Here is a 56,841-nt window from a genome sequence, read left to right on the forward strand (position 1 = left end):
TGATGTGAGTAAATAAAAGTCATACGGCGCCGTAGTCGTGTCATATCACCAAGATATAAGCACCATGCCTGTGCCGTATGACATCATTTTACCCCTCAATCCCGATCAAGGCTCAGTTCGCCGGAGAAGGTTTCCTTTAGTCAACGTTAATTTGGCGATACCGAACGTTCCCTCTAAACAATGCCAGCCTGCCCCGCGCGCTTGCACATCGCTACTCACCCATGCAAAAAACCCGCTCGCAAGCGGGTTTTCGGGGGCAGAAAAAGTTACAGGCTATAGCGCAAGGTCAGCGCCACATTGCGCGGCGCGCCCGGCAAGCTCAGGTTCGGGCTGGAACCGTGACCCGACACGATGTAGCGCGTGTCGCCGATATTGTTGACGTTCAGCTGCACTTCATAGCGGCCCGTGCGGTACGCGGCCATGACGTCGGCCGTCACGTAGCCTGGCAGCACCACCGTGTTGCCCTGATTGGCGAAGCGGCTGCCGACGGCATTCGCGCCACCGCCCACCGTGAAGCCGTGGCCCAGGTCTTTCGTCACCCACAAGTTGGCCATGTTGCGCGCCGTCAAAGTAGCGCGCTTGCCCTTGATGGCGACGGCGCTCGGCGTCGTCGTGCCCGGCGCATTCACGCTGCGGTCGACGGCGATGGAGTCGGTGATGGTGGCGTCCAGGTAGGCGTAGCCGGCCATCATTTTCCAGCCATCGTGCAAGTCCGCGTTGAAGGTCAGCTCCAGGCCATCCGTGCGCTGCGTGCCGACCGGCACGATGCGGTTCGTGATCGGGTCGCTGGTCTTGATATTGTCGCGTTCCAGGCGGAACAGCGACACGGTGGCGTTGGCGCGGCCGCCCCACAGGTCGTACTTGGCGCCCACTTCCGTGTTGCGCGTGGTTTCCGGCGCCAGGTCGGCATTATTCGCGGCCAGGGCGAAATTCTCGCCGCTAGGCTGGAACGAGCGGCTCCACGACGCGTAGTACGACTGCGTCGCGCCCGGTTGCCAGACGAGGCCGGCGCGGGGGCTGTAAGCCGAATCCGTGCGCGACAGATTGGCCGTCGTCACACCAAGCGCATTGGCCAGGCGCGACTGCTGCTTGTAGCGGTCGTAGCGCAGGCCGGCCAGCGCCTTCCACTCGTCGCTGATGCTGATGGCGTCCTGCACGTAGGCGGCGGCCGTGTCATAGGTACCGAAGGTATCGCTGCGCGCGCCCAGCTTGCTGCGGTTGACCTGCGGCAGGACGGGATGGAAGATCGACACATTCGTCGCCACGACGGTCGACGCCCAGCTCGACGCATCCTTGTTTTGCTTGCCGAACTCGGCGCCGTACAGCACTTCATGGCGCAAGGTGCCCGTGACCAGCTTTTGCGTCAGTTCCGTCTGGTTGAACCAGCCGCTCTCGTCGCGGTTCAGCTTGGCGTGACCGAGGCTCATCGTGCCCTTGACTTCGTTGACGTTGCCGGAAATATTCGTGTTATTGCGATCCAGGTGGTAATCGTAGTAGCGGAAGGCATTGCGCAGCGACAAGCTATCGCTGAACTTGTGCGTCAGGGTGGCGGCCGTGGACACGACGCGCGACTGGCTGAAGTCCGCATCGCGGGCATTCGCGGCGCCAAAATAGGTGCGCGCATCGACGGCGACGGGACGGCCCTGGTAGGACGGGATGCCGAAGTCCGTCAGGCGGCGGTCTTCCAGGTAATCGCCCTGCAGCAGCAATTTGGTGGCGCCGGAGAGGCGGATGGCGACGGAAGGCGACAGCGCCGTGCGGTTGATGAATTGCTGGTCGCGGTAGCTGTCCGACAATTCGCGCGCGCCAGTGAAGCGCCAGTCCACCGTCTCGCCGACACGGCCCACGTCGACTTCGCCGCGGCGCCCTGCCGTGTTGGTCAGGCTCACGGCCACGTCCGTGATATCGATACCTGGCTTCTTGGTGATGCGGTTCACCAGGCCACCCGAGGAACCGCGGCCGTACAGCACGGCGGCCGGTCCCTTGATCACTTCCAGGCGCTCCACATTCGACAGGTCGCGGAAATACAAGGCGTCATCGCGGAAGCCGTCGACGAACTGGTCGCCGATGGCCGTGAAGCCGCGGATGAATATCTGGTCGCGCTGGCCGTCGCCCGTGGACAAGCCCACGCCGGGGATGTTCTTCATGATGTCCTGGATCGACATGGCGTTCTGGTCGCGGATGACGGCGGCCGGCACCACGTTGATCGTCTGCGGCACGTCGCGCAGGGCCATTTCCGTCTTGGTGCCGCTGGCGGAGGTGGCGGCGACATAGCCATCCTTGTCCTTCGATGCCGTCACGGTGACGGCGGGCAAACTTTCCTGCGCCCAAGCCGCCAATGGCGTGGCTCCCAAGGTCAAGGCGCCCAGTACGGCGATGGTGATCGGTTTGAATCCTGGCTTGCGACGTTGCTGCATACAATTCCCTGGTCGATGTTTTAATACGAATGATTATCATTAGTATTTTATCAGGCAAGCCTGCGTAAAGTAAGCACTTCTGTAAGTGATAGTACTTATGGACTAGGTACTTGATGTAAAAACACAACAGGAAATCAATATCAAAAAATAATTAAAATTGCTTTGAAAAACTATTTCTCTGCGTCAATGCTATACTTGCGCCTTGCTGGGCAGCGGTCAGCCTGACCGACATGCCCCTTGCTTCACCTCCAACGCCACGCTCAGCGCGGCGCGCCGCACAGCCATCACGCGGCACCCGAAGACCCCGATCCCCTGCGCCTTGCGGCGCCTGTCCGCCCCTGCTGGCGGCGGCGATCATGACTATTAAACTGTTAGGAATTACATGAAAAACCTGAACATCGGCAGCCGCCTTGGCGTCGGCTTTGCTGTCGTATTGCTGTTGCTTGCCGCCTTGACCATCACCGCCCTCGTGCGCATGCAAACGGCCAGCGACCTGACTTACCGCCTCATCAATACCAGCATCAAGAACCAGCGCATGGTGGCCGAATGGTCGAAGATCATTGAACTCAACAGCGTACGCGGCGTCGCCTCGTTCGAGATTACCGATCCTGTCGTGCGCGCGAAGATCGAGGAAGACTTGAAAGTCGATGCGGAGCGTTCCAGCAAGCTGCAGGACGACATCGTCGCCTCCCTGCTCAACCCGGCCGTGATCGAGCAATTCAAGGTCGTGCGCAAGGTGCGCACCGACTACGTGACGACGCGCGCACGCGCCTTCAAGATGAAGGCCGACGGCGACATGGCGGGCGCCAAGGTCGTGTTCGACAAGGAAGTCGCGCCGATCACCGTGGCCTATCTGGCCGAAGTCAAACGCTTTGCCACCATGCAGATCAAGGCTGCCGACGGCGTCGGCAACAGCATCATCGAAGCCTACAGCGGCACCCGTGTCTTCCTGATCACCATGGGCGTGCTGGCCGTGCTGATGGGCATCGGCTTCGCGTGGTGGATCACGCGCTCGATCACCGGCCCCATCCGCGCTGCCGTGAAAGTGGCGGAAACCGTGGCAGCGGGCGACCTCACCAGCACCATCACAGCGCAAGGCCGCGATGAAACGGGCCAGCTGATGCATGCCCTGAAAACCATGAACGACAGCCTCGTCGGCATCGTGGGACAAGTGCGCAGCGGCACCGACACCATCGCCACGGCATCGGCGGAAATCGCCGCCGGCAACCAGGACCTGTCGTCGCGCACGGAGCAGCAAGCCAGTTCGCTGGAAGAAACAGCGTCATCGATGGAAGAACTGACCTCGACCGTCAAGCAAAACGCGGACAACGCGCGCCAGGCGAATAAACTGGCCGGCGACGCGGCCGGCATCGCCAGCCGTGGCGGCGCCGTGGTGGCCGAAGTGGTCGCCACCATGGGCGAGATCAATACCTCGTCGAAGAAAATCGTCGACATCATTTCCGTCATCGACGGCATCGCCTTCCAGACCAACATCCTGGCACTGAACGCAGCCGTGGAAGCGGCGCGCGCCGGCGAACAGGGCCGCGGCTTCGCCGTCGTGGCAACCGAGGTGCGCAACCTGGCGCAACGCTCGGCAGCGGCGGCAAAAGAAATCAAGGGCTTGATCGACGACTCCGTGCAAAAAGTCGACGTGGGCACGGACCTGGTCGACAAGGCCGGCAAGACGATGGAAGAAATCGTGCAAAGCATCGGCTTCGTCACGTCGATCATGAGCGAGATCAGCAACGCTAGCGAAGAGCAGAGCGCGGGCATCGAGCAAGTCAACCAGGCCATTTCCGAAATGGATCAAGTGACACAGCAAAATGCGGCGCTGGTGGAAGAAGCGTCGGCAGCGGCCGAAGCGATGCAGGAACAGGCGAGCGAACTGGCGCAGGTGGTCAGCGTCTTCCGCCTCGATGCCAATGCGGCGGCGACCGACCGTTTCAGCGTGAAAGCGGCACAACGCAGCGCGCCGGCCACTCCGACAACTGCGGCCGCACCGGCCCGCAAGGCATCGGCCCCTGCCCTGCGCCTGCCCGTGACACGCACCAGCAGCAAGGCAACGGCACCGGCCGAAGGCGAGTGGGAAGAGTTCTAAATTTTCTTCAGCAAGCCCTGCGGCATCAAGCCGCGCGGGCTTGCGCTTGGGCGATCAGTGCCGCCAGTTCGCGCGGCACGGATTGTCCCAGGAATTCCAGCGCCAGCGCTTCCGGATCGATGGCGGCGTCCGCTGGCAAGCCATGCTCGAAGCCGCCCACCATGGTGCGGCAAAAATGCGGCGATTCCGCCCGCGTTTCCACATACCAGCAACCCGCATGGCCTTGCACGAAGTATTCGCCGATAAAGTAGCCGAGCATGGTTTTCACCCACTGCCAGCTTTCGTCGCGGATGACGATGGTGCGCATGGCCGCGTCGATGTACGGCAGGTATTCGGCCGCATTGGTCAGCACTTCGTGCGCGGGCTGGATGCCCAGGCGCTCGACAAAGTTCACCAGCGACGCGCCCAGCGCGTCATAGTAGGCATCAAAAGCCGTTTGGCTTTGCTGCAATAATTGCTCTTGTTCGTACGACAGCATTCACACTCCACAGACATTCAACAATCGCCTATTTTACGCCACGCTCACATCGACACCAGCCCGCTGCAGCAAGGCCTGGTTGCGGGGAGACAAATGCGTCACCTGCAAATGCTTGCCCGCCTTTTCATAACGCTCATACAAGGCTTCGATGGCGGCGATGGCCGAGTGATCGGCCATGTGCAGGTGCCGGCAATCGAGGATGACACGGGCCGGGTCGGTCGCCGCCTGGAACAGTTCCAGGAAGTGCGTGGTGGAGGCGAAAAACAAGGTGCCGTACGGCAGGTACACGCGCACGCCCGCGCCAGTGTCATCGATGTCGGCACGCATGTCGCGCGCATGTTGCCAGGCGAAATTCAAGGCGGCAATCACGATGCCGCACAGCACGGCCAGCGCCAGGTCCGTGAACACGGTGATCACCGTCACGGCGACGATCACCAGCGCATCCTGCAACGGCACCTTGCCCAGCACGCGCAGCGAGCCCCAGGCAAACGTCTGCTGCGCCACGACGAACATCACGCCGACCAAAGCGGCCAGCGGGATGCGCTCGATCAGCGGCGACAGGAACAGGATGAATAGCAGGATCATCACGCCGGCCGTCACGCCCGACAGGCGCGAGCGGCCGCCCGAGCTCAGGTTGATCATCGTCTGCCCGATCATGGCGCAGCCGCCCATGCCGCCAAACAGGCCCGAAACGACGTTCGATGCGCCGAGGGCGATGCATTCGCGGTTCGGCTGGCCCCGCGTTTCAGTCATCTCATCGGTAAGATTAAAAGTGAGCAAGGTTTCCAGCAAGCCCACCATGGCCATCAGGGCCGCGTACGGGAAGATGATGTGCAAGGTCGCCATGTCCAGCGGCACCGTGGGCCAGTGGAATGTCGGCAAGCCGCCGGCGATATGCGCAAGATCGCCCAGGGTGCGCGTGGGCAGCTGCAAGAAATGGCTGAGCACACCCACGCCGAGGATGGCCACCAGCGCGGGCGGCACGGCCTTCGTGATGCGCGGCAGCACGTAGACGATGGCCATGGTGAGCAGCACCAGCGCGCTCATCACATACAAAGGGCTGCCTTGCAGCCAGGTTTCGCCTTGCGGCGTGGCCTGACGAAAATGTTCTAGCTGGGCCATGGCGATGACGATGGCCAGGCCATTCACGAAGCCCAGCATCACCGGGTACGGCACCATACGGATCAGTTTTCCAAGGCGCAAGATGCCGAACAGCGCCATGATGATGCCGCTTAGCACCACGGTGGCCAGCAGATATTGCACGCCATGCTGGGCCACGAGCGCCACGATGACGACGGCCATGGAACCGGCGGCGCCCGAAATCATGCCGGGGCGCCCGCCAAAGATGGCAGTGAATGCGCAAATGATGAAGGCGCCATACAGGCCCATCAGGGGATTCAGTTGCGCCACGAGGGCAAAGGCGATGCATTCGGGCACCAGCGCGAATGAGGTGGTCAGCCCCGCCAGGACGTTTTTTTGTATGTTCGAGAACCACTCATCCCGAAAAGTTGCGTTGATCATTGATACACATCCAGGGTCGGAACAGAGAAATGCGCGCACGATGCACAGTCATCGGGCGCAGCCATGCCAGCGGTCGTCAAAACGAAGCCATGCCGAGGTCGCACGCAGAGGAAAATCGTCGGTGACTACATGGGATTGGCGGACAGAGGAAGATTCAGCAGCGCCATGCGGCGCTGCCGAGCCTGCACACATTATACAAGATGCAGCCGGGCCCGATGGACGGCGCGGCGGCGCGCAGCGGGAGCGGACACTGGCAAGCAAATAATGTTTCCAATAGTTTTATTTTTAAAATAAAAACAATTTAAGGGGAATATTTTAAATAACCGCCGCCGTTTCAATTGGAGAGTATCTATTCAATTTTCTCCACTATTCTACTCAGCAGTGGTGGAGACTGTTGACCACATTAAAAAACGGGGCGTATCCGAAAAGCCAGACGAGTAGGGAAACTCAGGAGGAATCATGACCGACGCGCAATTATATGCCAGTAATATTACAATCAACATTCTCGTTGTAATAGACACCGATCTGATCATGGCCCAGCATCCACGTCAGACGAGTCCCGACCAAACCAAGCCTGTGGGTCTGGTGCATACCAGCCAGTACATGATTGCCACCGACCTGCGCGGCATCAATAGCGGGCAAGGTACCGCCGACCTGAGCTTCAAGGCCAATGTGGGCGACTTCGTCTCGTTCACCGGCGCTTCCATCTATGACAATGCCGATTCGGCCGTCATTGTCTACGGCATCAATTACTGGAATGGCGACAAGGTCTTCAATACCTTTGTTTCCAATACCATTACACGGAGAAATGCGGCCGTGCCGAATACGGATTCCTCGAATGGTTTGCCGGCCGTACAGCAATCGCGCAATTTCTCCAATTTCACGGCGCAGGTATCCAAATCGGGCACGGAAAATTTCTACGTCTATATTGCCGTATATAGCCTGAATGACGATGGCCAGACGCAAAGCCTGTATGGTTATTTTTATTGGGATCCACAGATTACTGTCGGTTAGTCATTTCCCGGAAACCAAATAAATATAAACCATTTATTTGATTACCGCCGACTGCAGCCGGCGCAGAGATACACCGCGACGTCGCCACAGACGAAAAAAAGCCCACCGAAGTGGGCTTTTTTATTTGCACATGTATCACATGCACTTATTTGGAGGCGAGGACGGGAATCGAACCCGTCTAAACGGCTTTGCAGGCCGCTGCATAACCTCTTTGCTACCTCGCCAGAGGAACTGCTTGGATGCGCCTCGCGGCCCACCTTGAAAACTGGAGCGGGAGAAGAGTCTCGAACTCTCGACCTCAACCTTGGCAAGGTTGCGCTCTACCAACTGAGCTACTCCCGCATTGGAGCTTGGTTACCGCCTAATCGCGCCGCGTACCGCGGCGGATAAAAAAAGGAAGCCAGCTTAGCTTCCCTTTAGAATTCTGGAGCGGGAGAAGAGTCTCGAACTCTCGACCTCAACCTTGGCAAGGTTGCGCTCTACCAACTGAGCTACTCCCGCATTGGAGCTTCTATTTTCTGCTACTGCCATCTTGCTGTACTGCTTCAGCTATCGCTGGAGCGGGAGAAGAGTCTCGAACTCTCGACCTCAACCTTGGCAAGGTTGCGCTCTACCAACTGAGCTACTCCCGCATACGAACCGCTATTTTACTGCTTTTTACTACCGTTTACCAGCGCTGCTTTACTGCTGATCCAGTGTTCACTGGAGCGGGAGAAGAGTCTCGAACTCTCGACCTCAACCTTGGCAAGGTTGCGCTCTACCAACTGAGCTACTCCCGCAGTGGACAACATTGTATCAGAAGCTCTACTACATCGCCAGTGCTACTTTTTACTGCATTCGCTGTTTTTACCTATGACACGATCCAGAAAACTGGAGCGGGAGAAGAGTCTCGAACTCTCGACCTCAACCTTGGCAAGGTTGCGCTCTACCAACTGAGCTACTCCCGCGTCATCAACAACAGGCCAGCATTATAGAGGGATTACAGGGGCTGTCAACGGGCAATATCTGGTCTTTTGCAAAATATTCCGCAGAAAGTAGCCAATACCGTCTTAAGGTCCTCCGAATAGCGTAGCGAGCAAGCGCAATATCGTGTTGAGTAGCGGAGCTGTACGAAGGTACAGCGAGCAACGGAGACGCGAGAGTGCGCTGCGCAGTAGCTAGGCGGAGCGGCCTTAATGCAGATTGCCGGCCTTTTCCTTGATGAGCGGCCATGCCAGGCGCAAGTAATAGAACATCGACCACACCGTCAGCACGCAGGCGATCCACAGCAGCTTTTCGCCCCACACGTGGGTGTCGATCGCGCCAAAGATCACTTCGTGGTACAGCAGCAAGGGAATGGCCGTCATTTGCGCGGCCGTCTTGATCTTGCCGATCGAGCTGACGGCCACCGATTTCGATGCGCCGATCTGCGCCATCCATTCGCGCAGCGCGGAAATCGTGATTTCGCGGCCGATGATGATGAAGGCCAGCACGGCATTGACACGGTCCAGCTGCACCAGCACCAGCAAGGCGCCTGCCACCATCAGCTTGTCTGCGACCGGGTCGAGGAAGGCGCCGAAGGCCGACGTCTGGTTCCAGCGGCGCGCGAGGAAGCCGTCGAACCAGTCGGTCACGGCCGCAACGATGAAGACCAGGGTGGCAACCAGGTTCTGGTCGCCATGCAGCAGCATCGACGGCGGCAGGTAAAAAACGCCGACGACAAGCGGAATCAGGGCCACGCGCAGCCAGGTCAGAAGGATGGGAATATTAAAAGGCATAAGAGAGCAATCGGCCGACGGGTAAATTGAATATGAAGAAAGTATGAAGAAAGCGCCACTAGTCTACATGGCCCAGGGGTATTAGCCTAGTCCGGTTGCCGCAACACCGGACCAGGCCATTGATCCATCAATGTAATTGCTTGTAGATCTCTTCCGCGAGTTGCGTGGAAATCCCCTCCACTGACATCAGGTCCTCGACGCTGGCGTCGACCACGCCGCGCAAGCCGCCAAAGCGCGACAGCAGTTTCTGGCGGCGCTTGGCGCCGATGCCTTCGATCTCTTCCAGGCGCGAGGTCTGGCGCGTCTTCGCCCGCTTGGCGCGCATGCCGGTAATGGCAAAGCGGTGCGCCTCGTCGCGGATTTGCGCGATCAGCATCAGGGCCGCCGATTCCTTGCCCAGTTCCTGCGCCGCGCGGCCATCGACGAACAGCAGGGTTTCCAGGCCCACCTTGCGCCCCTCCCCTTTGGCCACGCCGACAATCAAGCTGATATCGAGTCCCAGCTCGGCAAACACCTGGCGCGCCATCTCGATCTGTCCCTTGCCGCCGTCGATCAAGACCACGTCGGGCATGATGCCGTCGCCATTCGCCACCTTTTCATAACGGCGCATGAGGACCTGGCGCATGGCCGCGTAATCGTCGCCGGGCGTGATGTCGTTGATGTTGTAGCGCCGGTACTCGCCGTTCTGCATGGCGTGGTGATGGAACACGACGCACGAGGCCTGCGTCGCCTCGCCCTGCGTGTGGCTGATGTCGAAGCACTCGACGCGCAGGCTGTCGAGATCTTCTGTTTCCAGGCGCAACGCTTCGGCCAGCGCGCGCGTGCGCGACTGCTGCGAACCCTGCTCGGACAACAAGCGCGCCAGCGAAATCTCGGCGCCCTTCTGCGCCATCTCCAGCCATTGGCGGCGCTGCCCCTGCGGCTGGAAAATCAGGTTGATGCGGTGGCCGCACTGCTCCATCAGCGCCACCATCAGGGCCGGCTGGTCGAATTCAATATTCAGGATCAGGGTGCCGGGAATGAATTTTTCCGTGTAGTGCTGGGCCAGGAAGGCGGCCAGCACTTCCACCTCGATGGCTTCCTCGGCAATCGCCGCCGCATCGCTGAGCTGGCTGGGGAAATACGCACGGTCGCCCAGGTGGCGCCCACCGCGCACCATGGCCAGGTTGACGCAGGCGCGCCCGCCCTGCACCAGCACGGCGATGATGTCGACGTCGGCGTCGCCCGTCGTTTCCATGCTTTGCTGGTGCAGCACGCGCGACAGCGAAGCGATCTGGTTGCGCACCACCACGGCCTGCTCGAATTTCAGCTCGGCGGCAAACGCATGCATCTTCTTTTCCAGGTCGGCCAGCACTTCGCTCTGGCGCCCGCGCAGGAAGCGCGCCGCGTTTTCCACGTCGTTCTTGTAGTCTTCCTTGCTGATCAGGTCCACGCACGGCGCGCTGCAGCGGCCGATCTGGTGCAGCAGGCAGGGCCGCGTGCGGTTCGCGTAGACGCTGTCCTCGCAGGTGCGGATGAGGAACACCTTTTGCAGGATCTGCATCGATTCCTTAACGGCCCACGAACTGGGGAACGGCCCGAAATACTGGTTTTTCTTGTCCACCGCTCCCCGGTAATACACCATGCGCGGCGCATCGCCATTCGTGATTTTCAGATACGGATACGATTTATCATCGCGGAACAGGATGTTGTAGCGCGGCTGCAGCGCCTTGATCAGGTTGTTTTCCAGGATCAGGGCTTCCGCCTCGCTGTGCGTGACGGTCGTTTCCAGGCGCGCGATGCGCTCGACCATCATGGCGATGCGGGGGCTGGCCAGGTTTTTCTGGAAGTAACTCGAGACGCGCTTTTTCAAGTCGCGCGCCTTGCCGACGTACAGCACCTTGTCGGCCGCGTCGAAATAGCGGTACACGCCGGGCAGGTTCGGCAGCTTGGCGACGGTGGCCAGCACCTGCGCACGTGGGTCGGGCGGCGTCTCCGCCAAGGTAGATTCTGGGCTTGCTTCGGTCATTGCTGGCTCGGTTTGGGGTCAGACCCGCCGGGTCTGACCCCGGCATCTGCTTGCTCCACGATCACGAACGCGACCGCATACTCTTCTTCATCGCTGATCGTCACTTGCGCGCTCAGCCGGTGTTTTTCCATGAAGTCCGCCAGCACGCCGCTGCAGACGATCATCGGTTTGCCGCTCGGGTGGTTCAGCATCTGCGCGGCGGGCCAGGTCATCGGCATGCGCAAGCCCAGGCCGATGGCCTTGGAAAACGCCTCCTTGGCCGCGAAGCGCGTGGCGAGAAAGCGCACGCCGCGCACGGCGTTCTTGGCGCTGCGGGCGCGGAATTTTTCCAGCTCCTGCGGCCCCAGTATCTTTTTCGCGAAACGCTCGCCGTGGCGCGCCAGGGCCGCCTCGATGCGGGGGATCTTGCAGATATCGGTACCGATGCCGTAGATCATGCTGCCTCCTTTGTGCGCGCTTATGCTTTGCTGGCGATGCGCGTGGCCACCATGATGGCCTTCATTTCGCGCACGGCGTTTTCCCAGCCGACAAACACGGCATGCGCGACGATGGCGTGGCCGATGTTCAGTTCCGCAATATCGGGAATGGCGGCAATCGCCTGCACATTGGTGTAATGCAAGCCGTGGCCCGCATTGACTTTCAAGCCGCGGCCCACGCCGAACAGCACGCCCGCCTTGATGCGCTCCAGCTCGGCCAGCTGCTCGGCGCCTTGCGTATCCGCATAGCGGCCCGTGTGCAACTCGATCACGGGTGCGCCCAATTCAGCTGCGGCGGCGATCTGCTGCTCGTCCGCATCGATGAACAGGCTCACGCGGATGCCCTCGTCCTGCAATTGTTTCACGGCCGCCTGCACTTCCTTGAAGTAGCGCACCACGTCCAGGCCCCCTTCGGTCGTCACTTCCGTACGCTTTTCCGGTACCAGGCAGACGTCCGCCGGGCGGATGCGACAGGCGAAATCGATCATCTCCTGCGTCACGGCCGCTTCCAGATTCATGCGCGTAAGCAGCTGCGGCGCGATGGCGATGACGTCCGCATCCTTGATGTGGCGGCGGTCTTCACGCAAATGCAGGGTGATGGCGTCGGCGCCCGCCTGTTCGGCCAGCAGGGCCGCGCGGATCGGGTCCGGATACGCGGTGCCGCGCGCATTGCGCAAGGTAGCCACGTGGTCGATATTGACGCCCAGGTCGATGACGGGGCCGGAAGGCTGCAAAAAGCTCATATGATGGTGTCCGTAAAGTGCTGAAATCTATTACAGCTGCATTAAATCGATCAGTATCTGGCGCGTATTCAAGGTGGCGCCACCCAGTTGATGGGCCAGCAAAAAGCGCATCAGCAGCTTGCTTTGCGCCTGCGTGGCCACGTCAAGATAATCTTCGCGCTCCATGTCGAGCAGGGTCTTGCCTGTGATCTTGGGCCAGGCGTCGGCGGCGCGCGCCGGACGCGGCCCCCGTTCCGGGTCGACCACGTACACCTGCCCCGCATCGACGGCCTGGCGCGTGCCCGTGCAGCGCGTCAGGTCGGCCGCCACGCCCGTTTCCTTGAGCAGGGCGCGCTCGAACTTGCGCAGCACGATGGGCGGCGGCTCATTGTGCGCCAGTTGATTCAAGGTCGCAACGTAGTGGTCGAACAGGACGGGATGCGGGTCGTCGCGCGCCAGCAGTTTCACCAGCAATTCGTTCAGATAAAAGCCGCACAGCAAGGCGGTCTTTTCCAGCGGCAGCATGCCACCCACCCACTCGGCGCCCGTGAGAATGCGCAGTTCGGACTTGCCCGTCCAGCCCGCCTGCAGCGGCTGGAACGTCTGCAGCACACCGCGCAACTGCGAATGGGGCCGCTTGGCGCCCTTGGCGACGAGCGCGATGCGGCCGTACTCGCGCGTAAACACGTCGACGATGAGGCTGGTTTCTTTATGCGGATAGCTGTGCAGCACGAAGGCGGGCTGGCCCGTGACCTTGCCGTCGCGCGCGGGCGGACGGCTGCGCCGGGGCGCGGCGGATGCGGGAGTTGCGGCCGGCGGCGCAATGGCCGCCGGTGCGGGGACAACGATGGAGGCTGGCGCAGGATCGTGCAGCGCTGGCGTGGTGGTGCTCATGCGTGTGGCGTCGCCCCCGGGTTGCGGATTACTCGTAGCCGTAGGCGCGCAAGCCCGCCTCGTTGTCGGCCCAGCCCGACTTGACCTTGACCCAGATTTCCAGGTACACGGGGCCGCCGAACAGCTTTTCCATATCCAGGCGGGCCTGGGTGGAGACTTCCTTCAGGCGCGCACCCTTGTTGCCGATAATCATGGACTTGTGCGTATCGCGTTCGACCAGGATGGCGGCGAACACGCGGCGCAGATCGCCTTCCTGCTCGAATTTCTCGATCAAGACGGTGCTCGTGTACGGCAGTTCGTCGCCGACGAAGCGGAACAGTTTTTCGCGCACGATTTCCGAAGCGAGGAATTTCTCGCTGCGGTCCGTGATGTCGTCCGGGCCAAAGATCGGCTGGTTTTCGGGCAGGAAGCGCTTGATTTCGTTCTGCAAGCCTTCCAGCTGGAAGTGCAGCTTGGCCGAGACGGGCACGATGGCGGCGAAGTCGCGCATGGCGGCGACCTTTTGCGCGAACGGCAGCAGCACGGCCTTGTCTTTCACGCGGTCCGATTTATTGATGACGAGGATGCATGGCACTTCCTTCGGCAGCAGGTCCATCACTTGCTGGTCGGCCGGGCCAAACGTGCCCGCCTCGATCACGTACAAAATCACGTCCGAGGAAATCAGGGTGTTGGTGACGGTCTTGTTCAGCGTCTTGTTCAGCGCATTCGAGTGGCGCGTCTGGAAGCCAGGCGTGTCGACGTAGATGAACTGCGCGTCCGGCACCGTCTGGATGCCCGTGATACGGTGGCGCGTGGTTTGCGCCTTGCGCGAAGTGATGCTGACCTTCGCGCCGATCAGCACGTTCATCAGGGTCGATTTGCCCACGTTCGGGCGGCCCACGATGGCGATATAGCCGCAGCGGAAGTTGTCGGGCATTTTGGTGGCTGTCATGCTAGTGTCGATTCTGTTTAGTGTGAGCGGCGATCGCCGGTGCAGCCGGGGCTTGCGCGTCGTCGCTCTGGATGGTGGCAATGCCGGCCAGCTTGAGCTGGGCGGCGCGCGGTTTGGGCTTGCGGCTGGCGGCAGGCGACTTCAGCAGCGCCTGCTCGGCCACGTCCAGCGCCAGTTTGGCGGCGGCTTGCTCACCGGCGCGGCGGCTTCCGCCACGGCCGTAAACCTGGATGTTCAATTTCGGCACCAGGCATTCGATCTCGAATTCCTGGCTGTGGGCGGCGCCGTGGGTAGCCACCACGTTGTACTGTGGCAGCGAAATTTTCTTGCTTTGCAAAAACTCCTGCAGCAGGGTCTTGGCATCCTTGCCCAGGGTTTGCGGATCGACCGAGTCGAGGATGGGGATGTAGAAGGCGCGGATCACCGTGCTGGCCGCATCGAAGCCCGTGTCGAGGAAGATGGCGCCCAGCAAGGCTTCCAGGGTGTCGGCGAGGATCGATGGACGGCGGAAGCCGCCCGATTTCAGTTCGCCTTCGCCCAGGCGCAAAAATTGCGACAATTCCAGCTTTTGCGCGATTTCATACAGCGACTGCTGTTTCACCAGGTTGGCGCGCAGGCGCGACAAATCGCCCTCGTCGATGGACTTGAAGCGTTCGTACAGGATGGAAGCGACCACGCAGTTGAGGATGGAGTCGCCGAGGAATTCCAGCCGCTCGTTATGCAAACTGCTGTGGCTACGATGCGTCAAGGCTTGCTGCAACAGGCCAGCATCCTGGAACGTATAGCCTAAACGGGTTTGCAATAGCTGAAGATTCATTGTTGTTTCTGTGTCATCTGAGTAATTCGGCTGGCCGCCGCGCGGGGAATCGGCGCGGCAGCCATAGGGACGGCCTAGTGTATGCCGCCCACTCGTTTCGGATTGCTGAAGTTCATCCACACCAGGAAAGCCTTGCCGACGATGTTCTCGTTCGGCACGAAGCCCCAGTAGCGGCTGTCCGCGCTATTGTCGCGGTTATCGCCCATCATGAAGTAATTGCCTTGTGGCACTACACACGTAAAACCGTCTTCGTTGTAGTTGCACGCATCCTTGTGCGGGAAATCCTTCACTTCGCGCAAGTTCAACGTTGGAGCAGGCTCGTCGTTGAGGATGCGGTGGCTCACACCCGTCAGGTTTTCTTCCAGCTGCTTGTGGTAGACCGTGCTTTCATCGTCCAGATAGTCGTCCAGCGGCGTGTACGCCACTTCCTTGCCGTTGACAGTCAAGCGCTTGTTTTCATAGGTGATTTTATCACCGGGTACACCGATCACGCGCTTGATATAGTCTTGCGACATGTCTTTCGGGTACTTAAACACCATCACGTCGCCGCGCTGCGGATCGTTGACTTCAATGATGCGCTTGTTGACGATCGGCAAACGAATGCCATAGGTGAACTTGTTCACCAGAATCAGATCGCCCACCAGCAAGGTCGGCACCATCGAGCTCGACGGGATCTTGAACGGCTCGTACAGGAACGAGCGCAGGCAGAACACGAGCGCGATGACGGGGAAGAAGCTGCCCGAATACTCGACCCAGGTCGGCTGGCGCAACAGGGCCGCCTCGATGCTCGCGCGGCTGCCGCCGGCATCGGACTTGATGCCCTCGGCGGCCAGCTTGGACTGGCGCGCATCGAATTCAGCCAAGGCGCGGTCGGCCGCCTTGCGGCGCTGCTTGGACAGATAAAACACATCGAGGCACCAGACCAGGCCCGTCAACACCATCAGCACGAACAGGATTAAAGCGAAATTTCCTAAAATCACTTGCAGGTTCATTGATTAACCATCCACTTGTAAAATTGCCAGGAATGCTTCTTGCGGGATCTCCACGGAACCCACTTGCTTCATGCGTTTCTTACCCGCTTTTTGTTTTTCCAGCAATTTTTTCTTGCGGCTGATGTCGCCGCCATAGCACTTGGCCAAGACGTTCTTGCGCAAGGCTTTTACGTTCTCGCGCGAAATGATGTTCGCGCCGATGGTCGCTTGAATCGCCACGTCGAACATCTGGCGCGGGATCAGTTCACGCATCTTGGCAGCCACCTGGCGGCCACGGTACTGGCTGTTCGAACGGTGGACGATGATGGCCAGCGCATCGACTTTTTCGCTGTTGATCAGCATGTCGACCTTGACCACGTCGGCCGCGCGGTATTCCTTGAACTCGTAATCCATCGAGGCATAGCCGCGCGACGTCGATTTCAGGCGGTCGAAGAAGTCCAGCACGATCTCGGCCATCGGCATTTCATACACGAGCTTGACCTGGCGGCCGTGGTAGCTCATGTCCATCTGGATACCGCGCTTGCCGATACACAAGGTAATCACGGAGCCCACATATTCCTGCGGCATGTACAGATTGACCGTGACGATAGGCTCGCGCACTTCCTCGATGCGCGACGGATCGGGCATCTTCGATGGATTGTCGACGTTGATCATGGTGCCGTCGCGCTGGATCACTTCGTATACCACGGTTGGCGCCGTGGTGATCAGGTCCATGTCGAATTCGCGCTCGAGGCGCTCCTGCACGATTTCCATGTGCAGCAAGCCCAGGAAGCCGCAGCGGAAGCCGAAGCCCAGCGCCTGCGACACTTCCGGCTCGTACATCAGGGCCGCGTCGTTCAGTTTCAGCTTTTCCAGCGAGTCGCGCAGCGCGTCGTACTGGTTCGCTTCCACGGGGAACAGGCCGGCGAACACTTGCGGCTGCACTTCCTTGAAGCCAGGCAATGGCGCGGCGGCAGGACGGTTGGCCAGGGTGACGGTGTCACCCACTTTCGCCGCTTTCAATTCCTTGATGCCGGCGATGATGAAGCCCACCTGGCCTGCCGACAATTGCGGCAAGGATTGCGAACGTGGCGAAAACACGCCAATGTCTTCCACCAGCTGCACCGAATCAGTGGCCATCAGGCGAATCTTGTCTTTCGGTTTCAGGGTACCGTTGATGACGCGCACCAGCATGACCACGCCCACATAGGCGTCATACCAGGAGTCGACGATCAGCGCCTGCAGCGGCGCATCGGGGTCGCCCTTCGGTGGCGGCACCTTGACGATCAGTTGCTCGAGCACGTCCAGCACGCCAAAGCCCGTCTTGGCCGAGCAATGCACGGCGTCGCCCGCATCGATGCCGATCACGTCTTCGATCTCGGCAATGGCGCTCGGCGGGTCCGCGTTCGGCAAGTCGATCTTGTTCAGCACGGGTACCACTTCCACGCCCAGGTCCAGCGCCGTGTAGCAGTTGGCGACCGTTTGCGCTTCCACGCCTTGCGACGCGTCCACGACCAGCAGCGCGCCTTCGCACGCCGACAGCGAGCGCGACACTTCATAGCTGAAGTCGACGTGGCCCGGCGTATCGATCAGGTTCAGATTATAGATCTGGCCATCGCGCGCCTTGTAATGCAGGGCCGCCGTTTGCGCCTTGATGGTAATGCCGCGCTCGCGCTCCAGATCCATCGAATCGAGCACCTGCGCCTCCATCTCGCGGTCGGACAAGCCGCCGCACAATTGAATGATGCGGTCAGCCAGGGTCGATTTACCGTGGTCAATATGGGCGATGATGGAGAAATTGCGTATGTTGTTCATTAACTAATATAAGTGCGAAGTTGACGACACTGCTTTAACAGGAATCATGGGGATCATGCTCGGGCCAAGCCGGGCCAAAACCGGGCACCCCACTCATGATGAAAAAAGCGCTCCGAGCAGGACATCTGCATGCCCAGGCGAGCGCTTTTGAAGCGACAGAAGCTGCTGCCTCGGACAGTAGCTTTTTCGACCTCCCCATTTTACCGGATTTCAGAGTAGAAAGCCCGTCTTATGAGGCCGACACCGGGGCAAGCCGACATTTTCGGCTGTTTTCAGCACCAGAATGGTGCAATGCAGTGTCAATATTGACAATCAAGCTACACCAGGCAGCGGCGCACGGCCGCCTCGTCAAGGAAATAATGGCAGAGCTCGGGCTGCGCCAGGTCGCCGAACAGCACCGGCACCAGCTCATCGAAACGGGCCAGCAGCGAGGCGTCGGGCGATGCATCGATGTCGATCACGTCCACCGTGAACGGTTTTCCGGGCGGCTGCAGCAGGAGCAAGGCGTCGAGCATGTCCTGACAAAGGTGGCAATAACTGCGGGAATAGAGGGTGAAGTGCATGGCGGGCAGGATACCGCATCCCGGCTGCGGCCGGAATGCGGGATGATCACATAGTTACTTCGCCGACGGGCGCAGCGAAACGAATTGCGCCACGTCGCCACGGCGCACCAGCAAGGCCGACGTCTTCTTCGGATCGAGCTTGGCGACCAGGGCATTGAACTGCCTGGCGTCTTTCACTGCAACGTTATTCAGTTGCAAGATCACATCGCCAGGCTGCAGGCCGGCCAGGGCCGCCACGCCATCGGCCTCGTCGACCTGCACGCCCGCGTCGATCTTCAGTTCCTGCTTCTTCGCGGCCGGCACGTCGCTGACCTTCAGCCCCAGGGCATTGACAGCTTGCGCTTCCGGCTCCTTGGCGCTCTTCTTCGCCGTTTTCTCGCTTTCCAGCTCGACGACGGTGACGGGGATGTCCTGCTGCGCCCCCTTGCGCCACACGGTGAGCGTGGACTTGCCGTTGACGGCGGCGCCACCCACCAGGCGCGGCAGGTCGGAGGAGCGCTCGATCTGAGCGCCGTTGAATTTCAGGATGATGTCGCCCGGCTTGATACCCGCCTTGTCGGCGGGACCGCCCGGCTCCACCATCGATACTTGCGCGCCCTTGGCATTCGGCAAGCCCAGCGATTCCGCCACGTCCTTGCTCACTTCACCGATCTGCACGCCGATGCGGCCGCGCACGACTTTACCCGTCTTTTTCAGCTGCTCGCCCACGCGCATGGCTTCATCGATGGGCACGGCAAACGAAATGCCATTGTAGGCGCCGGACAAGGTGGCGATCTGCGAATTGATGCCGATCACTTCGCCGCGCATATTGATCAGCGGACCGCCCGAGTTGCCGGGATTGACGGCAACGTCGCTTTGAATCAGCGGCAAATAGTCGCCCGTGTCGCGTGATTTGGCGGAAATGATGCCAGCCGTCACCGAGTTTTCCAGGTTGAACGGCGAACCGATGGCGATGACCCACTCGCCCACACGTATCTTGTTGGAGTCGCCGATGGTCAGGCGCGGCAAGTTGCCGCCCTCGATTTTCAGCAGGGCCACGTCGGTCCGCGCATCGGCGCCGATCACCTTGGCCTTGAATTCGCGCTTGTCCGTCAGGGTCACGTAGACTTCATCGGCGCCGTCGACCACGTGGGCATTGCTCAGCACGTAGCCATCGGCCGAGATGATGAAGCCGGAACCGACACCGCGCTGCACTTCCTGTTCCTGCGGCACGGCACGGCGGCCGCCGCCGCGTGGCGCCTGCTGGCGCGGCGTCGGCATGGCGCCGCCAAAGAAGCGGCGCAGGAATTCCTGCATTTCCTGTTCATCCTGGCTGCCGACGCCGGCGCCGTTCATTTTCAGGCGCTCGGTGGTGCGGATATTCACGACGGCCGGGCCGACGGCATCGACCAGGTCCGAGAAATCAGGCAATTTCACGGCCGGCACGGCGGCCTGCGCCTGTGGCGCCAGGTCCAGCATGGAGGGGGCAAAAAAGACGCCAGCCGTACCGAACAATAAGGCGGAAAGCGTCTTCACTGAAAACGACTTGCTGGCAGCACACATGTTTTTTTTCATGGAAAAGATCTTCTCGAATATAGAAACGGATCAAACCGCGGATCAGACTATTGCCTGCGTGCATGATTGGCCGTCACGACGGAATCCCGGGGGGCAAACACACCCGGCAGCGCGCATGGCAGCAACAATATATCGCAAAAGCAAGATATTGCCTGCGCACAGTGTCAATCGTACCGAACTCCAGTGTCAAGAGGGCGACAGGAACGTTAAGCCTGGCATAAGATGGCAAACAGTTCTTAGCGTTGCGCCAGCGGCCCCGCCTCCAGCGGCTCGGCAGTGCCCGGCGGCACGATGGCGGCGGACAGCGGCAGCAGCGGCTCGGCATGGGTAGCCGGCCCCTCAGGCGCCGCCTCGGCGGCCAGGCGGCTGGCCAGGCGCGCATCGAACTGGGCGCTCAGTGCATGGCCGCACTGCTCCGAGCGCAGCACGTCACCGATATGGCGATAGGCATCCCAGATCTGCCGCCCCTCATCCGTGTCAAGGGCGGCAAAAGCCAGTTCGAGTTCGCTCGCCGCCAGCTCGCCATCGGCCAGGGCGGAAATAGTCTCGTGCAATCTTGTATGCGTATCCATGATGGGTCCTGCCATTTCAAAGGGATCGGTGCGGAAACCGGACACAGCCATGCCAACCTCATACTCCCAGATTACCAGCGCTTGTCAATTGGCATGTCCAGCAACGGTTTCAATTTCTCCGCAATCACTTCGCGCGCGCGAAAAATCCGGCTGCGCACGGTGCCGATGGGGCACGCCATGATCTCCGATATTTCTTCATAGCTCAGGCCCTCGATCTCGCGCAGCACGATGGCCGTGCGCAATTCGATGGGCAGTACATCCATGGCCGCATTGACGGTGGCCGCAATCTGCTTGCTGGCCAGCACCGATTCGGGTGTATTGTTGTCGCGCAATTTATTGCCATCATCGAAGGACTCCGCCTGCTCGGCGTCGGTATCGCTGGACGTGGCGGCGCGGCGCCCCTGTGTGACAAGATAATTCTTGGCCGTATTGATGCCGATGCGGTACAGCCAGGTATAAAAGGCGGCCTCACCGCGAAAATGGCGCAGCGCCCGGTATGCCTTGATAAAGGTTTCCTGCACCACATCTTCGGCCTCCGCCGGGTCATGCACAAGGCGCGACACGAGGCGCATCAAGCGGCGCTGGTATTTCGATACCAGCACATCAAATGCCCGTTTGTCGCCGGCCTGCACCCGCTCGACCAGTAACTGATCATACTCGCGCTCTGTCCTCACGCCCAATGTCCCTGTAGTCATGCAGCGTGGGCGCCTGTATGGATATAGAGTTGGCCCGCTGCAAGAAGTTCAGTGTTCGCCCCACTTTTATTCTTCCCCATTCCGCGCCGCGATGGCCCGGCACGCCACGGCCAGCGGGCGGAAGGCGGCGCAGCTGCCGCCGCGCTGCACCAGCACATCCGTACGCCGCCCGGCAGCATCTGCCAGGCACAGCACCAGCAGCGACGGCCACAGGGTCGAGCCCGGTAACAGGCGCAGCCCCGGCGGCACCAACGGCCCCGCGCCGGCCGACTCCATCACCGCGCTGGCATCCATCATTGGCACCCCGCCATGCTCCAGATATACCGCCAGCCGCAACTGGCCAACCGGCGAAATATCAAGCGTCCGCGGCTTTCTGCGCCTGCGCAGCAAAGCGAGCAACAACACGCCGCCAGCCGCACTCAGCAGTGCACCGCTCCAGCCCAGCGCATAAGCGCCCACCAACTGGCCGGGGCCAGAGCCGGGCACGGCCGCAACGCGCCACGCACCGCTCAAGGGCCAGGCAGCCAGCAAGGCACACAGTCCCAGCGCCGCTTGCAACAGGCGCAAACAGACAGGCGTGCGAATGACAGCCACTACCGCGATTGACATACTTCATGGGAAAAAAAGGCGCGCCGGCAACATGCCGGGCAAATTCAGGCGCCAACGAACGTTGGCGCCGAATCAGCGCTCACTACAGTTTGACCGTAGCGAGCGCTTGAAAGTTCCTGCTTATTTCGCTTTACCGAAAATCAGCGTGCCATTCGTTCCGCCGAAGCCGAACGAATTCTTCACTGCATAATCGATCTTCATATCCCGCGCCGTGTTGGCACAGAAATCGAGATCGCAAGCCGGATCCTGGTTGAAGATGTTGATGGTCGGTGGCGACACCTGATGGTGCAATGCCAGGACCGTAAACACCGCTTCCAGACCGCCCGCGCCGCCCAGCAAATGGCCCGTCATCGACTTGGTCGAGTTGACAACCAGATTCTTGGCGTGCTCGCCGAAGGTGCGTTTGATGCCCATCACTTCCGCCACGTCGCCTTGCGGGGTCGACGTGCCGTGCGCGTTCAGGTACTGAATCTGATCCGCGTTCAAGCCAGCGTTGTTGAGGGCCGCGATCACCGATTTGCTGCCGCCGCTACCATCTTCCAGCGGCGAGGTCATGTGATAAGCATCTGCGCTCATCCCGAAACCATGCACTTCGGCATAGATCTTGGCACCACGGGCCACCGCGTGCTCGTACTCTTCCAGCACCATGACGCCAGCGCCCTCGCCCAGCACGAAGCCGTCGCGGTCGGTATCCCACGGACGCGATGCCGTTGCCGGATCGTCGTTGCGGGTCGACAAAGCACGCGCCGAAGCGAAACCGCCCAGGCCCAGTGGCGACACGGTCGATTCAGCACCGCCGGCGATCATGACGTCGGCATCGCCGTACTCGATCATGCGCGCTGCGGCACCGATGCTGTGCAAACCGGTGGTACACGCTGTAACGATCGCCAGGTTCGGGCCCTTCAGACCATATTTGATCGAAAGGTTGCCAGAGATCATGTTAATGATCGAGGCAGGCACGAAAAATGGCGAGATACGGCGCGGACCGCGCTTTTCGTACTCGGACTTGGTTTCCTCGATCAGCGGCAAGCCGCCGATACCGGAACCGATGATCACGCCGATGCGCTCGGCGTTTTCTTCGGTTACTTCCAGGCCGGAGTCCTGCATCGCCTGGATGCCCGCAGCCATGCCGTAATGGATAAAGGTATCCATGTGGCGGGCTTCCTTACCGGAGATGTACTCTTCGATATTGAAGCCTTTGACTTCACCAGCAAAATGCGTGGTGAATGGCTGTGCATCAAACTTGGTAATCGTGGCAATGCCGGATTTACCTTCAATGATTGCGCCCCACGCCTCGGCAATAGTATTGCCGACAGGTGAAACGCAGCCCAGGCCGGTGACAACAACACGACGGTTTTTAGAACGGCTCAAGCGATTCTCCTGAAGTCGGTCAGACAGGCTTAGGCCTTGACGTGTGCAGTGGCGTAGTCGATCGCCTGTTGCACGGTGGTGATTTTTTCAGCTTGTTCGTCAGGGATTTCCATTTCGAATTCGTCTTCCAGGGCCATGACCAGTTCCACGGTGTCCAGGGAATCGGCGCCGAGATCGTCGACGAAGGAGGATTCGATTTTGATGTCTGCTTCTGCAACGCCCAGTTGCTCAGCGACGATTTTCTTAACGCGTTGTTCGATATCCGACATGTTATGGCTCCAAAGTGTGTGTTACGGAAAGTGCGCGCATTTTATCAGGTTTGCGCGTCCGAATACTAATTTCGGTGTCTGCTGCTAATTCGACCGAAGCTGCTGCTAAAAGATGCGATTATAGACAAAAACGGCCGTTGAATCATGCCACAAACGCCCGCCCCGTCTAGCTTTCACATCAATTCATGTACATTCCACCGTTCACGTGCAGGGTCGTGCCCGTGATATAGGCCGCTTGCGGCGAGGCCAAAAAGGCTACCGCCGCTGCCACGTCCTCCGGTTTGCCCAGGCGGGACAGCGGAATTTGCGTCAACAGGGCAGCGTGCTGCTCTTCGCTCAGCGCCTTGGTCATGTCGGTATCGATGAAGCCCGGCGCGATGCAGTTCACGGTAATGTTGCGGCTGCCGATTTCGCGCGCCAGGGCGCGGCTCATGCCTTCCACGCCGGCCTTGGCCGCCGCGTAATTCATTTGCCCCGGATTGCCCGACGAAGCCACCACCGACGTGATATTAATGATACGCCCAGTTTTGGCTTTCATCATGCCACGCAGTACGGCGCGCGACAGGCGGCCGACGGCCGACAGGTTGGTGGAAATGACGCTGTCCCACTCTTCATCCTTCATGCGCATGGCCAGCTGGTCTTGCGTGATGCCCGCATTGTTGACCAGGATCGACAGGCTGCCGTAGGTTTTCTGCACTTCATCGACGACGGCCGCGCAGCGCACCGCGTCGGTCACGTTCAGGACCAGGCCCTTGCCCGTCACGCCCTCGGCGGCCAGGTAATCGGTGATCGCTTGCGCGCCGCTTTCCGAGGTGGCGGTGCCGACCACGGTGGCGCCCTGTTTGCCCAGTTCGGTGGCGATGGCGCGGCCGATGCCGCGCGAGGCGCCCGTGACCAGCACGACTTGATTTGCTAAATTCATGAGTATCCTTAAAAGCAAGCGCGGCAGGCAAGCTGCCGCGATCTGATGTTTATTTGAGCTGCGTCAAAATGCGTTCCAGCGATGCCTGGTCGACGATGGCGTCGCCCACGAGCACGGGATCGATGCGCTTGGCCAGGCCCATCAGGACCTTGCCCGGACCGCATTCGATCACTTGCGTGATGCCGTCGGCCGCCACTTTTTGCATAGTTTCCACCCAGCGCACGGGGCTGGCTGCCTGGCGCACGAGCGCATCCTTGATGCCGGCAACGTCGTTGACGATGGCCACGTCGACGTTGTTGATCAGCGCGATCTGCGGCGCCGAGAACGTCAAGCCGGCCATGTATTCGCGCAAGCGGTCCGATGCGGGTTTCAGCAGCGACGAGTGGAATGGCGCGGAGACGGGCAGCTTCATGGCGCGCTTGGCGCCCTTGGCCTTGGCCAGTTCGCAGGCGCGCTCGACTGCCGCCGTATGGCCGGCGATGACGACTTGTGCTGGCGCATTGAAATTGACGGGCTCGACCACCAGGGCCGGGTTTTCCGCCGCCGCTTCCGCACAGGCGGCGCGCACGTCGTCATCCGACAGGCCCAGCACGACAGCCATCGTGCCCTGCCCGACGGGCACGGCTTCCTGCATGGCTTGCGCGCGGAAACGCACGAGCGGCACGGCATCCTTGAACGAGATGACGCCGGCGGCGACCAGCGCCGAGTATTCACCGAGACTATGACCGGCCACGACCGTCGGCACGGGGCCGCCGGCCGCCAGCCAGGCGCGGTAGAAGGCCACGGCCGCCGTCAGCATTACCGGTTGCGTATTGGTAGTCAGGTCCAGCTCTTCCTTCGGACCTTCGGCGATCAGCTTGCCCAGGTCGAATTGCAGGGCATCCGACGCTTCGGCCACGGTTTGCGCAACCACGGGGTTGCCGGCGAAACCGTCGAGCATCGCAATCGCTTGCGAGCCTTGGCCTGGGAAAACAAATGCAAATTGTGTCATGTCGACTCCGTTTTTTTTACTATTTACTCAGAGAACCAAATGCAACTGCTGGGGTACGACCCAACGGGTCGGACCCCGAAATCAGCCTTCGGCCATCACATCTTTGCCAGCACGGCGCCCCAGGTAAAGCCGCCGCCCACGCCTTCCATCATGACGTTGTCGCCCTTCTTGACACGGCCATCGCGCACGGCGATATCGAGCGCCAGCGGGATTGAAGCGGCCGAGGTGTTGCCATGCTGGTCGACGGTGACCACCATCTTTTCCAGAGGCAAGCCTAGTTTCTTGGCCGTGCTGTTCATGATGCGGATGTTCGCCTGGTGCGGGATCAGCCAGTCGATCTGGTCCGACGTCATGTTGGCGTGTTCCAGGGCTTCATGCGCGACTTTTTCCAGCACGGACACGGCCAGCTTGAAGACGGCCGGGCCATCCATGTACAGGAAGGCGCTACCGTCGAGCGCGCCACCAGCCAGGCTGCCCGGCACGCTGAGGATGTTCGAGTGGCGGCCGTCCGCGTGCAGCTTGGTGGCCAGGATGCCCGGCTCTTTTGACGCCGTCATGACAATGGCGCCGGCGCCGTCACCGAACAGCACGCAGGTGCCGCGGTCATCGAAATTGAGGATGCGCGAAAACACTTCGGCGCCGATCACCAGCACGTTTTTATGCATGCCCGACTGGATGAAGCTGTCGGCCGTGGCCACCGCGTACACGAAACCGCTGCAGACGGCTTGCACGTCGACGGCGGCGCAGTTGTTCGTGATGCCCAGCTTGTTTTGCACGATGCAGGCCGTGCTGGGGAAGCTGCCGAAGAAATCGGGGGTCGAGCTGGCGACGATGATCAAGTCGAGGTCGTTGCCGTTCAGGCCAGCCATTTCCAGGGCCTTCTTGGCCGCTTCCACGCCCAGGTCTGAGGAATTTTGCGTTGGCGCCGCGTAATGGCGCGCCGAGATGCCGCTGCGCGAGACGATCCATTCATCCGACGTCTCGATGCCCTTGGCGGCGAGCTGTTCGGTCAAGTCCTGGTTGGTGACGCGCTTCTCCGGCAAGTAGCTGCCGGTACCGATAATTTTGCTGTAAGTTTTGCTAAAAACAGTCATGCAAGTACCCGTCCACTAAATGGTAGAGCTTGTTGATGTAGGTTCATCCGGAACTGGCGTGCGGGGCATCAGCTCGGCGATCATGCTGGCCAAGTGCGCTTGCACGTCATTTTTTGCCGCATCAAAAGCGCGGCGCAAGGCCCATTCGAAGGAATAGGCATCGGCGCTGCCATGGCTCTTGAAGACGAGGCCACGCAAGCCCAGCAGGCTGGCGCCGTTGTAACGTGAAGGATTCAAGCGGTTGCCGATGGCTTTCAGGGCCCCGCGGGCGATCAGTGCGCCCAGCATGGTAATCGGATTGCGCTTGAATTCGGAAGTGAGCACGTCTTTCATGAAGCGCGCCAGACCTTCGATGGCTTTCAGGGTCACATTACCGACAAAACCGTCGCAGACGACGATATCGGTCGTGCCCTTGAAGATATCATTGCCTTCCACGTTACCGTAGAAGTTCAGCGCGCCACGCTCATGGTCGGCCTGCAGCAGCTTCGAGGTGAGTTTCACCACTTCATTGCCCTTGATATCTTCCGTGCCCACGTTCAGCAAGCCAATCGTCGGGCGCTCGATACCTTCCATGGCGGAAACGAGCACGGAACCCATGATGGCGAACTGGTGCAAATGATGCGGTTCGCAATCGACGTTCGCGCCCAGGTCCAGCATGTAGGTCGGGCCGTTCTTTTGATTCGGCAAGATGCTGCAGATGGCCGGGCGATCGACGCCGGACATGGTTTTCAATACATAGCGCGACACGGCCATCAGGGCTGCCGTATTACCGGCGGAAACGGAGGCTTGCGCCACGCCATTCTTGACCTGTTCGATGGCCACGCGCATGGAGGAATCCTTCTTGCGGCGCAGGGCCACTTCCAGGGGATCGTCCATGGTAACTTGTTCGGAGGCATGCAATACCGACAGGCGCGGATGCGTGTCGGCTTTATGTTTCTTCAGTTCGGCACGGATCACGTCTTCCAATCCAACAAGGATCAGTTCGGCTTCAGGCTCATGTTTTACGAAGGAAATTGCTGCGGGGATAGTGACTGAGGGACCGTGATCTCCGCCCATGCAGTCGATAGAAATTTTGATTGTCATTTGTGTTGATTCAATACCGCTGCGGGCGTGCGGCAAGATGTGAATCGGACTGGAGCATATGCAGGGTGCAGCATGTCATGCACAGGCCTGGACAGCGTGATTCAAAATGACGGGTGTGCAAGATGAATTGCAGCCGATAAAAAAGAAGAAGCGGCGCCACGCCGAATAACCACGCAACACCGCTTTCATCTTACCCAACAAAAACGTCGATTACTCGTCGTTTTTGGTCTTCAACACTTTACGGCCACGATAGAAGCCGTTAGGGCTGATATGGTGACGCATGTGTGTTTCGCCGGTAACTGGCTCGACGCTCAATTGCGGCGCGACCAGGAAGTCGTGCGAACGGTGCATGCCGCGCTTGGAAGGGGTTTTCTTGTTCTGTTGAACTGCCATGATGACTCCTAATACATAAGTTCTAAAATTTTAGCACAATCGATTGGCAAATACATGCGAATCGAGTATCCCAGCGGCAAAGACTACCCGAAAATAGCCCGGACCGACATCGTTTATTACAATTACATTTCACTACACTTGCCATACTCGATTACAACACGCGTTTGACACGTTCTTTGATGGGGAAAACCCCTTTACTACTTTATTCTGGCTTCAAGTCTTTCAGTGCCGCAAACGGCGACTTCTTTTCAGTCTTGAGAGCATCGAGCTGCGCCGTATCGGGGCAGACGTCGTGTTTGGGTACCTGCGGCAGGGCCAGCAAGGCTTCATCTTCGATCAGGGCCGCGGCATCCATGTTGCGGCTGCCGACGATCACGTCGATCGATTCATCGTTGATGATTTCTTCGATCTCGTCCGCGTGCTCGTCATCCTTGCCCAGCATCAGAGTGGTCGTCGAATCAATTACGTAAGCATACGGAGTCAGGCAGCGCTGGCAAACCAGCTGAACGGTGCCGTTGACCGACAAGGTCAGTTGTGGGTAGCCCAGCTTGCTGGTGCCGCCGACGATTTTCCAGGCGATCTCGCCGGAACTATCTGCACAATCCTTGGTCAACCGGGTCATTTCAGCGACAGGAGTTACACCCTCGCGGCTCCCGCTGATACGACAAAAATCAAAGGTGTCGATCACAAAAGCATTCATTGGTAGAAAATTTCCCCGGAAAACCTGCGATAATAACAGGGTTTTTAGCACGGAGTCAAAGGCTAAGCATCTTTTTTGACGCAATTATTGCCATCAACATGACATTTCATCAACACCGTCATGCCGCATGGAGCCTCAGTTGTGGGCTCTGCGCCCTGGAATTTGCGTGAAATTCCACTGACATCGACCAGCGCGGGCATGCCGGCCGCCATCCACTACCGAATGATACCAACTTCCGCCCCATCGCGCTTGATTCTTGCATCGAGTTCGACCTACCGCAAGGAATTGCTGCAACGCCTGCGCCTGCCTTTCGAGGTGGCCGCGCCCGATCTCGACGAAAGTCCCCTGCCAGGCGAAAGCCCCAGCACCACGGCCCTGCGCCTGGCCCAGGCCAAGGCGCAAGCCGTGCTCGACCGCTATCCTGGCAGCCTCGTCATCGGCTCCGACCAGGTCGCCACACTCGATGGCGCCCAGATCGGCAAGCCCGGCAACCATGCGAATGCCCTGCTGCAGCTGCAAACCATGCGTGGGCGCCAGACCGTGTTCCACACGGCACTGTGCCTGCTCGACGGCCGCCAGAGTCCGCCTGTAGCGCAAGTGGAAGACGTCCAGACCCTCGTCACGGTACGCGACTTGCCCGACGCGGAACTGGACGCCTACCTGCGCATCGAGCAGCCGTACGATTGCGCCGGCAGCGCCAAAAACGAAGGCCTGGGCATCGCCCTGCTCGAACGCATAGCCACCACCGACCCGACCGCCCTGACCGGCTTGCCGCTGATCGCCCTCACGGGCATGCTGCGCAAGGCGGGTGTGGCGTTTTTCACATTTTAATCACCCTGGGGTCAGACCCGACGGGGGAGTGCGTTCCAGTGGAGCGCACTCCGATCCCGAAGGGACTGACCCCGGCCAATACAAAGCTAACAATATGACCGGCACCCTGTACCTGATTCCCAACCACCTCGGCCTGTCCGACGGCGCAAGCGACCCGCTGGGCCACATCATTCCAGAGCAGGTGCGGCAGATCACCTCGCAGCTCGATTATTTCGTTGCGGAAAACGCCAAGACGGCGCGCGCCTTCTTGAAATTGATCGGCAATCAGCATCCGCTGGCCAAGCCGCTGCAGGAAATCATGATTTCCGAACTGAACGTCAATACCCCGGCGCAAGCGCTGGCCGGCTTGCTGGCGCCGCTCCTGGCGGGACGCGACGCGGGCCTCGTGTCGGAAGCAGGCGTGCCCGCTGTGGCCGACCCGGGTGCCGACCTGGTGCGTCTGGCGCATCAGCACGGCATTAAAGTGCGCCCGCTGGTGGGCCCGTCGTCGATCCTGCTGGCCGTGATGGCCAGCGGCTTGAACGGCCAGAGCTTTGCCTTCAACGGTTACCTGCCGACGGACGCCACCCTGCGCGCCAAGCGCATCAAGGAACTGGAAAGCCGCTCGCGCAATGAAAAGCAGACCCAGCTGTTCATCGAAACGCCGTACCGCAACGCCGCCATGCTGGAAGCGCTCGTGGCGCAATGCGCGCCATCGACGCTGATCTGCGTCGCCACCGACCTGAGCCTGGACACGGAAAGCGTGCAGACGTGGAATGGCGGACAGTGGAAAAAACAATTAGCCGCCGGCAAGGCGCCTGACTTCCACAAGAAACCGACCGTGTTCCTGTTGCTGGGACAGTAAACGACAAACGCCACGGAAATATTTACCGTGGCGTTTGCTTTGCTTTGCCTCACTACGATAGTCACGACAACTGACAAAACCGTAGCGAGCGGAAGGGAGAGGTGACTAAGAAGCGCAACCGTACTCTAGTACGGTGAGCATCGCAGGCCGCCTATACCGACGCGCAGTAGGTTTGGTCAGGTGTCTTCAGACGCGGCGGGTGCCCGTGTTCTTCTGTCCGCCCTTGCCCGTTTCCAATACAAACTTGGCGCCATCGTCGCGGCCCAGCACCTTGACCAGGTACGGCATGACTTCGCGCAACATCGGCTCCAGGGTATACGGAGGGTTCAGGATGAACATACCGCTGCTGTGCAAGCCGAAACCGTCCGGCGACGGGGTGTTGACCGTCAGGGTCACGTGCAGCCAGTCCGAGCTGGGAAGCTGCTTGAGCTTGTCGGCGAACTGGCGCGATTCCATGCGCTGCAGCACCGGGTACCAGACGGCATACATGCCGGATGGGAAGCGCACGAGGGCGTCGGCCAGGGTATCCTTGACCTTGCGGTAATCCATCTTGTCTTCATACGGCGGGTCGATCAGCACGAGCGCGCGGCGCGATGGCGGCGGCAGCAGGGCTTTCAGGCTCTGGAAGCCGTCGGCCTTGGTGATGAGCACGCGCTTGCCGCGCACGGTCGGACGCTCACCCTGGGCCAGCGCATGCGCCTCGACCTTGCGGAAGTTGTCGGCCAGAATCTTTGCATCGGCTGGATGCAGCTCGAACAGGCGCAGACGGTCTTGCTCGCGGCTGACCTTGTCAGCGCAGTACGGCGAACCCGGGTAGTAGCGCATCTTGCCGCTCGGATTCATTTCCTTGATCAGCTTCATGTACTCGGCCAGCGAGGCCGGCAGGTCCGTGCGGTCCCACAGGGGCGCGATGCCCGTTTCGTACTCGGCATTTTTCGAGGCATAACCGCCGTCGAGCGCATACACGCCTGCGCCGGAGTGGGTATCGATATAACTATAGGCGGTATCTTTTTGATTCAGATATTGCAACAACTGAATCTGCACATAATGCTTCAACACATCGGCGTGATTACCCGCGTGAAAGGCGTGGCGGTAACTCAACATAAGCTGGCTAATTCCATAATAAAAATAAATAAAGGCGGGAGCGCTGACACCGGGCAGGGCATGAAAACAGACTGGAGGGGTCAGGCTGCGGGGCCAGGAAACAGCATGGACCAGCGTAATCAGCGCGCAATTACCAGCATTATCCACCAGAAAGGTGGATTGCATCAAAAAACACGGCTAAACAAGCCCATGCATTCCCGGGACTGGCATCGCCGGGCGCGGTAGAATACGCGCATCGGGCGCCCGCGCCCATCCGCCTACTAATAGAAACGACCATGCACAGCCTGACCCTCACGACCGATAACCGCGCCGACGTCGCGGCAACCCTGGCCGGCCCGCGCTGGACGGTGGCCTGCCTGTGCGCGCTGTGGTGCGGCACTTGCGGCAGCTACCGCGCCACGTTCGAGGAACTGGCCGCGCGCCACCCGGACACCGTCTTCGTCTGGATCGACATCGAAGACCAGGCCGACGTGGTGGGCGACCTCGACATCGACAACTTCCCCACCCTGCTGATACAGCGCGAAGACAACGTGGCCTTCTTCGGCACCGTGCTGCCCGACGGCGGCCTGGCGCACCGCATGGTGCAGGCGCAGCAGGCGCTCAGCGCCGAGGAACTGGCCGCGCTGGCCGGCAGCACGCAGGAACGGCGCGACTGGCAGCGCGACTGCAATCTGCGCCAGATGCTGGCCGCCACCCTGGCCTGATCCACATCAAGCCAGGCGCAGCGGCAGGCTGCGCAGCCTTTTCCCCGTCAGACTGAACACGGCGTTGGCCACGGCCGGCGCAATCGGCGGCGTGCCCGGTTCGCCCACGCCTTCCGGATGCTCGGCGCTGGCGATGATGATGGTTTCCACCTCGGGCGTCTGCCCCATGCGCAACACGGGGTAGTCATGGAAGTTGCCCTGCTCGACTCTCCCCTCCTTGAACGTGATCTCGCCGCCCAGCGCCGCCGACAGGCCGAACAGCACGGCCGACTCCATCTGCTGGGCGATGATGTTCGGATTGACGGCGATGCCGCAATCGATGGCGCACACGACGCGCTGCACGCGGATTTCGCCGTTTTCCACCGAGACCTGCGCCACTTGCGCGACGATGCTGCCGAACGACTGGTGCAAGGCCACGCCATGCGCATGGCCGGGCGGAGGGCTGCCCGCCCTGGCGACGGCCGCATCGAGTACGGCCAAATGGCGCGGATGCCGCACCAGCATGGCGCGGCGGAAGGCGATGCCGTCCTGCCCTGCCGCATGCGCCAGCTCGTCGATAAAGCTTTCCTTGAAGAACGCGTTGTGCGAATGCCCGACCGAGCGCCAGTAGCCGACCGGCACGGCACTGTCGGCGATCACGTGGGCGATGCGCTGGTTGGCGATTTCATACGGCATGTCGAATTCGCCTTCGGCCGTCGTCTTGTCCGGCCCCGCGCCGGGCAAGCCGAAATTGCGCTGCAGGTACTGGTGCGTGATGGAGCCGCTGACGGATTTATTGTCCCAGGAAGCGATGCGGCCATGCTCGTCGAGGCGAGCCGCAAAGCGGGCCAGCGCGGCGGGACGGTACATATCGTGCTTTGTGTCCTGTTCGCGCGTCCACACCAGCTGCACGGGCGCGCCATCGCACTGCAGCGCGATGGCCACGGCTTGCGCCACCATATCCACTTCCAGGCGGCGGCCGAAACCGCCACCGAGCAGCAGCACCTCGATGCTGACATCCTTCGCGTCGACGCCGGCCACTTTCGCCGCCACGTCGACGGCGATGCCGGGCGCCTGCGTCGAGGCCCACAGCATCACCTTGCCATTTTTCACCTGCGCGGTGCAGTTGACGGGCTCCATGGCGGCATGCGCGAGGAACGGTGCGCGGTACTCGGCGCTGACCTGCCGCATGCCCTGCACGGCTTTACTTTCCACCTCGCCGCTGGCGTGATAGGCATAACCGGCTTCGGTATCCAACAGGCGGGCAAATTCCGCGTAGACGTCGGCGCTGGACAAGTTCGCTTGCGGGCCAGCCTTCCACTGCGTCGGCAAGGCGGCGGCCGCCTGCTTCGCGCGCCACCAGGTGTCGGCCACCACGGCCGCGCACGAGACGCTGCGCTGCGCCAGCTGCGGCGTCAGGTCCAGCACTTTTTTCACGCCGGGCATGGCGAGTATGGGCGCCGCGTCGAACGCGGACAGGCTATCGCCCAGGCGCGGCGGCAGATGCAGGGCCGCGTACAGCATGCCGGGCGGACGCGCATCGATGCCGAAACGCGCGCTGCCATTGACTTTCGATGGCGTATCGCGGCGCGGCGCCGGCTGGCCGATCAGTTTGAAATCCTTGGGCAGTTTCAGCACGGGCGTACCCGGATCGATAACGGCGGCGCGCTGCGCCAGGCTGGCGTAGCTGGCGCGCCGGCCGTCCGGATGCAGCACTTCACCGTCCTGCGTGCGGCACTGCGCGGCCGGCACCTGCCACAACGCGGCGGCGGCGCCTACCAGCATGGCACGCGCCGACGCACCCGCCTCGCGCATGGGGCCCCAGCCATCTTTCACGCTCGACGAGCCGCCCGTGACGATCACGCCCAGTTCGCGCGCCGCCTTGACCACCGTCCACTGCGCCAGCGCCTTCAAGCGCCCCTGGTCGTCCGGATGGAAAGGCAGGCTGTCCTTGAGCATGGCGACATTGCCGAAGATTTTATCGTTCGGCGCCTGGATCAGTTTGACACTGGCCAGCGGCACGTCGAGTTCCTCGGCCACCAGCATCGGCAAGGCCGTATGCACGCCCTGCCCCATCTCGCTGCGCGGCATGGCCAGGGTCACCGTGCCATCCGTGCCGATGGCCAGCCAGCCGTTCAAGGCCACGGCGCCATCCTGAAGCGGCAGCGGCGCGCTGCCATGCAGGCGCTGGCGCGGCGGCAGCACGCCCCAGCCCAGCACCAGGGCACCCACGCCGGCCACGCCGAGGCCAAGGCCGCCGAGCAGGAAACGACGGCGCGACGGGGATGAGTGTGCGGCCATGGGCTGTCCTTTATAGTAGTGAGTGATCGATCCAGCGCTCCAGCATATCCTGTGCCAGCACCGGACGGCTATAAAAATAACCTTGCGCCAGCTTGCAGCCATGGCGCAGCAGGAAAGCGGCCTGCTCTTCCGTCTCCACGCCTTCGGCAATCACGGACAAATGCATGCTCTTGCCCAGCTGGATGATGGCAATCGCAATCGCCTCGTCGTTGACGTCCGTCGAGATATCCTTGATGAAGGAGCGGTCGATCTTCAAGGTTTGCACGGGCAGCTGTTTCAGATACGCAAGCGAGGAATAGCCGGTGCCGAAATCGTCGATGGCCAGGCCCACGCCGATGGCGTGCAGGTCGTTGATGAAACCGAGGGCGTCGCCCGTGTTCATGATGACGGATTCCGTCACTTCCAGCTGCAGGCGCTGCGGCTCGAGGCCCGTTTCCTTCAATATGGCGGCCACCATGCCGGCGATGCTGCCCCGCTCGAACTGTTTTACGGACAGGTTGACGGCCATCTTCGGCACGTGCAAGCCCTGCGCCTGCCAGCGCATCATCTGGCGGCACGCTTCGTCGAGCACCCATTTGCCCAGCTGGTTGATGAAACCGCTGTCCTCGGCCAGCGGGATGAAGCGCGCCGGCGGCACCAGGCCCAGTTCCGGATGGTTCCAGCGCACCAGCGCCTCGACGCCGACCAGGCGGCCCGTGTCGATTTCCACCTGCGGCTGGTAATTGAGGAACATCTCGTTCTTTTCGATCGAGCGGCGCAGGAAGGTTTCCAGGCGCAGCCGCTCGACACCCTCGCCCGTCATCGACGGCGCATAGAAGCGGTAGCCATTGCGCCCGCGCGCCTTGGCCTGGTACATGGCCACGTCGGCATTGCGGATCAACATGTTCAAGTCCAGCGCATCGTCCGGATACAGGCTGATGCCCACGCTGCAGGTGACGAACAGTTCGTGGCCGGCCACCGTGAACGGCTGGTCGAACATGGTCATCAGTTTTTCCGCCACCTGCGTGGCGCCATACTCGCCGTCGATGCGTTCGAGCAGGACGATGAATTCGTCGCCACCCAGGCGCGCCAAGGTATCGCCTTCGCGCAGGCGGGCCGCCAGCTGGCCGGCCACCTTTTGCAGCAATTCGTCGCCCACATGGTGGCCCAGGGTGTCGTTGACGTTCTTGAAGCGGTCCAGGTCGATGAACAGCACGGCCAGCTGCTCCTGGTCGCGCGCGGCGCGCAGCAGCGCGTGCTGCAGGCGGTCATGGAACAGCAGCCGGTTCGGCAGCGCCGTCAGCGGATCGTGGTGAGCCATGTGATCGAGCTTTTCCTGCGATTCCTTGATCAGGGTGATGTCGCTGAACACGCCCACGTAATGGGTGGTGACGGCACGCGTGTCGCGCACGGCGCTGATGGTCAGCCATTCCAGGTACACCTCGCCGTTCTTGCGCCGGTTCCAGATCTCGCCGCGCCAGAAGCCCGAGACGGCCAGTTCATCCCACAAGGACTGGTAAAACGCGGCGTCGTGCCGCTCGGAACGCGTCAGCGACGCATGCTGCCCCAGCGCCTCGGCTTCGGCATAACCGGTGATCTGCGTGAAGGCGGGATTGACGGTAACGATGATGCCATCGGCGTCGACCACCATCACGCCGTCGGCGATGTGTTCGAGCACGGTGGCCGACAAACGCAATTTCTCCTCGGCTTCCTTGCGCGCCGTGATATCAGCATACACCCAGATGCTGCCTTCGTTGGGGCGCAGCGGATCGAGCGCGCAGCCGCTCACCAGGGCCCAGAACAGGCTGCCGTCGCGGCGCTTGTACTGGCGCTCCTCGCTGAAATCGCCGCCCGCGGCCAGGGCCGGATACTGGCGCTCGCCCGCCTCTTCGAAGTCATACGAACTCATAAACACGATGGCGGTGGAACTGCCCGTCATTTCGGCATGGCCATAGCCGAACAGTTCCTCGCAGCGGCGGTTGACGGAAATGATGCGGCGGTGGCGCACGAACATCACGCCGAACATGACGTTGTCGAGGATGGCGCTCTGCTCCGTCAGCAGCGCTTCGATGCGCATCTCGTGGTGCTTGCGCTGGCTGATGTCGGCGATGATGCCGTCGATCCAGATGACGCCCTGCTCGCCCACCTGCGGCTGGCCATTCTCGGCCACCCAGCGCTCGATGCCGAAAGCGTCGACGATGCGGTATTCCAGCGCATACGGCCGTTCGTCGAGCACGGCCTGACCGACGGCGCGGCGGTGCTCGCGGCGGTCTTCCGGGCAGATCAGGTCGGCCCAGGCATGCGTGGTGCCGCGCATGAACTGACGCGCCGAATAGCCGGAAATGTCTTCGATGGCATCGCTGACGAAATCGATGGGCCCATCGGGCCGGTAGCGGAAGACGGCGCCCGGCACCTGCGTGACGATGGTGCGGAAACGCTCTTCGCGCTGGCCCACATCCTCGAACAGCTGGCCGATGGCCGCGCGCATTTGCTCGAGCTGGGCCGTCAGGCGACCCAGTTCGTCATTGCTGTGCGAAGCCAGCGGCGTGTCGAAATCGCCGTGCGACAGGCGGTCGGAAAAGCGCGTCAGGCGGCGCAGCGGCTTCAACAGGCGGCGGTTCAGGAACAGCACGATCAGCGCCATCGACACGGCCAGCTGCGCGCCCAGCACGAAAATATACGACATCTGCTTTTCGCGCAGTTCCTGCTGGCTGCGCGCGTCGTCCATCTCGACGACGACGTGGCCGATGCGTTCGCCGCGCACGAGGATGTCGCGCTCGGCGCGGTACAGATTGCCCACGGGCCGCTGCGGCGCCTGCAGGCTGATGAATTCCGTGTCGCCCTGCCCCAGCACTTTCACCAGCAGCACGGAACGGTCGCGCATCACCGACTCGACCAGCGAGTGAGCCGATTCCGCATTCATGTTCCACAGCGACTCCTGCATGCCCAGCGCCAGGATATCGACATTGCGCTGCAAGGCCTCGTTCAGGCTGGTGCGCGCCGATTGGCGTTCATGCACGCCGACGAGCACATAGCTGCCGAAGATGGCGGGCACGACAAGGCCGCCAAATACCACCAGCAGCAGGGCGCCATAGATCGACGAACCGTACAGCACACGCAGGCTGGCGCGCAGGCGCTGGTAAGGTGAATTAAACATGCGGCAACAGGGCAACAGGGATCAGGCGGGCGATCATTGAACTTTACAGGGGAAGTCGGGTGGTCAGGCGGGAAGAAACTTTTTTCAGGAGCAATTATGCATGGAAAAAGCGGGGTAAGTCACCAATAAACACGCGCCAGCGGCAACCTCATGTCATATAAACAGGGTTGAAAAACCACACGCTGACCGGCGCGCCCTGCCGGCGCCAGCAGAAAAACGCTTAGCTTGCTATCATCGCGCCACTTTACCTAGAGGAACCACCATGACCTTCTCCATCTACTCCGCTTCGATCCCCGTCTTCAAACAGATCCTGGGCAGCCTGGCCGCTATCCTGGACAAGGCGGAAACGCACGCGCAAGACAAGAAAATCGACCCGAACGCCCTGCTGCAATTCCGCTTGTTCCCGGACATGCTGCCGTTCGTGCGCCAGATCCAGATCGCCACCGACTTCGCCAAGGGCTGCGGCGCGCGCCTGGCCGGCGTGGCCGTGCCGCCGTATGAAGACAGCGAACAGAGCTTTGCTGAACTGAAAGCGCGCATCGTGAAAACCATCGCCTTCCTGGAAAGCCTGCCGCAAGCGGACATCGACGGCAGCGAAACGCGCGCCATCACCACCGGCAGCGGCGAAAAGACCAAGCACTTCACGGGCCAGACCTATCTGTTCCACTACGCGCTGCCGCACTTCTTCTTCCACGCGACGACGGCGTACGACATCCTGCGCCATAACGGTATCGAAGTCGGCAAGAAAGACTTCATCGGCAGCTATTGATCCTTAGCTGTGAAAATGGGGTCAGTTCCTTCGGAATCGGAATGCTTCCCATTGGGAAGCATTCCCCCGCCGGGTCTGACCCCAGCAGTTGCCGTTGGGTTAAATCAGGTATTCCGGCGCGGATACCCTTGCGCCAGTATCCTCACCCACACCACTTCCTTCTCCTCATCCGTCATCGACACCCAGTGGGCCACTTCCACCACGGTGCGGCCGCAGCCGCGGCAGATTTCATCGAAAGTCGTCGAGCACACGGCCACGCAGGGCGTGTCTGGACGCGGCGGCAATTCCTTGTCAGCCATCAGGATACCTTCGGCAGGCCGAGCTTTTCCCAGCCTTCGGTGCCCAGCGCTTCCAGGGTGGCGATATTCTTGTCGAAGATGTCCGACGCTTCCGGGAACGCCTCGACGGCGCGCTCGATGCTGTCTTCGCGCAGCAGGTGCAGGGTCGGGTACGGCGAGCGGTTCGTGTAGTTGCTGATATCGTCCTCGAACGTTTCGGCAAACTGGTAGTTCGGGTGGAAGCTGGCCACTTGCAGCTCGCCGGCCAGGTGCATGTCTTCCACGGCCGCATCGGCCACGTCGAGAAACTCGTTGTAGTCGAGGAAATCGTTCAGAGTGTACGGGTGGATCAGCAGGGTCGTGTCGATCTGCTCGGGATCCGTGTCGGCCAGGGTTTGCAGCTCATCCATCAGCATCGCCAGCAGATCCTCGGGATTGCTCGATTCGCACACCACATAGCGGATCTGCTTCTTGACGTGCACGGCCTTGGCAAACGGGCACAGGTTCAGGCCGATCACGGCCTTTTCCAACCAGGCAACAGTATTGGCGATGATGACGGCGTTGTCGTCGTCGTGGCGCGGCGGGGTGTTCATATACTTGACTCTCTATCAATAAAGCGGCCGGCGGCTGAATGGCCGGCCAAAGCCAAATTGTACGCACTTTTGCGCAGCCTCATACCGGACGGCCGCCAGGCTTGCGCCATGACCGTGGCCATATATGCTATAACAGCGGCCGAATCGCACATCTAGCAAATTAAATTTGCAATAATTACATTATTAGCGACTGGAAACATCGCTATTGACGCCTATGTGCTGTCATCATGCTGACATAATTCTTGACTCCGGCATGTGGATATACGTACACTCGCAGCTTAATCATGGGTCTGTCCGATGTTTCTCCGACGACAACAATGGAACACTATGCACGAAAACTCCTTTAAATCTACCGTCCTGGCGGCGTTGGCCCTGGCGCTTGCGCCCGCCCTCAGCCAGGCGTACGAAGCCGGTGTTGAGAGCGATAACGCGCCAGTCGCCGCCACCACGCCCGCCCTGATCCCGATGACCGCCCAGGTCACGGCGAAACTCCCCACCCTCGACAACCGCCTGCAAAAGACCGATCGTCTGCTGAAAAACCTCAGTGACAATTCCGATCCGCTGCGCGAAGCCGACGTCTGGGGCCGCATCCGCAGCGGCTATGCGATTCCCGACATCAACAACCAGCTGGTAGCGAATCACGTCAACTGGTACGCCACCCGCCCCGACTACATCGCCCGCACGACGGCACGCGCCTCGCGCTACATTTTCCACGTGGTGCAGGAACTGGAAAAACGCGGCATGCCGACGGAACTGGCATTACTGCCGTTCATCGAGTCCGCCTTCAACCCGCAAGCGTTCTCGAGCGCCAATGCGGCCGGCATGTGGCAATTCGTGCCCGCCACGGGACGCGATTTCAACCTCAAGCAAAACATGTTCAAGGACGAGCGCCGCGGCGTGCTGGCCTCGACCGATGCGGCCCTCACGTACCTGCAGCGCCTGTATGACATGTTTGGCGACTGGCAACTGGCCCTGGCCGCCTACAACTGGGGCGAAGGCTCGGTGCAGCGCGCCATCAAGAAAAACCAGGCGCTGGGCAAGCCGACCGACTTCGAAAGCCTGGCCGACCTGATGCCGGCCGAAACACGCAACTACGTGCCGAAATTGCAAGCGGTGAAAAACATCATCGCCAATCCGGCCCAGTTCGGCCTGACCCTGCCCGTGGTCGACAACCAGCCCTACTTCACGGCCATCGACAAAACCAGCGACATCGACATCACCGTCGCCGCCCAGCTCGCCGAACTGTCGATGGATGAATTCAAGGCCTTGAATCCGCAATTTAACCGCCCCGTCATCATCGGTGGCGAAAAGACGAAAATTCTGCTGCCGCAGGAAAACGCCGCCAAGTTCACCACCAACCTGGCGCAATGGGGCCATGCCTTGTCGAGCTGGACCACGCACAAGATCACCAATGCGCGCGAACGCATCGAAACGCTGGCGTCGAAATTCGGCACCACGGCCGACGTGCTGCGCCAGGCCAACAATATTCCCCAGCGCACGCGTTTGCGCGCCGGCTCCACCATCCTCGTGCCGAAAACCTCGGCCACGATGAACAGCGACATCACCCAGGAAATCGCCGACAGCGCCACCATGCTGCTGGAAGCGGACCGTCCTGAACGGGTCGCCAAGGCCGTGCGCCGCGTTACCAAGGGCGGCAAGGTGCAAGCGGCGCCAATTTCCCTGGTGAAACCACGCATCCAGCGCGGCGGCGGTAACAGCCGAGCCAAGGCCCGTCACTGATCGCCTGATCCGTATAGATCCACCTCACCGGCCGCCACAGCTTTGCTGTCGCGGCCGGTTGCACATCCGCTTACCCGCCCACCTACCCAGACAGGAGTCGTCATGGCTTTCTTGCAAGGCAAAAAAATCCTCATCACGGGCTTGCTGTCGAACCGCTCCATCGCCTATGGCATCGCCAAGGCTTGCCACCGCGAAGGCGCCGCCCTCGCCTTCACGTATGTGGGCGAACGCTTCAAGGAGCGCATCACGGAATTTGCGGCGGAATTCGGCAGCGAACTGGTATTCGACTGCGACGTGTCCAGCGATGAACAGATCAGCGCCGTCTTCAGCGATCTGGCGCGCCACTGGGATCAGTTGGACGGCCTGGTGCACGCCATCGGCTTCGCGCCGCGCGAGGCGATCGCCGGCGACTTCCTCGACGGCCTGTCGCGCGACAGCTTCCGCATCGCGCACGACATTTCCGCCTACAGTTTCCCCGCCATGGCCAAGGCCGCCCTGCCCCTGCTGCATCCGGGCGCGTCAGTCCTGACCCTGACCTACCTGGGCGCCGTGCGCGCCGTGCCCTACTACAACACCATGGGCCTGGCCAAGGCGTCGCTGGAAGCGTCCGTGCGCTACCTGGCCGAATCGCTGGGTCCGCGCGGCATCCGCGCCAACGGCATTTCCGCCGGCCCCATCAAGACCCTGGCCGCTTCCGGCATCAAGGATTTCAGTAAACTGCTGGGATTTGTGGCCGAACACTCCCCGCTGCGCCGCAATGTCACCATCGAAGAGGTCGGCAACACGGCCGCCTTTCTGCTGTCCGACCTGGCCTCGGGCATCACGGGCGAGATTACCTATGTCGATGGCGGCTTTTCGCAAGTGATGGCCGTCAATCCCGAAGTAGAGTGATGCGGCGACCTACATTGGAGGCATCGCATGGCGCGCTCCTCGCACCCCAGGAAAGAAATCGAAGCGGCGCTGCGTCACGCGGAAAGCCAGGGATGGCGAGTGGAAGTGGGCGGCAGCCATGCCTGGGGCAATATCTCGCCCCTACAATGACGACGGCTGCCGCTGTGGCGAATTCTGTATCGCCTGCATCTGGAGCACGCCGAAAAACCCGGGCAACCACGCGCGGGCGATCCGCCGGGTAGTCGATAATTGCACTTTCAACAAACTGATGCACGACTGCATGCAACGCAAATCCAGAGGATAGCCATCATGGATTACATCTTTACTCTCAAGTACCGCCTGCCCGACCACGAACACGACCTCGACGCGCTGGCCGAGCGCCTGGGCAGCGGCGGTTGCGACGACGCTCTGGTCGGCATCGGGCAAGCGGGACGCCTGGCGCTGGAATTCACGCGCGAGGCCAGCAATGCCAACGCAGCCTTGCTCAGCGCCCTGGCCGACGTCAAGGCCATCGTGCCCGAGGCCGTGCTGGTCGAGGCTTCGCCCGACTTCGTGGGCCTGACCGACGTGGCGCAGGTGCTGGGCCTGTCCCGGCAAAACCTGCACAAGCTGATGAGCAAATACCGCCACAGCTTCCCCGTGCCCGTGCATGAAGGCAGCGCCACCATCTGGCACCTGGACGACGTACTGGCGTGGCTGCACGCAAAGGGAACGTATCAGCTGGAACGCAGCCTGGTCGAACTGGCGCAGGTCACCCGGCAAATCAATCTGGCCAGGGAAACGCGACAGGCGCCGCCGCTGCCCGCCGACATCGTGGCCATGCTCAACTGAACGGGCGAAAACTACGTATTCCTACTGATTTCACATAGGAAACATGCGCAAAACGTGGTAGGACTTTCGTTTCTTCCCATTTAGCCCGTGCAAAACGGCGTCAAATACGGTATAGTGTCGTTGTGCGCTGCAATATGTTCCCTTGAAGCGATGGCAACACCGCAGTCATGCACTACAAACTTAGCAGCTTCGCAAGCCTTAGCGCATCCACAGGATGCCGCTTATAAAGCCCTCCCGCCTTGTGTGTCGCACCTGACACCGTCCCGGCGCAAAGCTTTTGTGCCGAAATTTCTTTCTAGTTGAGTCATTTCGTTTTGGTTGGCGTTGCTATTTTGCGTTCTGCTTTTTGCAAGAACGCTGATTTTTACGAAAGAAAAGAATGACATTTGAATCCTTAGGCCTGCATCCGTCCATCATCGCCGCTCTGACCGAATCGGGCTACACCGCGCCAACCGCGGTACAGTCGCAAGCGATTCCAGCCGCGATCGAAGGCCGTGACCTGCTGGTCTCGTCGCAGACCGGTTCGGGCAAGACCGCAGCTTTCATGCTGCCGTCGCTGCACAAACTGGCCAGCGCCGAACAAAGCGCCGCCGGCAAGACGCCGAACCAGGAAATGCAAGCATCGCGCGCCCGCGGCGAGCGTCCACGTTTCAAGGCTGCCCAGCCAAAAATGCTGGTGCTGACGCCAACGCGCGAACTGGCCCTGCAAGTGACCACCAACACCGACAAGTACAGCACCGGCATCCGCCGCATCAAGGCTGTGTCGATCCTGGGCGGCATGCCTTACCCTAAACAGATGCAATTGCTGGCCAAGAATCCTGAGATTCTGGTCGCGACCCCTGGCCGTCTGATCGACCACATGGACTCGGGCAAGATCGACTTCTCGCAACTGGAAATCCTGGTGCTGGACGAAGCCGACCGCATGCTGGACATGGGTTTCATCGACGACATCGAAAAAATCGTGGAAGCGACGCCAGAAGGCCGTCAAACCATGCTGTTCTCGGCAACCTTGGACGGCGTCGTGGGCAACATGGCCCGTCGCATCACGAAGAACCCACTGGTCATCCAAGTGGCAAGCTCGAGCAACAAGCATGAAAACATCACCCAGCGCGTCCACTTCGTCGACGATCTGTCGCACAAGAATCGCCTGCTGGACCACCTGCTGCGCGACGAATCGCTGGACCAGGCTGTTGTGTTCACCGCCACCAAGCGTGACGCCGACACCATCGCCGACCGTCTGAACATCGCCGGTTTCTCGGCTGCCGCCTTGCACGGCGACATGCATCAGGGCGCGCGTAACCGCACCCTGGACGGCATGCGCCGCGGCCAGGTCAAAGTGCTGGTTGCCACCGACGTTGCCGCCCGCGGTATCGACGTGCCAACGATCACCCACGTGTTTAACTACGATCTGCCGAAGTTCCCGGAAGACTACGTCCACCGCATCGGCCGTACCGGCCGCGCTGGCCGTAATGGCCTGGCCATCTCGCTGGTGAACCACGCTGAAGGCATGAACGTCAAGCGCATCGAACGCTTTACCAAGCAATTGATCCCGGTCAATGTCATCGAAGGTTTCGAACCGAAGAAAACGGCATCGGCACCACGTTCGAGCGCCCGTCCAGGCGGCTGGAAACCAGGCGACAACCGTGGCGGCGCGAAGCCAGGCCAACGCACGTTCAGCAAGCCAGGCGCACCACGCAAAGACGGCGCACCGAGCACCGGCGGCGGCTACAAGGGTTCCAACCCGCGCAGCACCGATGGCGCACGCCGCAGCTACGGCGACCGTTAATCACGGCGCCATGCCGCCAGCCGGCGGCATGCAATAAAAAACGGCCACCAGATCGCTCTGGTGGCCGTTTTTTCATGTCCGCTGCCTTTATTTCTTCGACACCTTCTGGCGCGACAGCTTGCGCAGCTTTGCCTGCTCGAAGCGCGCGTGCTGCTCTGGCGTCTCGAGCACCAGCGGCGGCACGGCCACCGGCTTGCGGTTGGCGTCCACGGCCACCATCGTGAAATAGCAGCTGTTGGCGTGGCGAACCAGGCGCTGCTGGATGTTTTCCGTCACCACGCGGATACCCACTTCCATCGACGTCGTGCCCGTGTAATTGATCGAGGCAAGGAACGTCACCAGCTCGCCCACGTGGATAGGCTGCAGGAACATCACCTGGTCCACCGACAAGGTCACGACATAGCTGCCCGAATAGCGGCTGGCGCAGGCGTAGGCGACGCTGTCGAGGTATTTCAGGATGGTGCCGCCGTGCACGTTGCCGGAAAAGTTGGCCATATCGGGCGTCATCAAGACCGTCATCGTCAGTTCGTGGGCCGACCAGTTCATCGCGCTGTCCAAAGTGTTCTCCAAGGGGGAAATTAAAAGTGAGGGAAGATGTGAAAACCGGCCCCAGGGGCCGGTTGTGAGCCTTAGAGGCCCAGGGTGTCGATGTCGGCCAGCGATTCGCGGCCCTTGTCGGAAATGTCGTGGCCTTCGCCTTCGGCGCGCGCCACGATGTGGGCTTTCTTGCCCAGAAAATACGCCACGTCCGTATCGAGCTTGGTCAGCGGATCGGTGGCGACAGCGCGCAAACCCATGATGCAGCGGCGCAGGAACAGCAGTTGTTGTGCTTTCTCGGTGATGGACAGACGGCCGTCGCGCGCATAGCTGAGCAGCTTCAGACCCGACAGGCGCTTGGCATTGCGGGCAACGCAAGCACTGGGGCGCTCGGTCTTGATGCCGCGTGCAACTTGCTCCAGCGCGTCATATTCATCGGTTGTTAATTTCTCGTTCTTCATTACTTTTCCATAAAAGGCCAGGTGTTCGGCCCCCATGGTACGCGCCCCGCTGCGCATCGGCAACAGGCAACGTGAATCTACCGCCGCCCGCCATGCGGCCAGGCGACGGAAACACGGGCGTGACGACCGTTATTTGTAGCTGCGCAGCAGCAGCCATGCCAGGCCGCAACCAGCCACGGCGCCCGCCAGGGCCAGCGCCACGAGGTGTTTGCTGGTGATCACAGGCCGCCGGCCCAGGTAGATTTTGTTATGCAAGGAATTGCCCACGATGGTCTCCTGTACAAGAATTTTTATGATGTCTCATTATAAGAACAGAATCGTGACGGCCGCATGACACTCAGCAGTTGGAGCTTGATTTGTATCCGCTCGGCAACATTTATGCGCATTTTTGTTGTTTAAATGGCGTGCCTCTGGCGAGGCCCGCGCCTTCCATTTCCGATTGGAAATAAACATCGCGCGCGCCTGCCCGCCGCCACCCGTGACGCGGCGCCACGGTCCGAGAACCGTTCAATGCATTTTCACGGGCGGTGGTGGCGGCGTTGGCTCCTCGACCGGCACGGGGTCGATGTGCGGCGGCGGTTCTGGCGGCGGCTTGAGGGGATCGCCTTCCGGCGGTGGCGGCATATCGGGTTCGGGCGTGCTGTGCGCACGCAGCGGGGCAAGATGGAATTGTGGCAGCATGGTGGCCTCCTTTGCCCCACTGTAGCCGATGCAGCCAAATCCTGGCGCCCGCCATTGACAGGCGGCGGGGAACTAAACGGCGTGGCGCCACTCCAACTTTGCAGGCATCCCCTCCAGCACGAGTGCAAGCGACCCCTATGGCGCGCAAGAAAATCCTCTTTATGGCCGAGGCAGTGACCCTGGCCCATGTTGGCCGTCCCCTGAGCCTGGCCCAGGGCCTGGACGAGGCAAAATACGAGGTGCATTTTGCCTGCGCCGATGGGTATGACTTTTGTTTCAAGCAAGCCCCCTTCCGCCGCTGGCGCATCGACAGTATTTCATCGCTGCAATTTCTGCAGGCACTCGCGCACGGCAAGCCCGTGTATACGGAAAGCACCTTGCACGCGTATGTGGAAGACGACTTGCGCCTGCTCAATGCCGTCCAGCCCGACCTCGTGATCGGCGACTTCCGCCTGTCGCTGTCGGTCAGCGCGCGCCTGCAGCGCATTCCCTACATTACCGTCAGCAACGCCTACTGGAGTCCCTGGGTGCGCCAGCACTACACGGTGCCCAACCTGCCCCTGACGGGCGTGCTGCCCATCTGGCTGGCCGATCCCCTGTTCCGCCTGATCCGCCCGCTGGCCTTCGCTTCGCACGCCGTGCCCCTGAACCGCGTGCGCCGCCGCCATGGCTTGCCATCGCTGGGCAGCGACCTGCGGCGCATCTATACGGATGCCGACCGCACCTTGTACGCGGATATTCCGCAACTGTTCCCGCCGCACGGCATGCCGTCCACGCACGACTACCTGGGTCCCATCATCTGGGCGCCGCCGCTCGACTTGCCGGACTGGTGGCAGCGCCCGGAACTGAGCAGCGGAAGGCCCATCATCTATGTCACCCTGGGCAGTTCAGGCCAGGGGCAATTGCTGCCGCGCGTGCTGCGCGCGCTGGCGCCCTTGCCCGTCACCGTACTGGCGGCCACGGCCGGCACCATCCGCGTCGATGCCGTGCCGCCGAACGCCTATGTCGCGCCCTTTCTGCCGGGCGATGCGGCCGCCCGGCGCGCCAGCCTGGTGATCTGCAACGGCGGCAGCCCCACCAGCCAGCAAGCGCTGACGGCAGGCGTGCCCGTCATCGGCATCGCCGGCAACCTCGACCAATTTCTCAACATGCACGGCATCGTGGGTGCCGGCGCCGGCCTGCTGCTGCGCGCCGACCGCTTCCAGGAAACCGCTCTGCGCCATGCCGCCACGCGCATGCTCGACGATGGCCGGGCCAAGCTGGCGGCGCGCCAGCTGGCCACGGCCATGCGCGACTATGTGCCAGGGCAACGCTTGCTGCCCCATATGCACGCCCTGCTGGGCTCGTTGCCACAAGGCGGACAGCCTTGAAAGGCTGGCGTCGGTTTTTTTTACAGCGCATCCGGCAAAGCCTGCACCGCGTCAACAAAAGCACGCCAAGTCATTGATTTCAAAAGAACCTCATGCGTTGGCATGGAAGTCGCTAGGTACTGGCCATGAGCACCTGCCGACAGGTCTCAGGCAAGACTTCCAGACTCACTCAACCATGAGGTGAATACAATGAAACTCTCGAAACTGAAACTGCTCCCGGCCGCAGCGGCATTGGCCATGCTGTGCGCCGCCGGTAGCGCACAGGCGGGCGCCTACGGCTATTCGTACAACAACATCTTCGGCCTGGTGATCGCCGTGCCGACGGGCCAGATCACGGTAGCCAACAGCACCACGATCTCGCGCAGCACGGCCACCCTGAATGGCGTGAGCGTCATCAATGGCGGCGCCGGCTCGCTCGATGCCCCACGCGCCAACGTCGGCCCCGTCATCAAGGGCGAAAACGACTTCACGCAACAAGGCCCGGCAGGCAACTATTCACGCGGCGATGCGCAAATCGTCAGCACGCAGTTCCCTTCGTTCCCGCCAGGCTCCACCTCCACCCAGGCAGTGAACGTGGCCGAAGCCCACCTTGACGGGCCTGCCGGCACGGCCGATGCGTCCGGGCGCAACGGCTCGACCACGGGTTTCTCGGTCGATTTCGTCGTCGGCTCGCCCACGGCAACCCTGAGCTTCGACTTCCTGGCGTCGCCCTTCATGCAGGTCTTCCTGCAAAGCACGGTCGGGCAGCTGTCCACGGCCACGGCCAACTTGGTCGTCACCTTCACCATCACGGACGCGGCCGGCGCGACGGTATTCAACTGGACGCCAGACGGCGTGATCGGCTCGGGCATCTTCGGCGGCACGGAAAACGCCGATGGCGCCAACCTGAACACCAGCCTGGCGACCAATTTCCTCACGCGCGGCAACCTGTTCACCTACGACCCTTCCGGCTGCGGCACGCCCACGGGCACCGGTGTGGGCACAGCGTGCGGCAGCAACTTCAGCTCCGTCAGCAATGCTTTGACGGCCGGCAACTACACCTTGACCTTGAATGCGGTAGAAAGCGTGGACTTGGTGAAACAGGCGGCGACACCCGAACCGGGCACCTTGGCCTTGCTGGGCCTGGGCCTGGCCGGCCTGGGCTACGCCCGCCGCCGCAAAGTTGCCGCCTGAACCAGGCAACAGGGGGGATTCACAGGCGAGGGAGTCTCCTCGCCTTTTTTTTATGCGGCAAGCCTGTCGGTTTTCCTTACAACGCAGCCGACCAGGAGATGAGGATTTTCATGACTACATTTTTATGCATTCGACTTTCAACGGCCCTGCTGGCCTTGCTGTTGCTGGCCGGCAGCGGCACTGCCAGCGCCGCCGCCTACGGCTATTCCTACACCAGCGTCTTTGGCCTGGTCATCAGCAATCCCACCGGTTCCACCACCTTGATCAGCAATATCGACCTGTCGCGCACCACCGCCACGCTCAACGGCAGCAGCGTCATCAACGGTGGCAGCAATGAGATCGACGCGCCGCAAGCGACACGCGGCGCCGTCACCAAAGGGCAAAACGATTTTACCCAGCAAGGCATGGGCAACGCCGCGTATGCGCGCGGCGAGGCGCAAATCATCACTTCGCAAATTCCCCCGTTCCCGCCGGGCTCGACCAGTACGCATACGGTGAATGCGGCGGAAACCTTCCTGACGGGCGGCGGCAGCGCCGACGCCTCGGGACGCAACGGTTCCAGCACGGCCCTGGCCATCAATTTCGTCGTCGGCCAGCCGGGCGCAACCCTGGCCTTCGACTTCCAGGCCCTGCCCTTCATGCAGCTGTACCTGGACGCGCTGGCCGGCACGGGCTCGGCGGCCACGACGAATATGGCGATGACGTTCAGCATCATCGATGACAATGGCCAGATCGTCTTCAACTGGGCGCCCGACGGCAGCCTGGGCTCCGGCATCCTGGGCGGCACCGAACTGGCCGACGCCGCCAACCTCAATACGGGCTACGCGCAAACGCCGCTCACCAGCGGCAGCGTATTCACGTACGACCCCAGCGGCTGCGGCGCGCCCACGGGCACGGGCACCGGCAAGACCTGCGGCGGGCAATATGGCGCCATCACGGACAACCTGGTGGCGGGCAACTACACCCTCGTGTTGAACATGCTGAACAGTTCCGAACTGGCCTACGTGCCAGGCGTCACCCCGGTGGCGCTGCCCGGCACCTTGCCGCTGCTGGCGGCGGGCCTGGCAGCGCTGGCGTGCCTGGCGCCACGGCGCCGGCACCGGCACTGATGCTGACGCCGTGGCGCGCACGGCGTCACGCGCGCTACTGCCCCGTTGTGGGCGCCACCAGCAAGTCTTGCAGCGGACGGCGCAAGGAGCGTGCACTGGCCGCCGGCCCCGCACCGATGCGTCCGAGGAACACGGCCCGTTCGACCGCCGCCGCCCCCAGCACGCCCTGGCATTGCACGGCCAACTCCTGCGCCATTTCCTGCATGCCATCGGTGCGCGAAAAGGTGCGCCGCTCGCGCACATAGCGGGCAAAGATCAGCGGCGTCAGTTCCGGCTGCAATTGCAGTCCCAGCTGCGTGGCCGTCAGCCAGAAGCGCTGCATGGCACGGCCGGCCGCCACGTAATCGTCGATATGGCGCGGCGGCGCATCGGCCAGCAGCGCGAAATGCGCGGCGCAATACAGGCCCGGCAGCAAGTCCATCTGCAGCCGCGGGGCAATGGTGCCGCCCAGCCAGGTATTGAAAAAATCCACGCGGCGCCAGCTGTGCATGACCCAGCGCATCAGGCGCGCCGTCATCGCATCGACGCCGAGCGCCTGCTCCGGGATGCGGTCGCTACTGAAGCGCGCGCCCCATTCGATCACGTCGCGGTGCACCTTGTGCGCTTCGGGCATGGTCAGGCGCAGCTTTGCATTGTCGAACATCAGCCGCGCGCAGGCCAGCCGCGCGCGCCCGCCCTCGAACCATTGCACGCCATAGCCGGGTGGCAAGCAGGCTGCCAGCGCCGCCTTTTCGCTGGCGCGCAGGCTGCGCGTGCTGAGCCGCCGCCGCTGCACGCTGCGCTGCGGCAGGAAGGCCGCCAGCGGATCGGGCAGCATGCCGGGGCTGTCGATCAGGTGCACATCGAAGGTGGGCAGGGTATCGGGCATGGACAGGCGCCGACGCGCTTCCATGCGCAAGCCGTGACAGCTGGCCGCCAGCGCCATGCTTTCAAGCAAGGCGCCCAGCGATAGCTGGCTGGGATGGCCGTCGAGGTCGTACACGCAGTGGCTGCGCGTATCGAAGCCATGCACGACCACGTGCCGCGGGTCCACGACTTCAAAGCGCCACGGCTGCGTGTTGTCGCCGCTGGGCGCCCAGCGCGCCTGGTCGAGGATGCTTTCCAGCACGGGATCGTTCAGCAGTGCTTGCGCCATTTATGCCCCCTGTGCGGCGCGACGCCGCTTGATGATGGCCATCGTCAGGCGCTGCAGCGGATGACGGTTGCCGCCGGGACGCCAGGTATGCACGAGCTTGTTGCGATAGGCGTCGAAATGCACGCCGTGCGGCGCCGCCATCACCTTGCCGCGTTTCAACAGAATTTTCAAGGCTTCCGTGGCGGCCGCGCCCGCGCACAGCTGGCAGCCCATGATGGTCGACGGCCCGCGCCGCTCCTTCAGGTTGATGGCGGACGGGTCGACCAGGTAGGGGCCGTGCAAGCCGGCCGGCGCCAGCCCGACGAGAAAGCGCAGCGCTTTTTCTTCTTCGGGCAAGTCGCCCCAGCCAAAATACTCTTCGAACGTCATGCCGCCCGGCATGAAGCTGAGCACGGCCGTGCCCATGCCCAGCGGCGCGGCCGTGATGGCGGGAATGCCCAGGCGGGCGCACGTGGCGAAAGTGGCCTGGCGCGCGGGAAAGGCGAAGAAATCCAGGCCGTCCACGTACAGGTCGACACCGGCAAAGAACTCGGCCAGGTTGCTGTCGTGTATGCCGTCGGGAAACTGCTTGATGTCGAGTTCGGGATTGATGTCGCGCGCCATCTGCGCCAGCACGGCCACCTTGGGCTGGCCCAGGGTGGACACCATGGCGCCGGCCTGGCGGTTGAAGTTGGCGATATCGAAGGTATCGAAATCGGCGATGTGGAAAGCGCCGATGCCCAGCCGCGCCAGGGTCAGCAAGTGCACGCCGCCGACACCACCCATGCCGGCAATGGCCACGCGCTTGCCGCGCAAGCTGTTTTGCTCCGCCTGCGTGACCCAGCCCAGGTTGCGGGCAAATGCCGCGTGATAGGAAAAACCATCTGTCATGCTCACCTCTACTATGCGTCCGCTAAGGACCAAGAAGAATTTGACAGATGGTCAGGCGATAAGTTCCCGTTCTGACGAAAACTTAGCGGGCCAGCCGGCGCTGGGCCGCCGGCGCCGGGCGCGGTGCCCCTGCCACTGCGCCCACCTTGAACACGCTGACGATCTGCGCCAGCCCGGCCGCCTGCTCGTTCATCGCCTGCGCCGCCGCCGACGCCTGCTCGACGAGGGCCGAGTTTTGCTGCGTCATGTTATCCATCTCGACGATGGCCTGGTTGATCTGCTCGATGCCGGCACTTTGCTCGGCGCTGGCCGAGGAAATCTCGGCCACGATATCGGTCACGTGCTGCACACTGGAAACGACTTTTTCCATCGTCTCGCCGGCCAGCGCCACCAGTTTTTCACCGGCACCCACTTGCTCGGCAGAACTGTCGATCAATTGCTTGATCTCCTTGGCGGCTGCGGCCGAACGCTGCGCCAGGTTGCGCACCTCGCTGGCCACGACGGCGAAGCCACGGCCCTGCTCGCCCGCGCGCGCCGCTTCCACGGCTGCGTTCAGGGCCAGGATGTTCGTCTGGAAGGCGATGCCGTCAATGACGGCGATGATGTCGCCGATCTTTTTCGACGAGGCATTGATGGCGCCCATGGTGTCGACCACCTGGCTTACCACGCCGCCCGCCTGCGTCGCCACTTGCGAGGCGGAAATGGCCAGCTGGTTCGCCTGGCGCGCATTGTCCGCATTCTGGCGCACGGTCGAGGTCATTTCTTCCATGGTCGACGCCGTTTCTTCCAGCGATCCCGCCTGCTGCTCCGTGCGCGCCGACAAGTCGTGGTTGCCCGAGGCGATCTCGCCCGACGCCGTAGAAATGGATTCCGCATCGGTGCGCACCTGGCTCACCAGATGGGCCAGGTTGTCGCGCATGGCCTTGATCGCCATCAGCAAACTCGATGTATCGCCGGGGCGCGTATCGATGTGCGTGGTCAGGTCGCCCTGGGCGATTTGCGCCACGATGGCCGCTGCATAGTCGGGTTCGCCGCCGAGCTGGGCCAGGATGCGGCGCAGCATCAGGGCCGCCAGGGCGCCCACCACCAGCATCAGCGCCCCGCCGATGGCCAGCAGCACGCCCGCCTGGGCCCAGAATTTGTGGTTGATGTCATCGATATACGTACCCGTGCCGATCAGCCAGTCCCACGGCGCAAATTTCACCACGGCATACATCTTCGCCACAGGGTCGGGCACGCCGGGACGCGTGCCGTCCGCCTGCACGAGGCCGATGCGGCTGGCAGCCAGGGCCACGCGGTAACGGTCGCCCGACTGCTTCATGTTCTTTTGCGGCACGCCGATGCGCGACGCATTCGGATGCACGTACAGCAAGTCGGTGCTGAAATCGCGTACGAAATAATACATCTCGTCCTTGGCGAAGCTGCCGATGGCCAGCTTGGCCTGCTGCTGGGCCTGCTCACGCGTGAGCTTGCCCGACTGTTCCAGCGCATAGGCCTTTTCCACGGACGCGTTGGCCAGCTCCACCAGCACCGTCAATTGCTCGACCCTTTCCGCCATCATGGTCTGGCGCAGGGAATACAGGGAGAATGAAGCGATGAGGACGATGCCCAGCAAGGTGCTGAAACACAGGAGGAGAATGCGCGAACGGAGTGTCATGGGTGCCTGGAAATAAATAGGAGAATTAATTGCCCAATGGAAATCTTTTCAGAAAAGCAAAACGGGCGGCGCTACCGGGCTGTGCCCGGCAGGCACCGCCCGCTGTAAGTTACTGTTGAAGGTCAGGCCAAGGCTTCCTTGGCCGCCTCTTCCGGCGTCAAACCGTCGTAGAACTGGTCGGTAAACCACTCGACCTGCTCTTCGATGTGGTCCTGCGCCTGCGCCACGGTGGCGCCGCCAGCCACGAGGAAGCCTTCGACCTCAATACACCAGTTGATCAACTCCAGGGTTTCCGGATCGAGCTCTTCTTTCTTAGCCATCGTATTTCCTTGCTTGTTAAATTGCGATATCACATCAATAAGCGGCAGTTTAACAGCTTCGCCACGCTGCCGCCCATGCAGATCAAACACGAGGGTTACTTGGCTGCAACGTTTTTGCGTTCCGGATACAGCACCACCTGCACATAATTGTGCATGTCCAGGTAGCGTTGCGCCGCCAGCTTGACGGCTTGCGGCGTGATGGCGCGCACGCGCTGCTCGTAGCGCAGGATGTGCGCGGGGTCGCGCCCTTGGGTCACGGAACCCGTCAACTGACTCATCCAGTAGCGGTTTTCGCGCAGCGACTTTTGCTGGCGCGTGATCCAGTTCAGCTTGACCTTTTCCAGGTCGGCCGCGGATGGCCCGTCCGTCTTCATCTTGTTGATTTCGGCAAAGGCGGCGGCGATCACCTTGTCCACGTTTTCGGGTCCCGTCGGCAAGTTCAAGGCCACCGAATAATGGCCGTACGGATGCTGGCCCATCGAGGTTTCAAAGCCGCCGCCGTAGATCATGCTCATCTTTTCACGCAGCACTTCGATGACTTTCAGGTTCAGCACTTCGCCCAGCGCCTGCAAGGTCAGCTTTTGCTCGTCCGAATACGCCACGTCGCCATTGAAGGTAATGGAAATCGTGCTCTTGGGCTCGCTGCCCATGTAAATATCCTTCTTGACGACCCCGGTCACCGGGCGCATGCCCACGTCGCGGTAGGCATGCTGCACGTCGCCCACGGGCAAGGTGCCCAGGTAGCTGGCGATCAGCGGCTTGATCTTGTCAAGCTCGAAGCTGCCCGCGAAAATGAAGGTCATGCCGCGCGCGCTGGAAAAGCGCTGGCGGAAGATGTCCAGCGAACGGTCCAGGCCCACCTTGTCGAAGTCGGCCGCGCGCGGCACGCCGTCGACGCGCGGGTTGTCGCCAAACATGGCGTGCTGGATGGCGTCGTAAAACACGGCTTCCGGCTGCGCCATGCTGTTTTTCGCCAGGTCCTGCTGCTTGCCGATGAAGGACTGGTACAGGCCAGCATCCTTGCGCACGTCGTTGAAATACAAATACACCAGTTGCAGCATGGCTTCCACGTCGGCGCTGCTGGCCGAGCCGCCAAAGCCTTCGCTCAGCTCGCCCAGCGACGCGCCCACGTTGACCGTCTTGCCGGCCAACACTTTTTGCAAGTCCAGCGGCGCCAGATCTTTCAAGCCCATGCTGCCGACCACGGCGCTGGCATAGCGGGCGTTGTAGATGTCGGCGTCGCCAAACAGCGACTGGCCGCCGAAACGCGTCGAGCCCATCAGCACCTGGTCATTCTTGAAGTCCGTCGGTTTCAGCAGCACGCGCACGCCATTGCCCAGGGTCAATTCCGTCACGCCGATGGCGCTGTTCAACTTTTCCGAGACGATGCTGCCGCCGGCCGGTGGGCCATCCATCAGCTTGCTGGCAAGGACTTTTTCCGTGCGCGGCTCGACCTTCTGCTGCTCGGCCTTCGCCACGGCGTCGAGCAATTGCTGCTGCGTCGGGACGCTGGCGCCCGCTTTCGGCTCGGCGCCCATGAAGACGACCAGTTTCTTTTGCTGGTCGGGAATCACCTTGGCCACCGTCTCGTTGATTTCCTGCAAGGTTACCTGTGGCAAGAGCTCCTGCGCGTACAGCAATTCATTGGCGATGCCGGGGATGGCTTCCTGTTCCAGGAAGTTGCGCGAATACTCGGCCACGAAACCGGCCGAATCGGATTTGTCGCGTTCGCTGTAGGCGCGCTCGTAATTGCGCAGCATGTCCTTGCGCGCGCGGTCCAGTTCATCCTGGCTGAAACCGAAGCGGCGCGCCCGCTCATCTTCCTGCACCAGCGCATCGACGGCCGGCTGCACGCCGCCCTTGCCCAGCAATGCATAGGCGCTGAACGATTCATAGCCGCGCACCAGCTTGCCCATGCTGCTGCCGCCCTGGATGAACGGGGGATTGGCCTGCTGCGTCAATTCCTGCATGCGCGCGCTGAGCATTTGCCCGTACAGGTTCTCGATCATCTGGCGGCGGTAGTCGGCGATGGTGACGGGCTCCTGCGCGGCGCGGATCGGGTAGCGGATGAAAACACTGTCGTCCGGCGCTTCCTTGTCCGTGATCACCAGCGCTTCCGTCTGCGAGCGTTGCGGCACTTCCGCATACAGGCGCGGACGCGGTTTTGCGGGATTTTTCAGCTTGCCGAAATGCTGGCGGATCAGCTTTTCAGCCTGTTTCGGCTCCACATCGCCGACCACCATCACGGCCATCAGGTCGGGACGGTACCAGTCTTTATAGAAACGCTTGATGGCTTCCGGCTTGAACGTTTTCAGCACGGATTCCTTGCCGATCGGCATGCGTTCCGCGTAGCGCGAACCGTTCAGCAGCTTCGGATACAGCACCTTGTTCATGCGGTCGCTGGCGCCCTTGCCCAGGCGCGCCTCTTCCAGCACGATGCCGCGCTCGCTGTTGATGTCGGCCGGGTTGAATTTCAAGCCATGCGCCCAGTCTTCCAGCACGAGAAAACCCTTTTCCAGGTTTTCCTTCTTGTTCGTGGGAATCGGCAGCACGTACACGGTTTCATCAAAGCTCGTGTAGGCGTTCAGGTCGGCACCGAACTTCACGCCGATCGATTGCAGATATGAAATCAGCTCATTGCGCTTGAAATGCGTGGAACCATTGAAGGCCATGTGTTCCGTGAAGTGGGCCAGGCCTTGCTGGTCGTCATCTTCCAGGATGGAACCGGCTTTCACCACCAGGCGCAATTCCACTTTCTGCGCGGGACGGGCATTTTTCTTGATGTAATAGGTCAAGCCGTTCGGCAGTTTTCCAACGGTAACTTCTGGTGCCAGCGGCAGGGGATCGCTCAAACGGATTTCCGCCTGGGCCATGCAGGCACAGGCCAACAAGACAGCGCCCGAGATCAGGCGTAATTTACTCAGCTTCATGTATTCTCAACGGTAAGATTCAGTAAGCGTACCTTACACTGAAATCCTGTTTCCGCCATTAAAAACAGCTTAGGGA

At 61.4% G+C, this 56,841-nt stretch carries 52 protein-coding genes, 6 tRNA genes and 1 pseudogene; 14 read left to right on the forward strand and 45 right to left on the reverse strand.

Going from position 1 to position 56,841, the window contains the following annotated elements; genetic code table 11:
* Positions 1-266: 266 nt before the first annotated feature.
* On the reverse strand, positions 267-2,417 hold the full coding sequence (locus AC54AG_RS11190; protein WP_496630344.1) for a TonB-dependent receptor: 2,151 nt from the start codon (positions 2,415-2,417) through the stop codon (positions 267-269).
* A 382-nt stretch (positions 2,418-2,799) separates the two neighbouring features.
* Here AC54AG_RS11190 and AC54AG_RS11195 point away from each other — a divergent pair, with 382 nt between their 5' ends.
* Complete coding sequence (locus AC54AG_RS11195; RefSeq protein ID WP_338679223.1) at positions 2,800-4,515, forward strand: methyl-accepting chemotaxis protein; 1,716 nt, start codon at positions 2,800-2,802, stop codon at positions 4,513-4,515.
* Between the two features lie 25 nt (positions 4,516-4,540).
* On the opposite strand, the gene AC54AG_RS11200 is transcribed toward AC54AG_RS11195, so the two are convergent.
* Entirely contained in the window at positions 4,541-4,993 is a 453-nt protein-coding gene (locus tag AC54AG_RS11200; RefSeq protein ID WP_051991793.1) for a hypothetical protein, read from the reverse strand.
* Between the two features lie 33 nt (positions 4,994-5,026).
* Complete coding sequence (locus AC54AG_RS11205; protein WP_034756651.1) at positions 5,027-6,514, reverse strand: SulP family inorganic anion transporter; 1,488 nt, start codon at positions 6,512-6,514, stop codon at positions 5,027-5,029.
* Positions 6,515-6,973: 459 nt separating this feature from the next.
* On the opposite strand from AC54AG_RS11205, the gene AC54AG_RS11210 reads away from it, so the two are divergent.
* Complete coding sequence (locus AC54AG_RS11210) at positions 6,974-7,528, forward strand: inclusion body family protein (protein ID WP_034756648.1); 555 nt, start codon at positions 6,974-6,976, stop codon at positions 7,526-7,528.
* 150 nt (positions 7,529-7,678) lie between these two features.
* On the opposite strand, the gene AC54AG_RS11215 is transcribed toward AC54AG_RS11210, so the two are convergent.
* The 28 genes from AC54AG_RS11215 to AC54AG_RS11350 form a co-directional block, all read right to left on the reverse strand.
* Positions 7,679-7,752: transfer RNA gene (locus tag AC54AG_RS11215), tRNA-Cys, on the reverse strand.
* A 42-nt stretch (positions 7,753-7,794) separates the two neighbouring features.
* Positions 7,795-7,870 (reverse strand) — tRNA-Gly (locus tag AC54AG_RS11220).
* Positions 7,871-7,953: 83 nt separating this feature from the next.
* Positions 7,954-8,029 (reverse strand) — tRNA-Gly (locus AC54AG_RS11225).
* Positions 8,030-8,084: 55 nt separating this feature from the next.
* Positions 8,085-8,160: transfer RNA gene (locus AC54AG_RS11230), tRNA-Gly, on the reverse strand.
* Positions 8,161-8,231: 71 nt separating this feature from the next.
* A tRNA-Gly gene (locus tag AC54AG_RS11235) sits at positions 8,232-8,307 on the reverse strand.
* Positions 8,308-8,399: 92 nt separating this feature from the next.
* Positions 8,400-8,475: transfer RNA gene (locus tag AC54AG_RS11240), tRNA-Gly, on the reverse strand.
* Between the two features lie 225 nt (positions 8,476-8,700).
* Entirely contained in the window at positions 8,701-9,285 is a 585-nt protein-coding gene (pgsA, locus tag AC54AG_RS11245; RefSeq protein WP_034749601.1) for a CDP-diacylglycerol--glycerol-3-phosphate 3-phosphatidyltransferase, read from the reverse strand.
* 127 nt (positions 9,286-9,412) lie between these two features.
* Positions 9,413-11,293, reverse strand: coding sequence for an excinuclease ABC subunit UvrC (gene uvrC / locus AC54AG_RS11250; protein ID WP_496630348.1), 1,881 nt, complete (start codon positions 11,291-11,293; stop codon positions 9,413-9,415).
* A complete protein-coding gene (gene acpS, locus AC54AG_RS11255; protein ID WP_070302030.1) occupies positions 11,290-11,730 on the reverse strand; it encodes a holo-ACP synthase in 441 nt (146 codons plus the stop codon). Before acpS ends, uvrC begins: the two co-directional genes overlap by 4 nt.
* 20 nt (positions 11,731-11,750) lie before the next feature.
* Positions 11,751-12,512 (reverse strand): pyridoxine 5'-phosphate synthase, encoded by a 762-nt coding sequence (gene pdxJ / locus AC54AG_RS11260; RefSeq protein WP_331777915.1) that lies wholly within the window; start codon positions 12,510-12,512, stop codon positions 11,751-11,753.
* Between the two features lie 30 nt (positions 12,513-12,542).
* Positions 12,543-13,385 carry a DNA repair protein RecO gene (gene recO / locus AC54AG_RS11265; RefSeq protein WP_070302032.1) on the reverse strand — a complete coding sequence of 281 codons (843 nt, stop codon included), beginning with the start codon at positions 13,383-13,385 and terminating at the stop codon, positions 12,543-12,545.
* A 28-nt stretch (positions 13,386-13,413) separates the two neighbouring features.
* Positions 13,414-14,316, reverse strand: coding sequence for a GTPase Era (gene era, locus AC54AG_RS11270; protein ID WP_046683972.1), 903 nt, complete (start codon positions 14,314-14,316; stop codon positions 13,414-13,416).
* Position 14,317: 1 nt separating this feature from the next.
* A complete protein-coding gene (gene rnc, locus AC54AG_RS11275) occupies positions 14,318-15,133 on the reverse strand; it encodes a ribonuclease III (RefSeq protein WP_034749615.1) in 816 nt (271 codons plus the stop codon).
* Between the two features lie 74 nt (positions 15,134-15,207).
* Positions 15,208-16,125, reverse strand: coding sequence for a signal peptidase I (gene lepB / locus AC54AG_RS11280; RefSeq protein WP_034749618.1), 918 nt, complete (start codon positions 16,123-16,125; stop codon positions 15,208-15,210).
* 3 nt (positions 16,126-16,128) lie between these two features.
* A complete protein-coding gene (gene lepA / locus AC54AG_RS11285) occupies positions 16,129-17,919 on the reverse strand; it encodes a translation elongation factor 4 (protein ID WP_034749621.1) in 1,791 nt (596 codons plus the stop codon).
* A gap of 317 nt (positions 17,920-18,236) precedes the next feature.
* Positions 18,237-18,482: a glutaredoxin family protein gene (locus AC54AG_RS11290; protein WP_046683970.1), complete on the reverse strand. Its 246-nt coding sequence runs from the start codon at positions 18,480-18,482 to the stop codon at positions 18,237-18,239.
* Positions 18,483-18,536: 54 nt separating this feature from the next.
* Positions 18,537-20,036 carry a DegQ family serine endoprotease gene (locus AC54AG_RS11295; RefSeq protein ID WP_070302034.1) on the reverse strand — a complete coding sequence of 500 codons (1,500 nt, stop codon included), beginning with the start codon at positions 20,034-20,036 and terminating at the stop codon, positions 18,537-18,539.
* A 236-nt stretch (positions 20,037-20,272) separates the two neighbouring features.
* The gene (locus tag AC54AG_RS11300; RefSeq protein WP_496630352.1) at positions 20,273-20,608 is read right to left on the reverse strand and encodes a sigma-E factor negative regulatory protein; all 336 of its coding nucleotides are present in this window, start codon (positions 20,606-20,608) and stop codon (positions 20,273-20,275) included.
* A gap of 71 nt (positions 20,609-20,679) precedes the next feature.
* Positions 20,680-21,303 (reverse strand): RNA polymerase sigma factor RpoE, encoded by a 624-nt coding sequence (gene rpoE, locus AC54AG_RS11305; protein WP_034749631.1) that lies wholly within the window; start codon positions 21,301-21,303, stop codon positions 20,680-20,682.
* 66 nt (positions 21,304-21,369) lie between these two features.
* Positions 21,370-21,897 carry a hypothetical protein gene (locus AC54AG_RS11310; protein ID WP_219327321.1) on the reverse strand — a complete coding sequence of 176 codons (528 nt, stop codon included), beginning with the start codon at positions 21,895-21,897 and terminating at the stop codon, positions 21,370-21,372.
* Between the two features lie 135 nt (positions 21,898-22,032).
* Positions 22,033-23,283, reverse strand: coding sequence for a beta-ketoacyl-ACP synthase II (fabF, locus tag AC54AG_RS11315; protein WP_034749634.1), 1,251 nt, complete (start codon positions 23,281-23,283; stop codon positions 22,033-22,035).
* Between the two features lie 29 nt (positions 23,284-23,312).
* Entirely contained in the window at positions 23,313-23,552 is a 240-nt protein-coding gene (acpP, locus tag AC54AG_RS11320) for an acyl carrier protein (protein ID WP_008449912.1), read from the reverse strand.
* Positions 23,553-23,730: 178 nt separating this feature from the next.
* The gene (gene fabG, locus AC54AG_RS11325) at positions 23,731-24,474 is read right to left on the reverse strand and encodes a 3-oxoacyl-ACP reductase FabG (RefSeq protein ID WP_211550672.1); all 744 of its coding nucleotides are present in this window, start codon (positions 24,472-24,474) and stop codon (positions 23,731-23,733) included.
* A gap of 49 nt (positions 24,475-24,523) precedes the next feature.
* A complete protein-coding gene (gene fabD / locus AC54AG_RS11330) occupies positions 24,524-25,465 on the reverse strand; it encodes an ACP S-malonyltransferase (RefSeq protein ID WP_035820249.1) in 942 nt (313 codons plus the stop codon).
* Between the two features lie 95 nt (positions 25,466-25,560).
* The gene (locus AC54AG_RS11335; RefSeq protein ID WP_034749645.1) at positions 25,561-26,559 is read right to left on the reverse strand and encodes a beta-ketoacyl-ACP synthase III; all 999 of its coding nucleotides are present in this window, start codon (positions 26,557-26,559) and stop codon (positions 25,561-25,563) included.
* Positions 26,560-26,574: 15 nt separating this feature from the next.
* Positions 26,575-27,642 (reverse strand): phosphate acyltransferase PlsX, encoded by a 1,068-nt coding sequence (gene plsX, locus AC54AG_RS11340; RefSeq protein WP_034749647.1) that lies wholly within the window; start codon positions 27,640-27,642, stop codon positions 26,575-26,577.
* 210 nt (positions 27,643-27,852) lie between these two features.
* Positions 27,853-28,035 carry a 50S ribosomal protein L32 gene (gene rpmF / locus AC54AG_RS11345; protein ID WP_034749653.1) on the reverse strand — a complete coding sequence of 61 codons (183 nt, stop codon included), beginning with the start codon at positions 28,033-28,035 and terminating at the stop codon, positions 27,853-27,855.
* A gap of 202 nt (positions 28,036-28,237) precedes the next feature.
* Positions 28,238-28,735 carry a YceD family protein gene (locus AC54AG_RS11350; RefSeq protein ID WP_034749656.1) on the reverse strand — a complete coding sequence of 166 codons (498 nt, stop codon included), beginning with the start codon at positions 28,733-28,735 and terminating at the stop codon, positions 28,238-28,240.
* Between the two features lie 222 nt (positions 28,736-28,957).
* Here AC54AG_RS11350 and AC54AG_RS11355 point away from each other — a divergent pair, with 222 nt between their 5' ends.
* Entirely contained in the window at positions 28,958-29,566 is a 609-nt protein-coding gene (locus AC54AG_RS11355) for a Maf-like protein (protein ID WP_496630354.1), read from the forward strand.
* 94 nt (positions 29,567-29,660) lie between these two features.
* Positions 29,661-30,410: an SAM-dependent methyltransferase gene (locus AC54AG_RS11360; RefSeq protein ID WP_496630355.1), complete on the forward strand. Its 750-nt coding sequence runs from the start codon at positions 29,661-29,663 to the stop codon at positions 30,408-30,410.
* A 186-nt stretch (positions 30,411-30,596) separates the two neighbouring features.
* Here AC54AG_RS11360 and AC54AG_RS11365 read toward each other — a convergent pair whose 3' ends face one another.
* Complete coding sequence (locus AC54AG_RS11365; RefSeq protein WP_034749665.1) at positions 30,597-31,514, reverse strand: 23S rRNA (adenine(2030)-N(6))-methyltransferase RlmJ; 918 nt, start codon at positions 31,512-31,514, stop codon at positions 30,597-30,599.
* Positions 31,515-31,789: 275 nt separating this feature from the next.
* Between AC54AG_RS11365 and AC54AG_RS11370 the strand changes: the two genes are divergently transcribed.
* On the forward strand, positions 31,790-32,218 hold the full coding sequence (locus AC54AG_RS11370) for a thioredoxin family protein (protein ID WP_072452883.1): 429 nt from the start codon (positions 31,790-31,792) through the stop codon (positions 32,216-32,218).
* A gap of 6 nt (positions 32,219-32,224) precedes the next feature.
* On the opposite strand, the gene AC54AG_RS11375 is transcribed toward AC54AG_RS11370, so the two are convergent.
* On the reverse strand, positions 32,225-34,498 hold the full coding sequence (locus AC54AG_RS11375; RefSeq protein ID WP_496630356.1) for a xanthine dehydrogenase family protein molybdopterin-binding subunit: 2,274 nt from the start codon (positions 34,496-34,498) through the stop codon (positions 32,225-32,227).
* 10 nt (positions 34,499-34,508) lie between these two features.
* On the reverse strand, positions 34,509-37,634 hold the full coding sequence (locus AC54AG_RS11380) for a sensor domain-containing protein (protein WP_496630357.1): 3,126 nt from the start codon (positions 37,632-37,634) through the stop codon (positions 34,509-34,511).
* 262 nt (positions 37,635-37,896) lie between these two features.
* On the opposite strand from AC54AG_RS11380, the gene AC54AG_RS11385 reads away from it, so the two are divergent.
* Complete coding sequence (locus AC54AG_RS11385) at positions 37,897-38,403, forward strand: DUF1993 domain-containing protein (RefSeq protein ID WP_034779265.1); 507 nt, start codon at positions 37,897-37,899, stop codon at positions 38,401-38,403.
* Positions 38,404-38,507: 104 nt separating this feature from the next.
* Here the strand turns inward: AC54AG_RS11385 and AC54AG_RS11390 are convergent, their stop codons facing one another.
* Together AC54AG_RS11390 and AC54AG_RS11395 are read right to left on the reverse strand one after the other, a co-directional pair.
* Positions 38,508-38,702 (reverse strand): DUF1289 domain-containing protein, encoded by a 195-nt coding sequence (locus AC54AG_RS11390; RefSeq protein ID WP_034749680.1) that lies wholly within the window; start codon positions 38,700-38,702, stop codon positions 38,508-38,510.
* Complete coding sequence (locus AC54AG_RS11395; protein WP_034749682.1) at positions 38,702-39,274, reverse strand: DUF1415 domain-containing protein; 573 nt, start codon at positions 39,272-39,274, stop codon at positions 38,702-38,704. Before AC54AG_RS11395 ends, AC54AG_RS11390 begins: the two co-directional genes overlap by 1 nt.
* A 327-nt stretch (positions 39,275-39,601) precedes the next feature.
* Here AC54AG_RS11395 and AC54AG_RS11400 point away from each other — a divergent pair, with 327 nt between their 5' ends.
* The 5 genes and pseudogenes from AC54AG_RS11400 (at position 39,602) to AC54AG_RS11420 (ending at position 44,522) form a co-directional block, all read left to right on the forward strand.
* Positions 39,602-41,014, forward strand: a complete 1,413-nt coding sequence (locus AC54AG_RS11400) for a transglycosylase SLT domain-containing protein (RefSeq protein ID WP_034749684.1) — start codon at positions 39,602-39,604, stop codon at positions 41,012-41,014.
* Between the two features lie 102 nt (positions 41,015-41,116).
* The gene (fabI, locus tag AC54AG_RS11405; protein ID WP_456130467.1) at positions 41,117-41,905 is read left to right on the forward strand and encodes an enoyl-ACP reductase FabI; all 789 of its coding nucleotides are present in this window, start codon (positions 41,117-41,119) and stop codon (positions 41,903-41,905) included.
* A 27-nt stretch (positions 41,906-41,932) separates the two neighbouring features.
* Positions 41,933-42,209, forward strand: a pseudogene (locus AC54AG_RS11410) (hypothetical protein).
* 5 nt (positions 42,210-42,214) lie between these two features.
* Complete coding sequence (locus tag AC54AG_RS11415) at positions 42,215-42,736, forward strand: helix-turn-helix transcriptional regulator (protein ID WP_496630359.1); 522 nt, start codon at positions 42,215-42,217, stop codon at positions 42,734-42,736.
* 379 nt (positions 42,737-43,115) lie between these two features.
* Positions 43,116-44,522 (forward strand): DEAD/DEAH box helicase, encoded by a 1,407-nt coding sequence (locus AC54AG_RS11420; RefSeq protein WP_035820280.1) that lies wholly within the window; start codon positions 43,116-43,118, stop codon positions 44,520-44,522.
* Between the two features lie 87 nt (positions 44,523-44,609).
* Here the strand turns inward: AC54AG_RS11420 and AC54AG_RS11425 are convergent, their stop codons facing one another.
* The 4 genes from AC54AG_RS11425 to AC54AG_RS11440 form a co-directional block, all read right to left on the reverse strand.
* Positions 44,610-45,068 (reverse strand): acyl-CoA thioesterase, encoded by a 459-nt coding sequence (locus AC54AG_RS11425; protein ID WP_034750191.1) that lies wholly within the window; start codon positions 45,066-45,068, stop codon positions 44,610-44,612.
* Between the two features lie 83 nt (positions 45,069-45,151).
* Positions 45,152-45,520, reverse strand: a complete 369-nt coding sequence (locus AC54AG_RS11430; RefSeq protein ID WP_034749696.1) for a hypothetical protein — start codon at positions 45,518-45,520, stop codon at positions 45,152-45,154.
* 129 nt (positions 45,521-45,649) lie between these two features.
* The gene (locus tag AC54AG_RS11435) at positions 45,650-45,787 is read right to left on the reverse strand and encodes a hypothetical protein (protein ID WP_162995739.1); all 138 of its coding nucleotides are present in this window, start codon (positions 45,785-45,787) and stop codon (positions 45,650-45,652) included.
* Between the two features lie 240 nt (positions 45,788-46,027).
* Complete coding sequence (locus tag AC54AG_RS11440; protein WP_496630360.1) at positions 46,028-46,201, reverse strand: hypothetical protein; 174 nt, start codon at positions 46,199-46,201, stop codon at positions 46,028-46,030.
* 137 nt (positions 46,202-46,338) lie between these two features.
* Between AC54AG_RS11440 and AC54AG_RS11445 the strand changes: the two genes are divergently transcribed.
* The 3 genes from AC54AG_RS11445 (at position 46,339) to AC54AG_RS11455 (ending at position 49,853) form a co-directional block, all read left to right on the forward strand.
* Positions 46,339-47,571: a glycosyltransferase gene (locus tag AC54AG_RS11445; RefSeq protein WP_496630362.1), complete on the forward strand. Its 1,233-nt coding sequence runs from the start codon at positions 46,339-46,341 to the stop codon at positions 47,569-47,571.
* A gap of 189 nt (positions 47,572-47,760) precedes the next feature.
* Complete coding sequence (locus tag AC54AG_RS11450; protein ID WP_034749700.1) at positions 47,761-48,744, forward strand: EDSAP-1 family PEP-CTERM protein; 984 nt, start codon at positions 47,761-47,763, stop codon at positions 48,742-48,744.
* Positions 48,745-48,854: 110 nt separating this feature from the next.
* Positions 48,855-49,853 (forward strand): EDSAP-1 family PEP-CTERM protein, encoded by a 999-nt coding sequence (locus tag AC54AG_RS11455; RefSeq protein WP_496630363.1) that lies wholly within the window; start codon positions 48,855-48,857, stop codon positions 49,851-49,853.
* Between the two features lie 34 nt (positions 49,854-49,887).
* Here the strand turns inward: AC54AG_RS11455 and AC54AG_RS11460 are convergent, their stop codons facing one another.
* The 5 genes from AC54AG_RS11460 to AC54AG_RS11480 all read right to left on the reverse strand — a co-directional run bounded on the left by AC54AG_RS11460 (position 49,888) and on the right by AC54AG_RS11480 (position 56,765).
* Positions 49,888-50,988 (reverse strand): nitroreductase family protein, encoded by a 1,101-nt coding sequence (locus tag AC54AG_RS11460; protein ID WP_496630364.1) that lies wholly within the window; start codon positions 50,986-50,988, stop codon positions 49,888-49,890.
* Positions 50,989-51,858, reverse strand: a complete 870-nt coding sequence (locus tag AC54AG_RS11465; RefSeq protein WP_034749708.1) for a ThiF family adenylyltransferase — start codon at positions 51,856-51,858, stop codon at positions 50,989-50,991.
* A gap of 82 nt (positions 51,859-51,940) precedes the next feature.
* Positions 51,941-53,515, reverse strand: a complete 1,575-nt coding sequence (locus AC54AG_RS11470; protein ID WP_496630365.1) for a methyl-accepting chemotaxis protein — start codon at positions 53,513-53,515, stop codon at positions 51,941-51,943.
* 122 nt (positions 53,516-53,637) lie between these two features.
* Positions 53,638-53,835, reverse strand: a complete 198-nt coding sequence (locus AC54AG_RS11475; RefSeq protein WP_010399555.1) for a hypothetical protein — start codon at positions 53,833-53,835, stop codon at positions 53,638-53,640.
* Positions 53,836-53,930: 95 nt separating this feature from the next.
* Positions 53,931-56,765 carry a M16 family metallopeptidase gene (locus AC54AG_RS11480; RefSeq protein ID WP_496630366.1) on the reverse strand — a complete coding sequence of 945 codons (2,835 nt, stop codon included), beginning with the start codon at positions 56,763-56,765 and terminating at the stop codon, positions 53,931-53,933.
* Between the last annotated feature and the right edge of the window lie 76 nt (positions 56,766-56,841).

The organism is Janthinobacterium sp. BCJ23 (assembly GCF_059617945.1).

Excerpts from the sequence above, each read along its gene's own strand:
- AC54AG_RS11205 (WP_034756651.1), bottom strand. The coding sequence starts at position 6,514 with ATGATCAACGCAACTTTTCGGGATGAGTGGTTCTCGAACATACAAAAA.
- acpP (WP_008449912.1), bottom strand. The coding sequence starts at position 23,552 with ATGTCGGATATCGAACAACGCGTTAAGAAAATCGTCGCTGAGCAACTG.
- AC54AG_RS11440 (WP_496630360.1), bottom strand. The coding sequence starts at position 46,201 with ATGCTGCCACAATTCCATCTTGCCCCGCTGCGTGCGCACAGCACGCCC.
- AC54AG_RS11445 (WP_496630362.1), top strand. The coding sequence starts at position 46,339 with ATGGCGCGCAAGAAAATCCTCTTTATGGCCGAGGCAGTGACCCTGGCC.
- AC54AG_RS11460 (WP_496630364.1), bottom strand. The coding sequence starts at position 50,988 with ATGGCGCAAGCACTGCTGAACGATCCCGTGCTGGAAAGCATCCTCGAC.
- rnc (WP_034749615.1), bottom strand. The coding sequence starts at position 15,133 with ATGAATCTTCAGCTATTGCAAACCCGTTTAGGCTATACGTTCCAGGAT.
- AC54AG_RS11385 (WP_034779265.1), top strand. The coding sequence starts at position 37,897 with ATGACCTTCTCCATCTACTCCGCTTCGATCCCCGTCTTCAAACAGATC.
- AC54AG_RS11465 (WP_034749708.1), bottom strand. The coding sequence starts at position 51,858 with ATGACAGATGGTTTTTCCTATCACGCGGCATTTGCCCGCAACCTGGGC.
- AC54AG_RS11475 (WP_010399555.1), bottom strand. The coding sequence starts at position 53,835 with ATGGCTAAGAAAGAAGAGCTCGATCCGGAAACCCTGGAGTTGATCAAC.
- AC54AG_RS11455 (WP_496630363.1), top strand. The coding sequence starts at position 48,855 with ATGACTACATTTTTATGCATTCGACTTTCAACGGCCCTGCTGGCCTTG.
- AC54AG_RS11365 (WP_034749665.1), bottom strand. The coding sequence starts at position 31,514 with ATGTTGAGTTACCGCCACGCCTTTCACGCGGGTAATCACGCCGATGTG.
- AC54AG_RS11395 (WP_034749682.1), bottom strand. The coding sequence starts at position 39,274 with ATGAACACCCCGCCGCGCCACGACGACGACAACGCCGTCATCATCGCC.
- plsX (WP_034749647.1), bottom strand. The coding sequence starts at position 27,642 with ATGACAATCAAAATTTCTATCGACTGCATGGGCGGAGATCACGGTCCC.
- AC54AG_RS11380 (WP_496630357.1), bottom strand. The coding sequence starts at position 37,634 with ATGTTTAATTCACCTTACCAGCGCCTGCGCGCCAGCCTGCGTGTGCTG.
- fabD (WP_035820249.1), bottom strand. The coding sequence starts at position 25,465 with ATGACACAATTTGCATTTGTTTTCCCAGGCCAAGGCTCGCAAGCGATT.
- AC54AG_RS11370 (WP_072452883.1), top strand. The coding sequence starts at position 31,790 with ATGCACAGCCTGACCCTCACGACCGATAACCGCGCCGACGTCGCGGCA.
- AC54AG_RS11355 (WP_496630354.1), top strand. The coding sequence starts at position 28,958 with ATGATACCAACTTCCGCCCCATCGCGCTTGATTCTTGCATCGAGTTCG.
- AC54AG_RS11200 (WP_051991793.1), bottom strand. The coding sequence starts at position 4,993 with ATGCTGTCGTACGAACAAGAGCAATTATTGCAGCAAAGCCAAACGGCT.
- AC54AG_RS11210 (WP_034756648.1), top strand. The coding sequence starts at position 6,974 with ATGACCGACGCGCAATTATATGCCAGTAATATTACAATCAACATTCTC.
- fabG (WP_211550672.1), bottom strand. The coding sequence starts at position 24,474 with ATGAATTTAGCAAATCAAGTCGTGCTGGTCACGGGCGCCTCGCGCGGC.
- lepB (WP_034749618.1), bottom strand. The coding sequence starts at position 16,125 with ATGAACCTGCAAGTGATTTTAGGAAATTTCGCTTTAATCCTGTTCGTG.
- AC54AG_RS11450 (WP_034749700.1), top strand. The coding sequence starts at position 47,761 with ATGAAACTCTCGAAACTGAAACTGCTCCCGGCCGCAGCGGCATTGGCC.
- AC54AG_RS11425 (WP_034750191.1), bottom strand. The coding sequence starts at position 45,068 with ATGAACTGGTCGGCCCACGAACTGACGATGACGGTCTTGATGACGCCC.
- AC54AG_RS11195 (WP_338679223.1), top strand. The coding sequence starts at position 2,800 with ATGAAAAACCTGAACATCGGCAGCCGCCTTGGCGTCGGCTTTGCTGTC.
- pgsA (WP_034749601.1), bottom strand. The coding sequence starts at position 9,285 with ATGCCTTTTAATATTCCCATCCTTCTGACCTGGCTGCGCGTGGCCCTG.
- fabI (WP_456130467.1), top strand. The coding sequence starts at position 41,117 with ATGGCTTTCTTGCAAGGCAAAAAAATCCTCATCACGGGCTTGCTGTCG.
- pdxJ (WP_331777915.1), bottom strand. The coding sequence starts at position 12,512 with ATGAGCTTTTTGCAGCCTTCCGGCCCCGTCATCGACCTGGGCGTCAAT.
- AC54AG_RS11430 (WP_034749696.1), bottom strand. The coding sequence starts at position 45,520 with ATGAAGAACGAGAAATTAACAACCGATGAATATGACGCGCTGGAGCAA.
- AC54AG_RS11415 (WP_496630359.1), top strand. The coding sequence starts at position 42,215 with ATGGATTACATCTTTACTCTCAAGTACCGCCTGCCCGACCACGAACAC.
- AC54AG_RS11190 (WP_496630344.1), bottom strand. The coding sequence starts at position 2,417 with ATGCAGCAACGTCGCAAGCCAGGATTCAAACCGATCACCATCGCCGTA.
- acpS (WP_070302030.1), bottom strand. The coding sequence starts at position 11,730 with ATGATCTACGGCATCGGTACCGATATCTGCAAGATCCCCCGCATCGAG.
- AC54AG_RS11350 (WP_034749656.1), bottom strand. The coding sequence starts at position 28,735 with ATGAATGCTTTTGTGATCGACACCTTTGATTTTTGTCGTATCAGCGGG.
- AC54AG_RS11470 (WP_496630365.1), bottom strand. The coding sequence starts at position 53,515 with ATGACACTCCGTTCGCGCATTCTCCTCCTGTGTTTCAGCACCTTGCTG.
- AC54AG_RS11400 (WP_034749684.1), top strand. The coding sequence starts at position 39,602 with ATGCACGAAAACTCCTTTAAATCTACCGTCCTGGCGGCGTTGGCCCTG.
- AC54AG_RS11335 (WP_034749645.1), bottom strand. The coding sequence starts at position 26,559 with ATGACTGTTTTTAGCAAAACTTACAGCAAAATTATCGGTACCGGCAGC.
- AC54AG_RS11420 (WP_035820280.1), top strand. The coding sequence starts at position 43,116 with ATGACATTTGAATCCTTAGGCCTGCATCCGTCCATCATCGCCGCTCTG.
- lepA (WP_034749621.1), bottom strand. The coding sequence starts at position 17,919 with ATGAACAACATACGCAATTTCTCCATCATCGCCCATATTGACCACGGT.
- AC54AG_RS11300 (WP_496630352.1), bottom strand. The coding sequence starts at position 20,608 with ATGGATACGCATACAAGATTGCACGAGACTATTTCCGCCCTGGCCGAT.
- AC54AG_RS11295 (WP_070302034.1), bottom strand. The coding sequence starts at position 20,036 with ATGAAAAAAAACATGTGTGCTGCCAGCAAGTCGTTTTCAGTGAAGACG.
- AC54AG_RS11290 (WP_046683970.1), bottom strand. The coding sequence starts at position 18,482 with ATGCACTTCACCCTCTATTCCCGCAGTTATTGCCACCTTTGTCAGGAC.
- AC54AG_RS11480 (WP_496630366.1), bottom strand. The coding sequence starts at position 56,765 with ATGAAGCTGAGTAAATTACGCCTGATCTCGGGCGCTGTCTTGTTGGCC.
- recO (WP_070302032.1), bottom strand. The coding sequence starts at position 13,385 with ATGAGCACCACCACGCCAGCGCTGCACGATCCTGCGCCAGCCTCCATC.
- rpoE (WP_034749631.1), bottom strand. The coding sequence starts at position 21,303 with ATGACTACAGGGACATTGGGCGTGAGGACAGAGCGCGAGTATGATCAG.
- AC54AG_RS11375 (WP_496630356.1), bottom strand. The coding sequence starts at position 34,498 with ATGGCCGCACACTCATCCCCGTCGCGCCGTCGTTTCCTGCTCGGCGGC.
- AC54AG_RS11360 (WP_496630355.1), top strand. The coding sequence starts at position 29,661 with ATGACCGGCACCCTGTACCTGATTCCCAACCACCTCGGCCTGTCCGAC.
- AC54AG_RS11390 (WP_034749680.1), bottom strand. The coding sequence starts at position 38,702 with ATGGCTGACAAGGAATTGCCGCCGCGTCCAGACACGCCCTGCGTGGCC.
- rpmF (WP_034749653.1), bottom strand. The coding sequence starts at position 28,035 with ATGGCAGTTCAACAGAACAAGAAAACCCCTTCCAAGCGCGGCATGCAC.
- uvrC (WP_496630348.1), bottom strand. The coding sequence starts at position 11,293 with ATGACCGAAGCAAGCCCAGAATCTACCTTGGCGGAGACGCCGCCCGAC.
- era (WP_046683972.1), bottom strand. The coding sequence starts at position 14,316 with ATGACAGCCACCAAAATGCCCGACAACTTCCGCTGCGGCTATATCGCC.